This is a genomic window from Streptomyces sp. NPDC057900, from assembly GCF_042887885.1.
Lineage (GTDB): Bacteria > Actinomycetota > Actinomycetes > Streptomycetales > Streptomycetaceae > Streptomyces.
In genome coordinates this window covers 165,391-219,907 of sequence record NZ_JBHVOI010000002.1, presented here as the reverse complement: position 1 = coordinate 219,907, position 54,517 = coordinate 165,391, and the positions used below count along the sequence as shown (strand labels likewise).

Below are 54,517 nucleotides of genomic sequence, written 5' to 3'. Positions count from 1 at the left end.
CGTCCGCGACCCGGTGCACCCCCGGAAGGGCGCCCGGAGGCGATGCTTAGACTTAGCCAAGCCTTACTTTGCTTCGCTTTTCGATTGGGTCCGATGCCAGCCGCCGCACCACGCCGCTCCAGACGCGCTCTCATGACGGCGGCGGCCGTCCTGGCGCTGCTGGTCGCCGTACTGCTCAGCCTCGCCGTGGGGGCGCGCTCCATCGCCCCGTCCGCCGTACTGGACGCTCTGCTGCACGGCGGGCACTCCGACGCCGCCGAGGTCATCCGGAACATGCGGGTGCCCCGCACCCTCATCGGGCTGATGGTCGGCGCCGCCCTCGCCCTCGCCGGCACGGTGCTCCAGGGCATCACCCGTAACCCCATCGCCGACCCCGGCATCCTCGGCATCAGCCAGGGCGCCTCCGTCGGAGTGGTGCTGGCCATCGCGTACGCGGGCGTCCACACGCTCACCGGGTACGTCTGGTTCGCCTTCGCGGGGGCGGCGATCGCCTCCGTCGCGGTGTACGCCATCGCCTCCAGCGGACGCGGCGGCGCCACCCCGGTGAAACTCGCGCTCGGCGGCGCCGCGATCAACGCGCTGCTCGTCTCCGTGACCATGGCCGTGCTGACGACGAAGGCGTCCGCGCTGGACGAGTTCCGGTTCTGGCAGGTCGGCTCGATCGCCGGGCGCGAGGCCCAGGTGGCGCAGCAGATCTGGCCGTTCCTCCTGGTGGGGACCGTGCTGGTGCTCTCCGTCGCCCGAGGCCTCGACGCGCTCGCGCTCGGCGAGGACATGGCGAAGGGGCTCGGGCAGAAGATCGCGACCGTACGGATCGTCGGCGGCATCGGGGCCACCGTGCTCACCGGCGTCGGCGTCGCGGCGGCCGGGCCGATCGCGTTCATCGGCCTCGCCGTCCCGCACATCGCCCGCGCCGTCGTCGGCAGCGACCACCGCTGGGTGCTCCCGATGGCCGCCCTGATCGGACCCGTGATGCTGCTCGTCTCCGATGTGATCGGCCGGATCGTCTTCCCGCCGAGCGAGGTCCCCGCCGGGGTCATGACGGCGCTCATCGGAGTGCCGTTCCTGGTCACGCTGGTGCGCCGGAAGGCGGTGCCCGCGTGAGCGCCACCACGGCCGCCGTACGGCCCGCCGGGTACAGCGTCCTCAAGGTCGGGGCGCGCGGACGGTTCCTGCTGCACCGCAGGGCCGCCGTCGTCGCCGTCTCGCTCGTCGTCCTGCTGGCCGTCGTCTGCGTCGCGTACCTCTGCGTCGGCGAGAGCTTCGTCGCGCCCGGCGAGGTCCTGAAGGTGATCCTGGGGAAGCCCTCCGCCGACGAACTCGTCGTCGGCACGCTGCGGCTGCCCCGCATGGTCGTCGGGCTGCTCGTCGGCCTCGCCTTCGGGATCGCCGGCGCGCTGATCCAGACCGTCGCCCGCAACCCCCTCGCGAGCCCGGACATCATCGGCATCAGCCAGGGCGCGAGCGCGCTCACGGTCGGCGCGATGACGTTCGGCATCACCTCGTACACCGTCCTGCCCTACCTGTCGGTGATCGGCGGGGTCGCCGCCGCCGCGCTCGTCTACGCCTTCGCGTGGCGCGGCGGGCTGCACGCCACCCGGTTCGTGCTCATCGGCATCGGCTTCGCCATCGCGCTGCGGTCCGTCACCACCCTGTTCCTGACCAAGGGCGACTACCTCGTCGCCCAGCAGGCGCAGATCTGGATGACCGGCTCGCTCAACGGCCGCGGCTACGACGAGGCCGCCCCCATCGGCTGGACGCTGCTGATCCTGCTGCCCGCCGTCCTGTGGGCGGCCCGCGCGCAGCGCACCGTGACCATGGACGACGACACGGCGACCGCGCTCGGGGTACGCCTCGGCCGGGTACGGCTCGGGCTCGTCGCACTCGGCGTGATCCTGGCGTCGGTGGCGACGGGGACGGCCGGGCCGGTCGACTTCGTCGCCCTGCTCGCCCCGCAGATCGCCCGCCGGATGACCCGCACCGCGCAGATCCCGCTGTTCTGCTCCGCGCTGCTCGGCGCCGTCATCGTCGTCTTCGCGGATCTGCTGGCCCGCAGGCTCTTCTCCCCCACCGAACTGCCGGTGGGCGTCCTGACGGCGGCGGTCGGCGCCCCGTATCTGATCTGGCTGATCATCCGCGGTCACGGTGGCCGCAGGGGAGGCAACGCATGACCACGACCCAGCAGGACGCGGTGACCAGCCGGCTGACGGTGGCCGGCCTGACCCTCGCGTACGAGGACCGCACCGTCGTCCACGAGCTCGACCTCGCCGTGCCCGACGGCCGGGTCACCGTCATCGTCGGGCCGAACGCCTGCGGCAAGTCGACGACGCTGCGCGCGCTCGGCCGGCTCCTCAAGCCGCGCGGCGGGGCGGTGCTGTTGGACGGCACCGAGCTGTCGAAGATCCCCACGAAGAAGATCGCCCAGTCGATCGGGCTGCTCCCGCAGACCCCGGTGGCCCCGGAGGCGATCACCGTCTCCGACCTGGTGGCCCGAGGCCGCCAGCCCCACCAGCACTGGTGGCAGCAGTGGTCCCAGGAGGACGAGCGGGCGGTGACGGACGCCATGGAGCGCACCGACATCACCGCGCTCGGCCCCCGCTCGGTGGACGAGCTGTCCGGCGGGCAGCGCCAGCGGGTGTGGATCGCGATGGCGCTCGCCCAGGAGACCGATCTGCTGCTGCTCGACGAGCCGACCACGTACCTCGACATCGCCCACCAGGTGGAGGTCCTCGACCTGGTGCGCCGGCTCGCCGCCCCGGCGGCCGACGGCACCCGGGGCCGGACCGTGGTGACCGTGCTCCACGACCTCAACCAGGCCGCCCGTTACGCCGACCACCTGGTCGCCATGAAGGCGGGCCGGATCGTCGCGGAGGGCCGCCCGGAGGACGTCGTCACCGCGGAGCTCGTCCGCGAGGTCTTCGGTCTGGACGCGGTGATCGTGCCGGACCCGGTGACGGGTTCGCCGCTCGTCGTGCCGGGAGCGCCCTGGCAGCCCGCGCACGCGTCCTGAACCCGGACTCCGCCCACCACCGCACCCTCCACGAAAGGCAATCCATGGCCCCCTCCGTCCGCCGCCGTGGCCTCACCCTCGGCGCACTCGCCCTGACCGGCGCACTCGCACTCTCCGCCTGCGGCTCCTCCGACTCCGACTCCGGCGCCAAGGGCGACGGCGGTTCCTCTGCGGGCGGCGGCACGCGCACCGTCAAGACGGCGATGGGCGACGTGAAGGTCCCGGCGCACCCCCAGCGCGTGGTGGTCCTGGACACCGGTGAGCTGGACTCCGCGCTCACCCTCGGCGTGGAGCCCGTCGGCGGGACGCACTCGGCGACCGAGGACGGCTTCCCCGCCTACCTGCCGGCGGCGAAGACCAAGGGCATCAAGGAGGTCGGTGAGATCGCCAACCCCAACATGGAGGCCGTCGCCTCGCTGAAGCCGGACCTGATCCTCACCAGCAAGGTCCGCGACGGCGACCGCTACAAGCAGCTCAGCGCGATCGCCCCGACCGTGATGACGGAGTCCACCGGCTCGGACTGGAAGAACAACTTCGAGGTCCACGCCGAGGCGCTCGGCAAGCAGGCGGAGGCGAAGAAGGTCGTCGCCGCGTACGACGCCCACGTCGCGAAGGTGACAGCGGCGGTCGGCGGCAAGAAGAAGGCGGCGGCCACCGACGTCAACTTCGTACGGTTCGTCGAGGGCGCGGACATCCGCATCTACGGCAAGCAGAACTACATCGGCTCGATCCTCGCCGACATCGGCATGGGCCGCCCCGCCATCACGGACAAGGCCAAGGACGGCTTCTCGTACGACGTGTCGCCCGAGAAGATCGACCTCGCCGACGCGGACGCCGTCTTCACGTCGACGTACGGCGACCCGGACAAGGCGGGCACGACCCGGACCATGAAGAGCGGGCTGTGGAAGAACCTGAAGGCCTCCAAGGACGGGAAGGTCTTCAAGGTCGACGACCGGCTCTGGATCGCGGGCATCGGCTACACCGCGGCCGACCAGATCCTCGACGAGTTCCGGACGAAGATGACGGGCTGACGGCCTGAGGGTTCCGTCCTCAATCGCCGGACGGGCTTGTTTGTGCGGGTGCCCCGCAGGGCGCCTGCCGTGCGTCTGCGACAGCAGGTGTGCCGGTGTGCAGACGCGACTGGGCCTGGGGTGGGGACGTGCAGGGGAGTCCCCGCAGGGAATGGCGTACGACCCGGGTCCCTCTCGGTCCCGGGTGAACACGCCATTTCCGAGGAGTCTCCCCGGAGGGGCACCGCCCCCCACCCACCGGACAGGCGCACCCCGCGCCCCGGGATGCCTCAGCGGCCCCCCGGGCGGGGGCCCCGTGCCCGCCACACCAGGTAGAGCGCCGAGGCCACGGCCGCGCCCCGCACCACCCACGGCCAGGTCTCGCCGATCGCGGGGGCCATCTGCCCGTCGCCGATGGACGCGCCCCACCGGCCGTCCATCCGGCCCCACAGCCAGACGAGAGCGCCCGCCGCGACCAGTCCGGGCAGCCCCATCACCACCCACTTCGCCTCCGCGCGGGACAGCTTGCGGGATGTGTACGCGAGGGCCCAGCCGCCCGCCAGGGGCAGCAGTGCCTGCGGGGCGTCCATCACCGCGCCGGCCGCCAGCAGGGCGGCGGCGAGCAGCAGGACCGGGTGCGAGAAGCCGCGTCGGGGCACCCCGTCCCGGACGCGCCTCCTGGGCAGCAACCGCCGCCGGGGCGCGGGCCGCGCCTCCTCGCGCTCCTCCTCCGCCTCCTCCGCCTCGAACTCCCCGTCGCCGTCGTCGTACCCGGCCTCGTCGTCGTCCTCGTCGTCCGCGACCGGCGGGCGCAGCACCGCCGGGATCTCCACCCCGCCGCGGAACCCCGCCACTTCGGTGCCCGCGCCGAACTCGCCGGACTCACCGAAGGGGCCCGGTTCGACGCGCCACCAGTCCACCTCGCTGCCGGACGGACCCAGCTCGTCCGTGCCGGCCCGGTGCGGGGAGGACGGCGTACCCCCGGCCGGTGGCGCCGCGGGAGCCTCCGGCGGCTCCGACGCGCCCTTGGGCGAACTGTCTTTCCGGCCGCCTCCGCGACTGTCCTTGCGGAGCTTCGGTCTGCGCGGGCGGGGGACCCCGGGCGCCTTCGCGGGGCCCGCCGTCGCCTCCGGTGACTGCGGCAGCCGTACCGATCCGTCGGCGGACGAGGCCGCCGCGGCGACCAGTTCGTCCGGTGTGCCGAGCTTCCCGATGATGCGGCGCACCGCCGCGGGCGTGTCCGCCGCCTGCTTCACCCGCTGCCGGTCGATCTCGCCCCGCAGCGCAGACACCAGCCTCATCCGGGTGCCCGAGGACAGCTGTTGCTGCTGTGCCATGTCCCCGACCCGGCTGAGGTAGTCGTAGACCAGCTGATCGCTCTCGATCCCCACGCGATGGTTCCCCTCTGACCGCCCTGCACCGACGGTAGCGCCCTCGGGCCCGTCCGGAGCGACTACCGTGGGACGGATGGGGATGACCACACCACCGCGGACGCTGGCCGAGGCTCTGCGCGCCCGGGACGACGAGTCATTGGCCGGGCTGCTGCGCGCCCGGCCCGACCTCCTCAGCCCCGTGCCGAACGACATCACCCAGCTCGCGACCCGGGCGGGCACCCGTGCCTCCGTCGTCCGCGCCCTGGAACACCTCGACCGGTTCGCCCTGCAGACCGCGGAAGCACTCGCGGTAGCACCCGATCCGGCACCGTACGACACCCTGCTGGGGCTGCTCACCGGCGACGGCCGGGACGACGGCGAGCTCCGCGGTGACGCGGGCGCGGCCATCGTGGACGCGCTGCCGGGCGCCCTGGACACGCTGCGCGAACAGGCTCTCGTCTGGGGCGAGGACGAACGGCTGCACCTGGTGCGGACCGCCCGGGAGCTCCTCGCGCCCTCGCCGCAGCACCCCTCCCCCACCGGTCTCGGCCCGACCGTCTCCGAGGCCACCGCCGGCATGTCGCCGGGCCGGCTCCAGGAGATCCTGGCCGCGGCCGGGCTGCCCGCCACCTACGACCCGGTGTCCGCGGTGACCTCGCTGTCCGCGCTCTTCACCGACCGGGCCCGGATGGGCGAACTGCTGGACACCGCCCCCGTGGAGGCCCTGTCGGTGCTGGACCGGCTGGTCTGGGGCCCGCCGTACGGGGAGGTGACCCCGAATCCGACGCCGCCCGTGAAGTGGCTGCGCGACCGGGGGCTGCTGCTGCCGGTGTCGACCCGCACCGTGGTGCTGCCGCGCGAGGCCGCCCTGCACCTGCGGGCCGGGCGCGCCCACCGGGTGCCGGAGCCGCTGCCGCCCGTCGTGGCGACCGCCGCCGAACGCGATCCACAGGCTGTGGACAGCGCGGCGGCCGGTCAGGCGTTCCTGTCGGTGACCACCGTCGAGGAGCTCCTGAAGAGCTGGAACGGCGGCGGCCCCGCCATACTGCGGGCCGGCGGGCTCAGCGTCCGCGAGCTGAAGAAGACCGCGACGGTGCTGGACGTGTCGGAGCCCGTCGCCGCGTTCTGGATCGAACTGGCCTACGCGGCCGGGCTGCTGGCCTCCGACGGCGAGACCGACGAGCGGTACGCGCCGACCCCCGCGTACGACGACTGGACCGAGCTCCCGGCCGAGGACCGCTGGGTGCGGCTCGCCACCGCCTGGCTCGCCGCCACCCGCACCCCGGGCCTGGTGGGCGGCCAGGACGCCAAGGGCCGCGCCCTGTCCACCCTCGGCCCCGGACTGGACCGCTCCGCCGCCCCCGAGGTCCGCCACCGGGTGCTGGCCCTGCTCGACGCGCTGCCCCCGGGCACCGCCCCGGAACCGGAGACGCTGCTCGCCCGGCTCCGCTGGGAACGCCCGCTGCGCGGCGCCTCCACCTCCGCCGGGGACACCACGGACCTGCGGTCCCGGATCGCGCTGTGGACGCTGAACGAGTCCGAGCTCCTCGGCATCACCGGCCGCGGCGCCCTCGCCTCGCAGACCCGCGCCCTGCTGACGGCCGGACCCGCCGAGGCCGCCGCCGGGCTCGCCCCGCTCCTCCCGGAGCCCCTGGACCACGTCCTGCTCCAGGCCGACCTGACCGCCGTGGCCCCCGGCCCGCTGGAACGCCCGCTGGCGGACATGCTCGCCGCGCTCGCGGACATCGAGTCGAAGGGCGGCGCGACGGTCTACCGGTTCACGCCCGGGTCCGTACGGCGCGCCCTGGACGCCGGGCAGTCCGCCGCCGACCTGCACGCGTTCCTCGCCGCGCACAGCCGTACGCCGGTACCGCAGCCGCTCAGCTACCTCATCGACGACGTCGCCCGCCGCCACGGCCACCTGCGGATCGGCGCCGCGTCCTCGTACGTGCGCTGCGACGACGAGTCCGTCCTCAACGAGATCCTCGCCGACAAGCGCTCGGCCACCCTGCGGCTGCGCCGCCTCGCCCCGACGGCCCTCGCCGCCCAGATCGACCCGGTCTCGCTCCTGGACGGGCTGCGCGAGCTCGGCTACGCGCCCGCCGCGGAGTCCGCCGACGGCGACGTCCTGATCACCCGCGCGGGCGCCCGCCGCACCCCGCCCCGGTCGGCCCCCGCCCCGGTCCCCGAGGGCCCGCCGCTTCCGGAGCCCGCGCTGCTGGGCGCGGCGGTCCGGGCGATCCGGGCCGGTGACACGGCCGCCACCGTCGTCCACAAGGACACCGGCCCCGCCGCGCCCGGGGGCACACTGCCCCGTACGACGTCGGCAGAGACCCTGGTGACGGTCCAGGCGGCCGCGATGACGGGCTCCGCGATCTGGATCGGCTACGTCAACGCGGAGGGCGCCGCCAGCCAGCGCGTCATCGCCCCGGTCCGCGTCGAGGGCGGCTACGTCACGGCGTACGACCACACGGCCGACGAGGTCCGCACGTACCCGCTGCACCGCATCACGGGCGTCGCGGAACTGGCGGACGACCAGACGGCGTAGTCGCCACCGGCACGGTCAGTGCTGCACCTGCACGGCGCAGACCTTGGCCGATCCGTTGAAGACCGTCCAGGACAGCGTCCGGCGGTCGGTCCGCTGGGGGCAGCTGCCGCCGTTCACCAGCGCCGTGATCCCCATGATCGCGTTCTGCCCCTTGGGGACCTGTGTCCGGTCGCAGCCCCAGACGCTGAACAGCCGCGCGGTGCCCTTGACCGAGCCGTCGGCCTGTTTGGTCAGCACGGCGGGAAAGCACTGACCCGTGACGAACACGCGGTCCAGGCAGAGCGCGATCGACGAGCCGTCGTCGTTCACATGGCCCCAGCCGTGCTGGCCGCCGCCCTCGGGGCAGCCCGAGGCGTACGTCGTCACCATCGTCACCTTCGAGAACGCGAAGCTGGCACCGCAGTCCACCGCGGCCGGCCGGTCCCGGTTCAGCTTGCCCCAGCCCTCGTCGTACACGTTGAGGCAGGTCCCGACGTGGACGGACGCGAACGCCACGTCCACCGGGTCCGGCGGGGCGGGGGTCGAGGGAGCGGGAGTCGAGGGGGCGGGCGTGGTGGGGGTGCCGTCGGGGGCGGGGGTGGTCTGTCCGGTGTCCGGCTTCTTGTCCTCCTCCTCGTCGTCCGTCGGCGGATCCGGGTGGGGTATGGGCTTCACCGGAGCGTCCACGCTGGTCTCGGACTTTCCGCCGTCGTCCGGCTCCACCTGATGCCACGGCTTCCACACGGCGAGCAGCACGGCGAGGCCCACCAGTCCGGCGAGCACCGCCGACGAGACGCTGATGAAGTAGCTGCTGGTGATGTCGCGGCCGGCGACCGTGACCCGGCCCCGCCCGGACGCCCGCGCGTTGATCCGGGTCCCGCCGGTCCCGCCGTCGCCGTAGTCGTCTTCGTCGTCGCCGCCGTAGTAGTCATCGTCGTCGTCGAATCGGCCCGGGTTCCCTCGGGAGTAGCTCAAACCGTCACCTGCGCCTGGTGATGTTGACGTCATGCCCCGCCATGGTGATCTGGCCGTTGTCCGACGCGTGCGCCTCCATGGTGATGTGGTGGGCCCGGAAGTCCTTCGGCCGGCCGGCCGCCCGCACCTCGTTGATCAGCTGCTCCGTCGCGGGCACCAGCTCCGGGTGGTCGGCCAGCAGCCGGCGCAGGCGCAGCTGCCATTCGGAGACGAGCGCCTCCTCCGCACCGCCGTTCCTGCTCCGGCGGGCGGCGAGCACCTCGTCACGCACGTGGTTCAGATCCCCGACCACTCCGTCCGCCCCACCGGGCTGCGCCCGGCGCCACAGCTCGCCCACCGCCCGCTGAACCTGTTCCCATCCGGTCGTCGCCATTCCGTTGACCACCGTCGAAGCGGCCTGACCGGCCAGTGCCGCGAGTTCCAAGTCCATGGCCCTACTCCTGCCTTCGCTGTGCGACCGGAGAAACGTGTATATCGCCCGCGACGGTGAGGCGTCCCGCGATTTGAGGAGTTACTGAGCATGTGCGCACGGTGTCCACGCGGCCCGTTTCCTGACGGGCCGTGAGCATGCCTGGTCAGGGCCGGGGCGCCCGCACCCGCCGCATCCCGCGACCGCGTACGGCACACTGGACGTTTGGCCGGTCCACGGCCACCCCGCCGTAGAAAGGGCCGAAGCGCGTGACCGGACCCCTCATCGTCCAGAGCGACAAGACGCTGCTCCTCGAAGTCGACCACGAGCAGGCCGACGCCTGCCGCCGGGTGATCGCCCCCTTCGCCGAGCTGGAGCGCGCGCCCGAGCACATCCACACCTACCGGCTGACCCCGCTCGGGCTGTGGAACGCGCGGGCCGCGGGGCACGACGCCGAGCAGGTCGTCGACGCGCTGGTGAAGTACTCCCGCTACCCCGTACCGCACGCGCTGCTCGTCGACATCGCGGAGACGATGGGCCGGTACGGCCGCCTCACGCTCTCCAAGCACCCGGTCCACGGACTGGTGCTGACCTCCACCGACCGGCCGGTGCTGGAGGAGATCCTCCGGTCGAAGAAGGTCCAGCCGCTGGTCGGCGCCCGGATCGACCCCGACACCGTGGCCGTGCACCCCTCGGAGCGCGGGCAGGTCAAGCAGACGCTGCTGAAGCTGGGCTGGCCCGCCGAGGACCTCGCCGGTTACGTGGACGGCGAGGCGCACCCGATCGACCTGGACGAGAACGGCTGGGCGCTGCGGCCGTACCAGCAGCAGGCGGTCGAGGGGTTCTGGCACGGCGGTTCCGGTGTGGTCGTGCTGCCCTGCGGGGCCGGGAAGACGCTGGTGGGCGCGGGTGCGATGGCGCAGGCGAAGGCGACCACGCTGATCCTGGTCACCAACACCGTCTCCGCGCGGCAGTGGAAGCACGAGCTGGTGAAGCGGACGTCGCTGACCGAGGAGGAGATCGGCGAGTACAGCGGCACCCGCAAGGAGATCCGGCCCGTCACCATCGCCACGTACCAGGTGCTCACGACCCGTCGCAAGGGCGTCTACGCGCACCTGGAGCTGTTCGACTCCCGGGACTGGGGTCTGGTGATCTACGACGAGGTGCACCTGCTGCCCGCGCCGGTCTTCAAGTTCACCGCCGATCTCCAGGCGCGGCGCCGACTGGGGCTCACGGCCACGCTGGTGCGGGAGGACGGCCGCGAGTCGGACGTCTTCTCGCTGATCGGGCCCAAGCGGTTCGACGCCCCGTGGAAGGAGATCGAGGCGCAGGGCTACATCGCCCCGGCCGACTGTGTCGAGGTACGGGTCAATCTGACGGACAGCGAGCGGCTCGCGTACGCGACCGCGGAGGCCGAGGAGAAGTACCGCTACTGCGCCACGACCGCCACCAAGCGGAAGGTCACCGAGGCGCTGGTGCGCAAGCACAAGGGCGAGCAGACCCTGGTCATCGGGCAGTACATCGACCAGCTCGACGAGCTGGGTGAGCATCTGAACGCCCCGGTGATCAAGGGCGAGACGAGCAACGCCCAGCGGGAGAAGCTGTTCGGCGCGTTCCGGGAGGGCGAGATCAGTGTGCTCGTCGTGTCGAAGGTGGCGAACTTCTCCATCGACCTGCCGGAGGCCACCGTCGCGATCCAGGTGTCCGGCACGTTCGGCTCGCGCCAGGAGGAGGCCCAGCGGCTCGGCCGGGTGCTGCGGCCGAAGGCGGACGGGCACGAGGCGCGGTTCTACTCGGTGGTCGCCCGCGACACGATCGACCAGGACTTCGCGGCCCACCGCCAGCGCTTCCTGGCCGAGCAGGGCTACGCGTACCGGATCGTCGACGCGGACGAGCTGCTGACGGACGACCGGGACAGCTGAGGGGCGGGCGGTCGGCGGGGGCGGGCGGTCAGCGGCGCCGGACCCCCGCCTCCTCCGCGTACTCACCGAGGACGGCGACGCCGAACGCGGCCCGTACGAAGATCCCGGCGGCGCGCAGGGCGTTCCCGGCCCGGTGGCTGTGGTGGTGACCGGTGGCCGCGGTCGCGCCGTGCGCGGGGCCGGTCCTTCGTGGGTTCAGGGTGACGGTACTCATGTATTCCATGGTGCTCCGGTCGGCCGGTGACGTCGTCGGCCCGCAGGGTGAAGGTGCCGGGGCCGCGGCTACCCCTGTGGTCCCATGCCGTCCCCTACGGGATGGACCCCGGTCGTACTCCCCGGTCGTACCCCGTGGTCGTACTCCGTTTATTCATTCGCGGTTTATTCATTCGCGCCCGGCCCGGCCCGTCGATACAATCGCCGGTCTGCCCGCCTCCCGCACCGTGGTACCGGCAGCCCGCGAGGGCTCGCGCCGGCAGCCGGGGGAGCGCCGCCGACCGGACGGAAACCGGCCGACAGCCGTACGCGCGCCCTCGTGCGTACCAGTGATCGATCCCCGAGCGGACCGCATCGCCCCCGGTGAACGGCCGGGGACGGGAAGCGGTCCGCCGTCCTGCGTTGAATGCCGGAGGCAACACCGTGCCCGCGCACGTACACGAAAGCGACACCACCACCGATCCCCTGGCTCATGAACGCGCCCATCTGGCGGCCTCGCGCGCCGCGCTGCGTGCCATGCGCGAGGACGCCCAGGCCCTGAACATCCGCGATGTCACGGCGAACTGGGTGAACGCCGCGGTACTCCAGGCCCAGATCGCCGACCGCATCAAGTCACTGGCCGACCTCTCCCACACCCCGCTCTTCTTCGGACGGCTCGACTACCTCCACGTGGTCGGCGCGGACAAGGCCGAGGGCGCGGAGGGCGAGCAGTTCTACATCGGGCGCCGCCACGTCCACGACGCCGACGGCGACCCGATGGTGATCGACTGGCGGGCGCCGGTCTCCCAGCCGTTCTACCGGGCGTCCCGCAACGACCCGCTCGACGTCGGCCAGCGGCGCCGCTTCGGCTACACCGGGGGCGAGCTCACCGCGTACGAGGACGAGCACCTCACCGACCCGGCCGAGGCGGCGCAGACCAGCAAGCTGCTCCAGGCGGAGATCGAGCGGCCGCGCGTCGGCCCGATGCGTGACATCGTCGCGACGATCCAGCCGGAGCAGGACGAGATCGTCCGCAGCGAGCTGGGCGGCTCCGTCTGCGTGCAGGGCGGGCCCGGCACCGGGAAGACCGCGGTCGGCCTGCACCGGGTCGCGTATCTGCTGTACGCGCACCGGGACCGGCTGGCCCGCACCGGGACGCTGGTCATCGGGCCGAACCGGTCCTTCCTCCACTACATCGAGCAGGTGCTGCCCGCCCTCGGTGAGCTGGAGGTCAAGCAGGCGACGGTCGACGACCTGGTGACGGCGAACATCGAGGTCCGGGGTACGGACGAGGCGCGGGCCGCCGTCGTGAAGGGCGACGCCCGGATGGCGGAGGTGCTGCGGCGGGCGATCCGTTCGCACGTGACGCCGCCGACGGAGCCGGTGATGGTGGTGCGCGGTTCGCGGCGCTGGCGGGTGCCCGCGTACGAGATCGAGGAGATGGTCGACGAGCTGCTGGCCCGCGACATGCGGTACGGGGCCGCGCACGAGGCCCTTCCGCAGCGCATCGCACACGCCGTGCTGGTGCGGATGGAGGAGGCGGGCGAGGCGCCCGACGACCGGGTGCAGAACGCGGTGGCGCGCAACCCCGCGGTGAAGGCGGCGGTGAAGGCGGTCTGGCCCGCGGTCGACCCGGCGAAGCTGGTGCTGCGGCTGCTCTCCGACCCGGAGTTCCTGGCCGCGCAGGCGGACGGGCTGCTGACGGAGGACGAGCAGAAGACGATCCTGTGGACCAAGCCTGCCCGCAGCGTGAAGTCCGCGAAGTGGTCGGCGGCGGACGCGGTGCTGATCGACGAGGCGAACGACCTGGTGGCGCGCACGCACTCACTGGGCCATGTGGTGATCGACGAGGCGCAGGACCTCTCCCCCATGCAGTACCGGGCGGTGGGCCGGCGCTGCTCGACCGGTTCCGCCACCGTCCTCGGGGACCTGGCGCAGGGCACGACGCCGTGGTCGACGCAGAGCTGGGAGCAGGCGCTGTACCACCTCGGCAAGTCGGACGCGGTGGTGGAGGAGCTGACGGCCGGTTTCCGCGTGCCGCGCGAGGTGATCGCGTACGCGTCCCGGCTGCTGCCGGTGATCTCGCCCGGCCTGACGGCGGTGGAGTCGGTGCGTGAGTCGCCGGGTTCGCTGTCGGTCCGGAGGGCGGAGGCCGCGGATACGGATGCGCCGGACGCGGGCGCGCTGGACGCGGCGGTGGTCGCGGCCTGCGAGGAGTCGCTGGAGCAGGAGGGTTCGACGGGCCTGATCGCCGCCGACGCCCGTATCCCGTCGCTGGCGGCCGCCCTGACGGCGGCGGGCCACAGCTACCTCTCGCCCGGTGAGGAGACGACCGCCGAGTCCCGGCTGACCCTGGTCCCGGCGTCGCTGGCGAAGGGGCTTGAGTACGACTACGTGGTGCTGGACGAGCCCGCGGCCGTGGTCGACGGCGAACCCGACGAGCGGACGGGGCTGCGCCGCCTGTACGTGGCCCTGACCCGAGCGGTCTCGGGCCTGATCGTGGTCCACGCGGCGCCGCTCCCGGACCGCATTTCGAGCCCCTCCGGCGGTTGAGCAGCGGGGGCCCGGGGGCGGAGCCCCCGCCACGGACCGGGCCCCCGCCCGCGGGAACACGCAACCGGCGGCTCCGCCGCCCTACGCGTCCAGCACCGTCCGCCACTCCCGTACCGCCGCCGCGTCCACCGGCCCCGACCAGCCGTCCGGCCGCGCCGCCCCGCCGATGTGGACCGCGTCGATCCCCGCGTCCAGCAGTTCCGGCAGGTGGTCCAGGCGCAGTCCGCCGCCGACGAGGATCTGCGGTTCGTACCCCGGCTCCCCCTTGCGCGCCGCCTCGACCAGCAGCGTCGGGATGCCGTCGTCCACCCCGGCGGCCGATCCCGCGGTGAGGTACGTGTCCAGTCCGGGCAGGTCCGCGAGTGACTTGCGCAGGGCGTCCCGGTCGGAGGCGCGGTCGATCGCGCGGTGGAACGTCCAGTGGCAGCCGTCCAGTTCGGCGATGATCCGCTCGACCGCGACGAGGTCCGGGCGGCCGTCCGCGTCCAGGAAGCCGAACACGAACTCGTCCGCGCCCTCGGCCCGCAGCTCGCGCGCCTTGCGCACGAGCACCTCGATGTCACCGGCCGCGAAGCCGTCCGCCACTCTGAGCATCACCCGCAGGGGGATGTCCACCGCGGCGCGGATCGCCGCGAAGGTCGCACAGGACGGGGTGAGGCCGTCCGCCGCCATGTCGGTGACCAGCTCAAGCCGGTCCGCACCACCCGCCTGGGCAGCGACCGCGTCCTCCGCGTCGAGAGCGATCACCTCCAGGACTGCACGGTTGCTCATGGGAACCCAATCCTCCAGGAAGCAGCTATAGGTCTAGTCCAATGGCCAGCCTACGGGCCGAGCGGCCGAGGACACAGTCTCACCGCGCACGCAAGATACGCGAGGTCAGAGGCTCGCCAGGCGGCCGGACGACCGGAATGCACGGATCCACCAGGGGCAACCCTTGCGCGCGCATAGGGGTAGGGGGTATACCTGAATCAGCACCGCATACCCCCCAGGGGTATAAATGAACTTACTGAAAGCCGTGATCACTGTGATCACCGTGATCCCGTGATCACCTACCGAGGAGGCCCCGTGTCCGCGCAGACCGCAGCCACCACCGGCGCCGCAGAGGTCGAGCTCGCCATCGGCGGCATGACCTGCGCCTCGTGCGCGGCCCGTATCGAGAAGAAGCTCAACCGGATGGACGGGGTCGAGGCCACCGTCAACTACGCCACCGAGAAGGCCAAGGTCAGCTACCGGGGCGAGGACGTCTCCGTACAGGACCTGATCGCCACCGTCGAGAAGACCGGCTACAGCGCGCAGGAGCCCGCTCCCCCGGTACGCGCCGCCTCCGCGTCCGACGGAATGGCAGCGGCAGCGGAGGAGGAGGCGGAGGCCGACGAGCTCCGTCCGCTGCGGCAGCGGCTGATCACGGCGGTGCTGCTCGCGGTGCCGGTGATCGCGATGTCGATGGTCCCTGCGCTCCAGTTCGACAACTGGCAGTGGCTCTCCCTGACCCTGGCCGCACCCGTCGTCACGTACGCGGGCTGGCCCTTCCACCGCGCCGCGTGGACCAACGCGCGGCACGGCGCGGCCACCATGGACACGCTGGTCTCGGTCGGCACCTCCGCCGCGTTCCTGTGGTCGCTGTGGGCGCTCTTCTTCGGCACCGCCGGGATGACCGGCATGACGCACCCCTTCGAGCTGACCATCGGCCGCAGCGACGGCGCCGGGAACATCTATCTCGAAGCCGCCGCCGGAGTCACCGCGTTCATCCTGGCCGGGCGCTACTTCGAGGCCCGCTCCAAGCGGAAGGCGGGGGCGGCGCTGAAGGCCCTGCTCGAACTGGGCGCCAAGGAGGTCACCGTCCTGCGCGACGGCCGCGAGGTCACCGTGGACACGGCGGACCTGCGGACCGGGGACCGCTTCCTGGTCCGGCCCGGCGAGAAGATCGCCACCGACGGCACCGTCGTCGAGGGCAACTCGGCGGTCGACGCCTCCATGCTCACCGGTGAGTCGGTCCCCGTCGAGGTGGGCGTGGGCGACCCGGTGACCGGTGCCACGCTCAACGCGGGCGGCCGGCTCGTCGTCGAGGCGACCCGGATCGGCGCCGACACCCAGCTGGCCCGGATGGCGAAGCTGGTCGAGGACGCGCAGAACGGCAAGGCGGCCGCCCAGCGCCTGGCCGACCGGATCTCGGCGGTGTTCGTCCCCGTCGTGATCCTGCTCGCGCTCGGCACGCTCGGCTTCTGGCTCGCCACCGGTTCGGGCCTGACGGCCGCTTTCACCGCCGCCGTCGCCGTACTGATCATCGCCTGCCCCTGCGCCCTCGGCCTCGCCACCCCCACCGCCCTCATGGTCGGCACCGGACGCGGCGCCCAGCTCGGCATCCTCATCAAGGGCCCCGAAGTACTGGAGACCACCCGCCGCGTCGACACCATCGTCCTCGACAAGACCGGCACCGTCACCACCGGCAGGATGACCCTCCAGTCCGTCCACACCGCCACCGGCACCACGGAGACCGACGTCCTGCGCCTCGCCGGAGCACTGGAACACGCCTCCGAACACCCCATCGCCCAGGCTGTCGCCGCCGGAGCCGCCGAACGCACCACCAGTCCGCTCCCCACCCCCGAAGACTTCGTCAACGTCCCCGGTCTCGGTGTCCAGGGCGTCGTCGAGGGACACGCCGTCCTCGTCGGCCGCGAGCAGTTGCTGGCCGAGTGGGAGATCCACCTCCCCGCGGAGCTGGCACGCCGCAAGGCCGAGGCGGAGGCGGCGGGCCGCACGGCGATCGCGGTCGCCTGGGACGGCGAGGCGCGGGCGGTGCTGGAGGTGGCCGACGCGGTGAAGGACACCAGCGCGGAGGCGATCGTGCGGCTCCGGGCACTCGGCCTGACGCCGATCCTGCTGACCGGTGACAACCGGGCGGTGGCCGAGTCGGTCGCGGCCGAGGTCGGCATCGAGAAGGTGTACGCGGAGGTCATGCCGGAGGACAAGGTCGACGTCGTCAAGCGCCTCCAGGCGGAGGGCCGTTCGGTCGCGATGGTCGGTGACGGCGTGAACGACGCGGCCGCCCTCGCCCAGGCCGATCTGGGCCTCGCGATGGGCACCGGCACGGACGCGGCGATCGAGGCCGGCGACCTGACCCTGGTCCGGGGCGATCTGCGGGCCGCCGCCGACGCGATCCGGCTGTCGCGCAGGACGCTTGGCACCATCCGGACGAACCTGTTCTGGGCCTTCGCCTACAACGTGGCGGCGCTGCCGCTGGCCGCGATGGGGCTGCTGAACCCGATGATCGCGGGTGCGGCGATGGCGTTCTCCTCGGTGTTCGTGGTCGGCAACTCGCTGCGGCTGCGGGGGTTCCGCGCCAGGGCGTGACCTATAACCCTGTCCCCCTTTCCGGGCTCCCGCGCTCAACAGGGAGTCCGGAAAGTCCTGTTGTCAGTGGCCGCGTCTAATCTTCCGGCATGACCAGCTGGATGCACGATTCTTTTCCCGGCCACGAGGTGAACCTCGTCCTCGCCCGTGGCCTGTCCCTCGACGCCCTCGCCTCCGGCCTGCGCGAACTGAACCGCGAGCCGCTCGCCCAGGGCGAGGCGGGCGGCTGGGCCTGGGCGGTGCACGACATGATCGACGAGGATTCCGAGGACTACGAGCAACCCGACTACCGGGGCGTGTGTCCCGAGGGCACGGAGCTCGTGGTGTTCGTCACCGAGCCGTGCAGCGCGAAGGCACACGGGCCCCAGTTCCACTACCTGCGCAGCGGTGCCACGACTCTGTACTTCAGCTTCGAGGACATCGGGGAGCGGGTGGGGGACAACCCCGACCACATCTCGGCCGAGCTCCTCGCCGCGAACCTCATAGGCCCCGACGCTGAGTGCGAGGAGTGGCGCACGGACGAAGCCCACGACTGCTACGAGCACGAAGGCGAGAGGGAGCTCCGGATCGTGAGGGCGATCGCGGACGCCTTCGACCTGCCGTCGCCCCCGCTCGCACGTGAGGTGTTCGAGGTGACGGCGCAGTGAACACGATCGCCCCGAACACCTACGTCATCTACGCCAAGGGCCTGGACCTGCCCACCCTCACCGCCGTCTCCACCGAGGCGGCGCTCCCCGTCCGCACGGCGGGCGAGTCGGACGGCTGGGCCTGGGTGACGTACGACGCGGCCGCCGTCAGCGGCCCGGAGGTCTCGGATCTGGCGCGCGACATCACCGGATTCCGCTACGACGAGCGGTTCGGCGGGCCCGACCGGGTCGTTACGGTCTTCCTGGCCTCCACCCCCGCATGTGAATGCCCGCACGGGCAGAACTACTCGGTCCCGCACTGCGAAGAGCACCCGTTCAATTACTCCTACAGCCGGGGCGGGTTCGAGCTGGACTACTTCAACATCGGGATGCGCCGGGAGGCGCACCGCAGCGGCGACCGGCTGATACGGGAGCTGCTCGCCGCCGGGATCGTCGGCCGGGAGACCCCCGTGTACGACGCCGATCCGTCGTACAACGCCGACGGAGCCGTGACGATGCGGATCATCACCGAGCACTTCGGGCTGCCCGCCGCGAACTGAGGCCGGCCCGGCTGCCGACGGCCGATGAGCGCCCCGGCGGATCACCTCGCCGTGCGCACGAACCGCACCACCGTCCCCGGCACCACCCGCGCCGCCCCGGCCAGCGCGGCTTCCGGGACGACACCGACCACGGGATAACCGCCCGTCGTCGGATGGTCGTTCAGGAACACCACCGGGCGGCCGTCCGGCGGGATCTGGACCGCGCCCAGCACCATCCCCTCGCTGGGCAGTTCGCCCTCCCGGGCACGGTCCAGCGCGGGGCCCTCGGTGCGCAGGCCGATCCGGTTGCTCTGCGCCGAGACGCGGTACGCGGCGGTGGTGAGCGTGCGCAGGGCGTCCGCCGTGAACCAGGTGTGGCGGGGGCCGAGGAGCACCGGGAGCACGAGTTCGGCGGGCACCCCCGGCCACGGAACGGCCGCCGCCGTCGGGGGGCCGGTCTGCGGAGGCCGGGGCGGGCCCAGCGGCAGCACGTCGCCGTCGCGCAGGGGGTCGGGGCCGAGGCCGGACAGCAGATCCGCGGACCTGCTGCCGAGCACCGGCTCCGGTTCCAGGCCGCCCGCGAACGCCAGGTACGAGCGCACCCCGTGCGCGGCGGGACCGGCGTCCAGCACCGCGCCCGCCGGTACGCGCACCGCCGCGCCCCACGCCACCGGCCGCCCTTCCACCGTCACCCGGCAGGGCGCACCGCCGACGACCACCCGCACCGCGCGGTCCGGGCGGACCGCGCAGCCGGTGACGGTCGTCTCCAGGAGCGCCGCGCCGACGGGGTTGCCGGCCAGCCGGTTGGCGAGCCGGGCGGACGGCGCGTCCAGGGCGCCCGCCCGGCCCACCCCCAGGTGCGCGTGGCCGAAGCGCCCCTCGTCCTGCACGGTGGTCAGCGCCCCGGCGCGGACGACCTCGATCCCGGCGCTCACACCTCCACCCCCGATCCCGGTCCCGTATCCGTATCCGTATCGCTGTCCCTACCGGCCTCGACGAAGCGGACTCGGGCGCCGGGCACCAGCAGTGCGGGTGGTTCGCGGTCCGGGTCCCACAGGGCGGCCGGGTCCGGCGTCCGGCCGATCAGCTGCCAGCCGCCGGGGGACGGACGCGGGTACACCCCGGTGTACGGGCCCGCCAGGGCCACCGCACCGGCCGGGACCCGGGTGCGCGGAGTCGCCCTGCGCGGCAGGTGGAGGTGGTCCGGCAGGCCCGTCAGATAGCCGAAGCCCGGGGCGAACCCGCAGAAGGCGACCCGGAATTCCATCCCGGAGTGGAGCGCGGCCACCTCGGCGGCGGTGACGCCCCACGCCCGCGCCACGTCGTCCAGGTCGGGGCCGTCGTACACGACCGGGATCTCCACCGCTGGCCCGGTGGCCCGCAGCGGAGGCGGTACCGGCCAGGACGCCAGCTCTCGGGCGAGCCCGGCCGTCTCCGCCGCGATCCCGTCCAGCAGAACCGTCCGCGCGCCGGGCACGACCTCGCGTACGCCGGTCAGTTCACCGGCCGCGCGGCGGCGGAGCACCTCCGCGTGGAAGGCCTCCGTCTCCTCGCCGGAGCCCAACTCGACCAGCAGCGCGTCCGTTCCGACGGCAAGCACGACCGGCCCCGGCCCCCGGATCTCCCCTTCGGGCGTCGGCGTACTCATGTGAACGCCCGCACCACGACGCCCGCCTCTTCCAGCGCGGCCCGGACCCGTCGGGCGATCGCCGCCGCTCCCGGAGTGTCGCCGTGGACGCACAGGGACCGCGCCGCGACCGCGATCCGGCCGCCGCCGGCCGCGAGTACGCTCCGGTCCACCGCGATCCCGACGCTCCGGCGCACCACCTCGTCCGCGTCGTGCACGACCGCGTCCGGCTCGGTGCGCGGGACGAGCGTGCCGCGCTCGGTGTAGGCGCGGTCGGCGAAGGCCTCCTCGACCGCCGTCAGCCCTGCCTCCGCCGCCCGTACGAGCAGCCGGGAGCCGGGCAAGCCAAGGACGGCCGGGCCGCCGCCCGCCAGCCGGACGCCCTCGATCACCGCGCCCGCCTGCTCGTCGTCGTGGACCGCGCGGTTGTAGAGGGCGCCGTGCGGCTTGACGTACGAGACGGTGGTCCCGGCCGCCTCCGCGAACACCCGCAACGCGCCGATCTGGTAAGCCACTTCGGAGGCCAGCTCGTCGGCCGGGACGTCCATGGAGCGGCGCCCGAACCCCGCCAGGTCGCGGTACGAGACCTGGGCGCCGATCCGCACGCCACGGGCGGCCGCCGTGTCGCAGACCCGGCGCATCACGGAGGGGTCCCCGGCGTGGAAGCCGCACGCCACGTTGGCGCTGGTCACGCAGGTGAGGAGTGCCTCGTCGTCGGTGAGCGACCAGCGCCCGAACCCCTCGCCGAGGTCCGCGTTGAGGTCCATGGGAGCCGGTGCGGCCGAGGCATCCCCCCGGTCCGCCGGATTCATCAGATTCGTCACGAAGCGCACGTTAGCGCCTACGAGCCCCCGGAACACGGGCTCGGACACCGGCGCGGACACCGGCTCAGAACACGAACAGCTCGTTCTCCTTCACACCCTCCAGCTCGTACCGCGTCCCCACCAGCGGCCGGTCCGCGAACAGCCGGATCAGCGTCGCCCCGTCCCCCCGGTAGCGGCCGGGCGGCCGGCCCTCGTGCTCCGTGCCGATGGTCAGCTCCTCACCGCTGTCCTCCAGCCGCGCGACCAGCAGCGGCGTCTTCCGGTGCCGGGCGAAGGGGGCCAGCAGCGCGAGCGCATGCGTCAGCCCCGGGCCCCGGTACGCCCCTTCGAGCCCCCACGCCTCGCGCACGTCCCCGGCGTGGATCCACTCCCCCAGCGCCACCCCGTCCAGCACCCCGCCCGCCTTGGCGATAGCGGCACCCGCCTCCGCCATTCCCCGCTCCAGCTCGTCCACCACCTCCGCGTCCGTCCAGCCGGCCCGCTCCGCGATGTCGCGGTCGTTGCACTCGGGGCTGAACACGTCCGGTTCGAAACGGCTCTCCACCACCCGGTTCAGCACGGAACCGCAGTGCGCGAGGACGTGCCGCACCGTCCAGCCGGGGCACGCGGTGCGCAGGGCGAAATCGCCCGCCTCCGCGGACCGCAGCAGCGGGATGAAGGCGTCTCGCTCGGTACGCAGGAGGAGACCGGGCAGCTCGGGATCACGTTCGTCAGCCATGCCACCAGCCAACCATCCCGCTCCCCGGCGGACTTGGGTATTACGTGAACGGGAGGTCGTAACCTCGGTGGCATGGACGACGACACCGGCTGGGCGCACGAAAGCAGCACCGACGACGCACTCCGCGGCCGGTGGCGGGAAGCCCTCGTGGCCACCCGGCGCGGCGCCGAGGGGCCCGACCCGCTGCCGTACGCGGAGAACCTCCTGGCGCGCTGGGCCGAACCCCAGCGCAAGTACCACACCACCGACCACCTGGCGACGGTCCTGGACCACGTGGACACCCTCGCCGCTCACGCCTCCGACGCGGACGCCGTACGGCTCGCCGTCTGGTTCCACGACGCGGTCTACCGCCCCGACCGGACGGAGAACGAGGAGCGCAGCGCCGTCCTCGCGGAGCGCGCGCTGCCGGAGGCCGGGGTGCCCGCCGCGACCACCGCCGAGGTCGCCCGGCTGGTCCGGCTCACGGTCACGCACGACCCGGCCGCCGGGGACGGCAACGGCGAGGTGCTGTGCGACGCGGACCTGGCGATCCTGGCGTCGCCGCCGAAGGAGTACGCGCGGTACGCGGCCCAGGTGCGCGAGGAGTACGGCTTCGTACCGGAGGACGCGTTCCGGGAGGGACGGGCGGCCGTGCTGCGGCAGCTCCTGGAGCTGCCGAGGCTGTTCCGTACCCCGCACGGGGCGGCCGAGTGGGAGCCGAGGGCCCGGCACAACCTACGCACGGAGCTGGAGCTGCTCGCACACTGAGGTGACCTGCGCCACCGTGGGATCGGGCCGCCGCGCGGCCGGCCGGGGAATGCGGCAGGTAAGCGCGCTGTTAAAACGTGTCATGCCCGACTCTGCCGCTAGCCGCTCGCGTATGCCCCTGGCCGTATACATACTCGGCCTCTCCGTCTTCGCACTCGGCACCAGCGAGTTCATGCTCTCCGGACTGCTGCCGCCCATCGCGGACGACATGAACGTGTCGATCCCGCGCGCCGGACTCCTCATATCCGCGTTCGCGATCGGCATGGTGGTGGGCGCCCCGCTGCTCGCCGTCGCCACGCTGCGGCTGCCGCGCCGCACCACGCTCATCGCGCTGATCTCGGTCTTCGGGCTCGGCCAGGTCGCGGGCGCGCTCGCGCCGACGTACGAGGTCCTCTTCGCGTCCCGCGTGCTCAGCGCCTTCGCGTGCGCCGGGTTCTGGGCGGTGGGCGCCGCCGTCGCCATCGCGATGGTCCGGGTGAACCAGCGGGCGCGCGCCATGGCCGTGATGATCGGCGGGCTGTCCATCGCCAACGTGCTCGGGGTGCCGCTGGGCGCCTTCCTCGGGGAGAACCTCGGCTGGCGCTCCGCGTTCTGGGCGGTCGGGGTGGCCTCCGCGATCGCCCTCGTCGGGGTGGCGACGCTGATCCCCCGTATCCCCGTGCCGGACGAGAAGCCGCAGCTCAAGCGGGAGGTGGGCATCTACCGCGACCGGCAGGTGTGGCTGTCCATCACGATCACCGCGCTCGCGGCGGGCGGGGTGTTCTGCGCGTTCAGCTATCTCGCGCCGGTGCTCACGGACGTCGCCGGCCTCGACTCCGGCTGGGTCCCGGCCGTTCTCGCGCTGTTCGGGGTCGGTGCGCTGATCGGTACGACGATCGGCGGCCGGGTCGCGGACGCGCACCTCTTCGGGGTGCTGCTGAGCGGTATCACGGCGTCCACGGTCTTCCTGGCCGCGCTGGCGCTGTTCGCCTCCAACCAGGTCGCCGTGATCGTGCTCTCGTTCCTGCTGGGCCTGTCGGCGTTCTACACCGCCCCGGCGCTGAACGCCCGGATGTTCAACGTCGCGGGCGCCGCCCCCACGCTGGCCGGTGCGACGACCACCGCCGCGTTCAACAGCGGCAACACCGGTGGCCCCTGGCTGGGCGGCGCGGTGATCGACGCGGACTTCGGGTTCGCGGCGACCGCGTGGGCCGGTGCCGCGATGACCGTGCTGGCGCTGGTGGCGGTCGTGGTCTCGCTGCGGCTTCAGCGCGGCCGGGGCTCGTCGTCCCGGCTGGTGGCGGGCGCCCCGGCCGCCGTACCGAAGCAGTCGCAGGGCCCGGCGGAGGTATGCGCCCCCTCGACGGGCGCCTGAGCGCCGTCACGGCGAACGGCCGAGCACCGGTCGGAACGAACGCCTGAGCGCTACCGGCCCGGCAGCTCGCGCCCCTTCGGGCGGCGCAGGCCCGCCTCCGTGATCCGGCGGACCAGCTCCTTGGAGCCGATCTGCCGGGCCCCGGCCCGTACGGCGTCCTCGTACCGGGCATCCGGCACGTCGTAGTGGTCCCGCTCGAAGGCCCGCGCCGGGCAGCCGATGGACGCGGCGAACGCGTGCAGCTCGTCGAACGAGACGTCGCTGACCAGATGCGACCAGAACCGTCCGTGGCCCGGCCAGTCGGGCGGATCGATGTAGACGGTCACGGGCGCAGTATCCCGCCGAGCGCCCCGACCGGGGCGACCGCGACGGTGGCCTTCGTGCAGACCCAGTGAGGGTCCGGGCCCAGCTCCGGTTCGATGTCCAGCGCGTGCGGGTCGCCCGAGTCGCAGACCGGGCACAGCGGCCACCGGCCGTACTGCTCCAGGAGCGCGTCCTGGACGTCCTGGGCGACGAGGCCGACGACGAATTCCACGCCCTGCGGCCACTGCTCGACCCACCAGCGGCGGTGCGTCACCGCGTCCTCGACCATCGAGACGATCTGCGCCTCCGCCACGTCTCCGGCGGCGAGGTCGGCCATGACGCGTGCGCGGGCGGTGTGCAGCGCCCGCTCCAGGGGATTCAGCTCCATGCGTCCATTGTCCACCTGCCTCGCGGCGCCCCGCCGCTGCCGCCAGAGGTCGGGACCAAAGGGGGGTTGACGGACCCAAGTGTTGAAAATATCTTTCAAAGGTGACCAATGACCTGAAGGAAAGTTTCAGCGCTGATTCGCCGCCCGCCCCGGCAGCCCTCGCCGCCAAGGTGCGCACGCTCGCGCCGTCCATGACCCGTTCCATGCAGCGGGTCGCGGAGGCGGTCGCGGGCGATCCGGCGGGCTGCGCCGCCCTGACGGTCACCGGTCTCGCCGAGCTCACGGGCACCAGCGAGGCCACGGTGGTCCGCACCGCCCGCCTCCTGGGCTACCCCGGCTACCGCGATCTGCGCCTCGCGCTCGCCGGTCTCGCCGCCCACCAGCAGTCCGGCCGGGCGCCCGCCGTCACCGCGGACATAGCGGTGGACGACCCGATCGCGGACGTGGTCGCCAAGCTCGCCTACGACGAGCAGCAGACCCTCGCGGACACCGCCGCCGGGCTCGACACCGTACAGCTCGGTGCCGCCGTGGCGGCCGCCGCGACCGCCCGCCGGATCGACATCTACGGGGTCGGCGCCTCCTCGCTCGTCGGCCAGGACCTGGCCCAGAAGCTGGCCAGGATCGGCCTGATCGCCCACTCCAACATGGACCCGCACCTCGCGGTCACCAACGCCGTGCAGCTGCGCGCCGGTGACGTGGCGATCGCGATCACCCACTCCGGTTCGACCGGTGACGTCATCGAGCCGCTGCGGGTCGCCTTCGACCGGGGCGCGACGACGATCGCGATCACCGGCCGCCCCGACGGGCCGGTCACGCAGTACGCCGACCACGTGCTGACCACGTCCACCGCCCGCGAGAGCGAGCTGCGCCCGGCCGCCATGTCGAGCCGTACGAGCCAGCTCCTCGTCGTCGACTGCCTGTTCATCGGAGTCGCGCAGCGCACGTACGAGACGGCGGCCCCGGCCCTCGCCGCGTCCTACGAGGCGCTGGCCCACCGCCACAACCCCCGCACCCGCTGACCACTGACCACTCAGGCACCCGCACCCGCACCCGCACCCGCAGAACCGTACGAGTTCAAGAAAGCAGAGCCGCTCTCCATGACCTCCATCACCGACGCCGACGCCACCGCTTCCGACGGATACGGCGAGCTGCGCGCCCAGCTCGAAACCCTCACCACCGAGGCGTTCCGCCCCGAGCTGGCCGAGATCGATCAGCTGCCCACCGAGGAAATCGCCCGGATCATGAACGGCGAGGACCAGACCGTCCCCGCCGCCGTCGCCGCCCGGCTGCCCGAGATCTCCGCCGCGATCGACGCCACCGCGGCGCGCATGGCGCGCGGCGGCCGGCTGATCTACGCGGGCGCGGGCACCGCGGGCCGCCTCGGTGTGCTGGACGCCAGCGAGTGCCCGCCCACCTTCAACACCGACCCGGCGCACGTCGTGGGCCTCATCGCGGGCGGCCCGTCCGCGATGGTCACCGCCGTCGAGGGCGCGGAGGACAGCAAGGAGCTGGCCGCCGCCGACCTGGACGCGCTGGGGCTCACCGCCGATGACACCGTCGTCGGCATCTCCGCCTCCGGCCGCACGCCGTACGCGATCGGGGCCGTCGAGCACGCCCGTACCAGGGGCGCGCTGACCATCGGCCTGTCCTGCAACGCGGACTCCGCCCTCGGCGCCGCCGCCGAGCACCCCGTCGAGGTCGTCGTCGGCCCGGAGCTGCTCACCGGCTCGACCCGGCTCAAGGCGGGCACGGCCCAGAAGCTCGTCCTCAACATGCTGTCGACGATCACGATGATCCGGCTCGGCAAGACGTACGGGAACCTCATGGTCGACGTGCGCGCCTCCAACGAGAAGCTGCGCGCCCGCTCGCGCCGGATCGTCGCGCTGGCCACCGGAGCGTCGGACGCCGAGATCGAGACGGCGCTCGCCGCCACCGACGGCGAGGTGAAGAACGCCATCCTCACCATCCTCGGCCAGGTCGACGGCCCCACCGCCGCCACGCTCCTGTCCGCCTCGGACGGCCACCTCCGCGCCGCGCTCGCCGCCGCCCCCCGCACTACCTGACCCCTCCCGCTCCACCCCCCGCACAGCAAGGCACCACGCACCATGGCTACAGAAGACAAGAACCGCGCCACTGCCGCCGCGATCCTTCCGCTCGTCGGTGGCGCCGCGAACGTCAGCTCCATCGCCCACTGCATGACCCGGCTCCGGCTGGGCCTGCACGACCGTTCGCTCGTCGATGACGAGGCTCTGAAGGCCGTCCCGGCCGTCATGGGCGTGGTCGAGGACGACACGTACCAGATCGTTCTCGGTCCCGGTACGGTCGCCCGCGTCACGCCGGAGTTCGAGAAGCTCGTCGAGGAGGGGAAGGCCGCGACCCCGGCGGCCGCCCCCGCCCCCGCGCCGGACCCCTCCGCCCCGCTCACCGCGGAGGAACTGGCCGCGCAGGGCGCCGAGATGAAGGCGGCCAGGAAGGCGAAGAACGCCACGCCGTTCAAGCTGTTCCTGCGCAAGATCGCCAACATCTTCGTGCCGCTGATCCCGGCCCTGATCGGCTGCGGCATCATCGCCGGGCTCAACGGCCTGCTGGTCAACCTGGAGTGGCTGCCCTCGGTCACCCCGGCCCTGGCGGCGATGGCGTCCGGCTTCATGGCGCTGATCGCGGTCTTCGTCGGCTACAACACGGCGAAGGAGTTCGGCGGTACGCCGATCCTCGGCGGTGCGGTCGCGGCCATCATCGTCTTCCCGGGCGTCGCGAACATCGAGGCGTTCGGCCAGAAGCTCTCCCCCGGCCAGGGCGGCGTCCTCGGCGCCCTGGGCGCGGCGGTGCTCGCGGTGTACGTGGAGAAGTGGTGCCGCCGCTGGGTCCCGGAGGCACTGGACGTCCTGGTCACCCCGACCCTGACGGTCCTGATCTCCGGCCTGGTGACGATCTTCGGCCTGATGTACGTGGCCGGTGAGGTGTCCACCGCGATCGGCACGTTCGCCGACTGGCTGCTGTCCAACGGCGGCGCGGGCGCGGGCCTGGTCCTCGGCGGGTTCTTCCTCCCGCTGGTCATGCTGGGCCTGCACCAGGCGCTGATCCCGATCCACACCACGCTGATCGAGCAGCAGGGCTACACCGTTCTGCTCCCGATCCTCGCCATGGCCGGTGCGGGCCAGGTCGGCGCGGCCATCGCGGTCTACTTCCGCCTCCCCCGCAACGAGTCGATCCGCAAGACCATCAAGTCCGCCCTGCCCGCGGGCTTCCTGGGCGTCGGAGAGCCGCTGATCTACGGTGTCTCGCTGCCGCTGGGCCGCCCATTCATCACGGCCTGCGTGGGCGGTGCGTTCGGTGGCGCGTTCGTCGGCTTCTTCAACCAGCTCGGTGACGCGGTCGGCTCCACCGCGATCGGCCCGTCCGGCTGGGCCCTGTTCCCGCTGCTGGACGGCAACCACGGCCTGGGCGCGACGATCGCGATCTACGCGGGCGGCCTGGTCGTGGGCTACCTGGCCGGTTTCGTCGCCACGTACTTCTTCGGCTTCAGCAAGGACCTGCTGACGGAGTTCAACGTGTCCCAGGAACCGTCGGCGTCCCCGGGTTCGGCCCCCGGTCCGGTCGTGCCCACGAGCAGCACCACCGGCTCCGACGCCCCGGCGAAGGCCGCTGCCGGGGTCTGAATCCGGGAGCGGGGTCCGAAACCCGCGCACGGCACAGGGCGGCATCCGGCATCCGGGTGCCGCCCTCACCGTTGTGCGCCCCGGCTCGGGGAGACGGCAGCTCAGCCGGCGGGCTGGTACGCGTCGCCCGTCACGGTCACCTCGCGGCCCGCTCCCGTATCGGTCGACGTGGAACTCAGGCAGCTGCCCGAAGCGGGGTCGGTAACGGTGGGCAGGCTGCCCGTGTACGACGTACCGCCCTCCCGCCCCACGGGGTGGCCGTAGGTGACCGTGACCTGCTGCGAACAGCCTGCGGACAGATACGGTTCGAGGAATCCCTGGTCCGAGGGCTTGAAGCGGCCCGAGGCGGCGGGCAGCCGGAAGCTGCCGATGTGCGCCACATGTGCCCCGGTAGCGGTGTTGACCACTTCGCCGTTCATCAGCTGTGTGCTGCCGTCGTCACTCACCCGGTCCAGGACGATGCCGTACATCGTTCCCTTGGTGTACGGGAACTGGACGGCGCAGCTGACACCCGCCCCGCCGTCGGCTCCGTAGTTGCAGTTGGCGTCGGTGGTCGTCGCGTCCGCGTTGAACGAGCTGAATACGGCCTGGAGCATGGGCTTCCCTCCTACGGCGGGCTTGGGCTGGAAGCCCGCGTAGGGGCGGGTGCCGCTCTCCAGGGTCGTGTAGTACGCGAAGTAGATGCCGGACGCGTCGGGTGCCGCCTCGAACGACATCGGGAGGGTCAGTTCCGTGACCGGGGTGGGCGCGCCCGTCGTCCAGCGGACCGTTGGCGTGGATGCCCAGCTCTGACCGGCCGCCCCCAGGATGAGCAGTGCGGCGGCACCGGCGGCCGTGGCAAGGCGTAGGGGCTTCATCGTGTCTCCTCGGTTCGGTGGTGCGGTGGGTGGTGACCGCGCTGCGGGCAGGACGACAACGGCCGTACGGGGGCCCGGAAGACCTGCGGCGTCGAACCTCGCCAGCATGTAAGCGGTTGCCCTCAACTCGCAAGAGGAGGAGGAAAGTTACTGTCTTTTACTATGGTGGCCGACTGAAGCGTGGCAGTAACCGCTCACATAGGAACGGAGAGCCGTTCACCGCACTGACGGATGAGGGCGCCACCCCAGGCCGGGGTGGCGCCCTCATCCGTCACCGGTCAGAGCGGGAACCCGTCCGTGAGCAGCGTCGTGTCGAAGGGCGCGGGCAGCCCGAGCGGCTTGCCGAACGGCACCGCCTCCGAGCGCTTGTACGTACCGTCCTCGTTCGGCTCGGTGAACAGCGTGCTCATCGCCCCACGCGTGTCGAACCGGTCGATCAGCAGATACATCGGCACACCCGCACGCGCGTAGGCGCGGTACTTCTTGGTCCGGTCCTCCCGGGCGTTCCCCTTCGACGTGATCTCGACGATGAGGAGCGCTTCGGAGGCGTCCATGGGATCGGCGGCCTCGGGGTCGGCTCCGTCGATCAGCTCGGCCGGCATGACGACGAGATCGGGAACGTACAGCTTGTCGAGGGGCGCCACATGCACGCCGAGAGTCTGGTAGACGCCCAGCTCGTCGGGCAGATTCGCGTAGAGGCGGCGCTGCACCTTGGCGGCGATCCCGCTGTGACGCGCATACGGCGGCGGCACCAAGCAGATCCGTCCTTCGTCGATCTCGGCGCGCCACCCCTCGGGCACGTCCAGTCCCTGCCAGGTACGCAGCAGGTAGTCCCACGGCCAGCCTTCGGAATCCTGCTCCTGCTCGACCATCGCGGCGGTCATCGCGAGTCCCTTCTTCTGAGGCTCTCCGGGAAGCGTAGATCGACAGTTTCCGCAACGCAGTGCCGCTTACCTCCCGTCCCACGATCGGGTTACGGACGCACCGAGCAACCCGCTCCGATCAACGTTCGGAGGCGACCGGCTCGGGCGGCCGGACCGGCCGTACGGTCACCAGGGCGATCCCCGCACAGCACGCCGCCAGGAGCAGCACCTCGGGGAGGGACGGGGCGGGGGCGGTGTCCAGGGCCCAGTCTCCGAGCCGGACGGTGAAGGGGACGGCCAGTTGGACGGCGGCCGTGAAGACCGGGCCGCGGAGCAGGATGAGGCGGTGCTGTACGAGGTAGGCGGGGGCGTAGACGACCGCGCCGAGCACCACGATCCCGCCTGTCGCGGCGAGCGTCGGGGGGTGGGCGATCAGCGCGGGCAGGGCCATGGGCAGCAGCAGGCAGCTGGCCGCCGCGAGCAGTACGGGCAGGACGGCCAGCGGCGGCAGCCCGGAAAGGCGGTCCCGGTACAGGAACCCGTACACCGCGAACGCCACCGTCGCGGCCGCCACCAGCAGCAGCCCCACCGCGTCCAGGTCCCCGGCGTCCGCGCCCAGCGCCGCGTATCCGGCGGCCGCCGCGCAGGCGATGACCGCGCCCAGCGCCTTGCGGGGCCCGGACCGTTCGCCGAAGCACAGCGCGCCGACGGCCACGGAGGCGCACGGCATCAGCGCGACCACCAGGTTCGTCAGGGAGGTGCCGATGCGCGGGATGGCGAGCAGTGTCCCGGCCGCGTACCCGGCGAAGCCGAGCAGCCCCAGCAGCCAGACGGTCCCCGGCCGGGCTGCGGCCCGCCGCAGGTCCGCCCGGCCGCCGGCGCTCGACGCGGCGACAGCGGTGAGCACCAGACAGCACACGGCGGTACGGCCCACCGCGACGATCAGCGGATCGGTGCCGGTGACCAGCGCGCCGGACAGCAGCCAGGTACCGGAGAGCAGCAGGACGAGAACGGCAGGCATCACGCGTCCTTTTCACGGGCGGAGAAGAGCGGACGGCCCCTCCCCGGCCGAGAGGCCCTGGCTGGGGGGCCGCCGGGAACGGTACGGCAACCGCCCCCTGTGCCCCTCAGGCCGGGTCGGCCTTCTTTCCCGGCAACGCGGCGACCAGGACCGCGCCGAGCACCAGCAGGGCGGCGGTGACGGTGAGCGCGAGCGAGAAGCCCTCGGTCGCGGCGGGCAGCGGACCCCGCCGCGCGGCCAGGGCGTCCGCGCGGCGTGCGGCCACCGCGACGAGCACCGCCACCCCCACCGCGCCGCCGACCTGCTGGACGGAGCTGAGGACGGCGGACCCGAGCCCGGCGTTCTCCTCCGTGGTGCCCGTGAGCGCGGCGACGGCCAGGGCGGGCAGGGTCAGCCCGCAGCCGAGGCTCGTGAGGACCATGCCGGGCAGCACCCCGGAGGCGTAACCGGCGTCCGGTGTCACACCGGACAGCAGCAGGATTCCGGCCGCGCTGATCAGGAACGAGAGGACGAGCGCCGGGCGCGTCCCGAGCCGGGCCACGGCCCGGGAGGAGAGCCACATGCCCGCCAGGATGCCCGCGCAGTACGGCAGGTAGGCGACACCGGCCGTAAGGGGGCGATAGCCGAGCACGGTCTGAAGGTGCACCATCAGCAGGAAGGCCATCGCGTACATGGCGGCGGAGAACAGCAGCGTCGCCCCGTTCGCCACCGCGCGGAACCGGTTGGCCAGGAACGCCAACGGCACCAGCGGCTCGGCGGTCCGCGCCTCCACCACGACGAACGCGGCGGCGAGGACCACGGCCAGCACCAGCGGCCCCACCCCGCCGACGTCCCGCCATCCCGACTCCCCGGTCCTGAGCAGCCCGTAGACCAGGGACACCAGGGCGCCGGTACCGAGGACCGCGCCGGGTACGTCGAGCCGTCCCGCCCGCCCGGCCCGGCTCTCGGGAACCAGGCGCGGGAGCAGCACCAGGGTCACGAGGGCCACCGGCAGGTTGATCAGGAAGATCCAGCGCCAGGACGCGAGACCGGTCAGCGCACCGGAGATCACCAGGCCCGCCGTCCCGCCGAGACCCGCGATACCGCCCCAGACGCCGAACGCCCTGGCCCGCTCCCCGGGACCGGGGAACAGCAGGGAGATCATCGCCAGCGCCGCCGGGGCGGCCATGGCCGCCCCCGCACCCTGGACGAACCGCCCGGTGACGAGCTGCCACGGCTCCTGCGCGAGCCCGCAGAGGAGACTCGCCGCACCGAACAGCGCCACCCCGGCCAGGAACACGCGCCTGCGGCCCAGCAGATCCGCCATCCGGCCGAACAGCAGCAACAGGCCGCCGAACGCCAGGAAGTAGGCGTTGACGACCCAGGACAGACCTGCGGCGCCGAAACCCAGCTCATCGCGGATGCTGGGCAGCGCGACACTCACCACGTTGTCGTCCAGGACGAGCATGAACTGTAGGAAGCACAGCACCACCAACGCCGGTCCCCTACGCGCGGAAACGGCGTCGCTGCCGGTGCCGTTGCCGGACGTGGTCGAGGTGGATACGGATGTCATGCCGGGTGTCCCGTCGTCGTGAGCGGCTGTGCCGGGGCCGGCGGCGCCGGACGGGGGGAAGCTCCAGCTGTGACCCACTCGCTCGGCACGCGAACGACGCTATGCACGGGCACCTCTGGCCGCTACGGGCTACGGGGCCATGGCATAACGCGTTGGGGACATAGGCTCTGGGGCATGACCAATGACGTCTTCGGGGACGTCCCGGCCGGGGTGGGCGCCATCGTCGTCGGGAACTTCCCGCTGGCGGCCGGGCAGTGGTTCGTCCCGCACCACCACCCGCAGCACCAACTGGCCTGGGCGCGGCGCGGAGTGCTCGGCGTCGCGGTCGACGACGCCCACTGGGTCCTGCCGCGCACCACGGCGTTGTGGATACCCGCGGGCGTCGTGCACCGGACCGGCGCGACCCGTGACGCGGTCCTGTGCAGCCTCTACTTCCAACCGGACAGGTGCGACAAGGACTGGACGGAACCCACACCCGTCGCCGTGGACGGGCTGCTGGCCCACCTGATCGCCCACCTCGGCCGCGACAACCTCCCCGACGAGCAGCGGTTGCGGGCGGAGGCGGTCGTACTGGACCTGCTGCACCCCCTGCCGGCCACACCCATCGACGTACCCGAGCCCACCGACGCACGCGTCCGCGCCGTGGCCGACGCACTGCTCGCCCGCCCCGACGACCCCCGGGGCCTGGAGGCGCACGCACGGGCGGTGGGCACCAGCCGACGCACCCTCACCCGGCTCTTCGTCCAGGACACCGGCATGAACTTCGACCGCTGGCGCACCCATGTCCGGCTGCGCGCGGCGCTCCCCCTGCTCGCCGAGGGCCTGCCCGTCTCCCGGGTCGCGCACGCCGTGGGTTACGCGACGCCGAGCGCCTTCCTCGCGGCGTTCCGGCGGACGGTCGGCACCTCGCCGGGGCGCTACCTCAACGGCGACGCGTCGTCCGAGCCGCTCGGGCCAGACTCCTGACCCCTGATCATCTCCAGCAGCAGGCCGTGCGTCTCCCGGTCGGCCGCGACCACCAGTCCCTCGGCTCCGGTATGAAGCGGCTGGCCGTGAATGCCCGTCACCACGCAGCCCGCGGCCTCGCACAGGGCGATGCCCGCCGAGAAGTGCACGCTGTCGCGCAGCCGCCCGTCCGTCACGTACGCGGCCCGCCGCCCGGCCGCGACCCAGGCCACGGCAAGGGTGCTGGAGACGACGCGCGGCCGGAAGTGCTCCCCGAACTCCGGTGCCGCCAGCAGCCCGACCGCCCGGAAGCCGGGTGCGTTGGGGAACGGCGGGTCGAGGTTGACGTCGACCAGCCGCGACCCGGACGAGGGCGCCAACTCCTCATCCGCCCCGTCCCTGCGGAGGCGGGCGTGCTCTCCGTCCGTCCAGAACACCTCGCCGCCGAACGGATCGGCCGTCGCCGCCGCCGTGATGGACGACCCTTCGCGCAGGGCGACGTTCACCGCGACGACCATCGTGTTCACGGCGTAGTTCAGCGTGCCGCACAAGGGGTCGACCAGCCACCTGCGTTCGGCGCCGTCCGCTCCGGTGCGGCCGCTCTCCTCACCCGTCACCGCGTCATCGGGCCGGGCGGTACGCAGGACGTCCAGGATGGCCTTCTCCGCGGCGAGGTCGGCGGCCGTCGCGAAATCGCCGCCGCCCTTGTCGAACCGCTGCGGCGATGTCCCGTACATCTCCCGGACCACCGCCGCTCCCGCCCGCACCGCTCTGACGGCCAGTTGCGCGTCGCTTTCCGTGTTCATGCAGAGCATGAACACGGGGCTATCCGCGCCCATTCCCGGCGCGGCACGGCACCCCTTCGTACCCTCACCGAGGCAGCTGCCCTTCCCGGTTGACCTCCGTCACCCGCGCCCGCAGCACGAGCCCCGGCGACGCCGGCCGGACGGACTCGGGCGGGCAGTCCCACTCCGGGCCACCACCGGGCGGCCGCAGCCGCACATACGGCCCGACGCGCCCCGTAACCCGGCCCACCCGCCCGTCCCGCACATCCACGGCGAACGAACCCGGCTCCGGCGTACACGCCTCCAGCCCACCGCCCTCACCCGCCATGACCAGCCGCCTTTCCGTCCAGCACCCCGCTCAGCCGCCGCACCGTGTCCACGTTGCAGCGCCCGAGCTCGATGAGCACGCCCGGCCCGCTCCCCGCACTGGAGACCGGGTCGACCCGCAGCGAAGGCAAGGTGATCCCGACCCCCGCGAGCCCTTCCCGCAGCCGCTCGACCGCCTCTTCCGCCTCCCGCACTCTGCCTGCCGTAACCATGCGCCGATCCGTTGTCGTCATGATCCATTCCTTCCACGCTGAGTAATGTCAATGCATACCCAGCGTGGCCAATCTCTCGTTAGCCTGGAAGAGGTGCAGTTCCAACAACCGCTGGTGCGTCACAGGGAGTTGTCATGCCGGGTCCCAGAAAGCTCGATCCCTCCTCCTCACCCCGCGCCCTCCTGGGCGCCGAACTGCGCCACAGAAGAGAGGCCGCAGGCCTCTCCCAGTCGGAGCTGGGCGCCCCGCTCTTCCTCAGCGGCTCGTTCATCGGCCAGCTGGAGTCCGGGGTACGCCGCATGCAGATGGACCAGGCGGAGAAGTTCGACGAGATGCTCGGCGCGGACGGCTTCTTCGTCCGGAACTGCGAGGCGCTGAAGAAGTCCAAGTACCCGGACCATTTCGCTGAGGCAGCGGAGGCAGAAGCTCGCGCCTCGACGATCAAGGAGTACGCGCCCCAGCTCATCCCGGGTCTGCTCCAGTCGGAGCCATACGCACGTGCGGTCTTCCGCGAGTATCAGCCGACGGCTGTCACCAGCGTGATTGACGAGTTGGTCTCAGCCCGGCTGGACCGGGCACAAATCCTCTCCGATCCAACACACCCGATGTTGTGGGTGGTACTGGACGAGGCTGTACTACGTCGGAGGGTCGGCGGACCCGAGGTGATGTCAGGGGCCCTGCGCCACGTCGCAGCGCTCATGCGGCAGCGTCGGATCATCGTCCAGGTTCTACCGTTCTCAGCAGGCAGTCATGCGGCGATGGGTGGTGGACTGAAGCTCATGGCCTTCCCCGACGCTCCCCCACTCGCATACCTGGACGGGCTCGGATCGGGCCAACTCCTAGACGATCCCAGCGCAGTCGCCGGCTACGGACTGACCTACGATCTGGTGACGGCCAGCGCGATCTCACCGGCAGCGTCCCTGGCCTTGATCGAGTCGGTGGCGGAGGATTACGACCATGAAGCTCAGCAGCTCTGACTACGGCCATTCCATGGCTACCTGGCGGAAGTCCACGTACAGCGACGGCAGCGGCGGCAACTGCCTCGAAGTCCTCGACGGCGTACCCGAGGCCGTCCCCGTCCGGGACTCCAAGGTGAGCGACGGCCCGGTGCTGATGTTCCGCGTGGCTGCCTGGCAGTCCTTCGTGGACGACCTCAGGTGAGCTAGCGCGCACCGACACCGCCCGCCCCGCCCGCCCCCGTCTCGCGCGCTACGCGACGGGCAGTGCCCCCGCCCCTGACCAGCTCAACTCGGGCCGGGCCGGGGAGCACGGCCTCAGCAGCAGTCGCGGATCGCGGAGTGCCAAGTCCTGCTGGAACAGGCAGCGTCCGCCGGTCCGACTCGCGGCGGAGCGGATTCGGCCGGCCGTGTCCCGGCGCCATCGCTGGTGCGGACGGCCGTCGCACGTCGACACGGTGACCCGCTGCGAAGCGGCGGTGAGGCACTGCCGGCCGGCTCCCGACTCGATGGTTCCGGCGTGGACGCGCCAGGACTGGTCGGCCCGGCCGGTGCAGTTGAAGGTGGCCGCTTCCCGCGCCCGGTCGGCGCCCCGCCCGCCACCCGCCGAGCCGAGGCAACGCTGGTACCGGCCCGTCGCGTTCGCCAGCCCCATCGCCGACACGATCTCCCCCGGACGCACCACCCGGGGCTTCACGGAGTACTCCCGGTACGTCCACTGCAAGTATTTCCCGTTCATGTAGTGGCCGGCCGGGCACGACTTGGACATGCATCCCTCGCCCACTCGGTAGGACTGGAAGAACGCGTCCTTCTGACGGGACAGGAGGGGGCCGAGGTCCTCGGGGAGGCGGGACATGTCGTAGCCCAGGAATCCGGTCGCCGTGACACGGGTGATGCCCGGGAGGCCGAAGGCCACCCGGCGGAGGTACCTGGCGGTCACCCCGTGATCGCTGTGATCGGCCCCCGGCCAGTAGGTGTGACCGAAGTCCACGTTGTCGTAGTCCAGCGTGAGGATCCGGCTGATCCTCTCCTGCCGGGCGAGAGCGGTGAGGACCGCGACGAGGTGCGGTTCCGTATAGCCCGGCGACCCGTCCACCGGCCGGATGGACGCGATCTCGCCGCGGAAGAGTTTCAGGAGGCTCTGGTGGCCGTAGCGCGGGTATCCGATGCCCACGGGTTGTCCGTCGGGAAGCCGGAGGAAGGAGAGCCGTACGTCGAATTCACCGTTCAGCGTGAACGAGGCGATGCGGTGGCCTGCCGCCTGGACGTCATGCCGTGTCCAGCGGTCCGGGACGCCCGCCATCTCGGCGTACGCGGCTCGCACCCCCTTCTCCCTGTCCTGTACGACATCGCCCCGGTTGTACGGGTGCCCGGCGTCCCCTGCGGTCAGGTAGACGGTGCTGAACGCGCACTTCGGCCCGATCTCCCGCTGGATCACCGGATTGACGAACAGCAGGTCGTCGTCCTGGTGGGCCACGCCCACCATCGTGCGCCCACAGACCCGGGGACCGGTTTCCGCGCCGAACAACCGGGGCCCCTCAAGCAGCGAGGTGTTGACGCCCCCGGACGTTCCGGGAGACCAGCCGAGTGCCAGGAGGACGAGGACGGCGACCACCGCCAGAACGGGCACGACCCACAGCAGAAGCCTCCACCGCCCGGCGCCCGTGCCCGCCTTCCGGACCGCATTCACCACAGGCATCCCCGGCACACACCGCCTCGCTCGACGTCCTTGCGCGTTTCGGCCGATTCTCGGCGCGCTCCGCCCTTCCCCGCGCACCACCGGGCCGGTGCGACACCGGTTCGCCCCGGAAGCACGCATCGGCGTAGCCCGTTCGCGTCGCCCCTGAACGGCGTTGGCGTGTGCGGAACGCCGGCCGCCGGACAGCTGAGGTAGAAGGGAAAGGAAGAGGGAAACAGGCGACCATCAGCCGGTCCGTACCGCCGGCGGGCGGCCGGGGACCGAGGGCGGGCGGCCGGGGAACGAGGACGGGCGCCGCGTGGGCGAAGGAGAACGGTCGGCGAACAGCACGGGCACCGGGCCCCGTAGGCCTCGGTCCGTGCCATGGGCCTACCTCCTGTGCGTGTTCCCGTTGGGGCTCCTCGCGACAGCCGCGTACTTCGCCCGCTGGGTGCGTCCGAGCGGCGACGAGTGGTGCTTCCTGCCGGTCATCCGGGATCACGGGCTCGCCGGGATGGTCAGGAAGTTCTACGTCGACGACAACGGCCGGGCCATGAACGGCGTACTGGTCTGGCTCTACGGGAGCTCCGGTGTGCGCGGGCAGCAGTGGTACGCCCCGCTCAGCGTCGTGATCACGCTCGGAATTCTGTGGGCGGTGACCGAACTGGCGCTGCGCCGGGCGGCGTTCACCGTGCCGCGCGGGGTTCCGCTGTTCGTGGCGTCCATGGTGGCGGTGGTGTTCCTTCTGGGGTCGCCCAACACGTACAAGACGTTCTACTGGCCCGCCGCGTCGGTCTCCCACACGCTTCCTCCGTTGCTCGCCTGCGCGGCGGTGATTCCGTTCCTGCTCGCGCGGTCGCGCCGGGGCAGAGCCGTCGCGCTGGGCATCGCCGTGGTCATCGGCCTCTGCATCGGGACGCTGTCGGAACAGACCACGGTCGTGGCGCTGGTGGTGCTGGCCGCCGCGCTGGTGATGACCTTCTGGGCGGCGGACGAGCGGCAGCGCCGACGCCTGCGGATCTGGTGTGTGGTGGGGTTCGCGGGAACGGTCGCCGGGGCGCTGATCCTGGTGACGTCTCCCGGGTCGCGGCATCGCAGGGGCCGGTTCGGTGCGGCGAGGGACACCTCACTGATCGCCCCGGACTCGCTGGCCGGAACAGCCCGGAACTTCTGGCACATCATGATCGACACGATCAGCTCATGGCCGTACCTGGGGGCGATCGCGGCCGGCGTGCTGCTCGGCCTCGTGATGAGGGCCGTCGGCGGCGCCCGGCCGGACCCGCCGCGCCGCCCGGTGCTGCTGGTGTGCGCCGGAGCCGTCACGTTCCTCGTCGCCGGCTACCTCGCCACACTCCTCGCCTACCCCGTGTTCCGCTCCGGGGTGGTGGAATCCACCCGGCTCTGGAACGACTTCCGCTTTCTGTACATCGTCCTGCTCACCGGCCTCGGCACGCTGCTGGGGCAGGCGCTCCAGGGAGTCCGGCTGCCCGCCGGGTCCCTGCGGTGGGCGGCCGCCGCGGTGTGCGCCGCCGTGTGCGTCGGGCTCGCTCCCCCGCTCGTCCACCTCGGCGACCAGGTGAGGACGCGGGCGCACGACTGGGAACGCCAGGACACCTGGCTGCGCGCCCGGGTGGCGCGGGGTGCACGGGTACTGCCGTACACGCCGACGCCCATCGGCGACATGACGGAGCCGTTCGGCAACGGGAAGAGAAGCTGGTCGACGAACTGCGTGGCCCGCTATTACCACCTGACGCGGGTGGACTACTCCCCCCAGTTGCCCTGAGGGCGCGCTGCGGGGTCTGTGAGTGGCGCGAACGGGTGTCCGGGCCGGTCCGCCTGTCGGCCGCGCGTCCCCAACTAGAGCGGACCGGACAGCCCTTAGGGCCTGTCGTTGTGCATGATCTGGATCAGGTTGCCGCAGGTGTCGTCCAGGACGGCGGTGGTGACCGGGCCCATCTCCGCCGGTTCCTGGGTGAAGCGCACGCCGAGTCCGCGCAGCCGGTCGAACTCCGCGTGCACGTTGTCCACGGCGAAGGAGGTGGCCGGGATGCCGTCCTTGAACAGTGCCGTCGTGTAGGGCTTCACCGCCGGGTGGCCGTTGGGCTCCAGCAGCAGTTCGGTCCCGTCGGGGGCGTCCGGCGAGACCACGGTGATCCAGCGGTCGGCGCCGACCGGTACGTCGTGCTTCAGCACGAAGCCCAGCACGTCCGTGTAGAAGCGCAGGGCCTTCTCCTGGTCGTCGACGAAGACGCTGGACAGGTGGATCCTCATGGGCGCTCCCGTGGATGAGGGTGGTCGGATCGCGGCACTCGCCCCTGAATCGTGGCACCCGCCTCTGACAGTCCCCCGTTCAGCGCTGGTCGGCGCGGAAGATCTCACTCTCACGCACCACGGCGAGGGCGAACGCGAGACGCTTGTCCAGCGGGCAGCCGTGCTTGATGAAGTACCAGCGGTCGCCCTCGGTGGTGCGCGGGAAGGTCAGCACCTCCTGCCCGTGCTCCCCGTCCGCCGCCCCGAGCACCCAGACCAGCGGCGTCAGGCCGCCCCCCTCGGAGCCCGCCGTCTCGTCGGACCCGAAGGACAGCACGGAGTCGACGACGCCCTCCACGACATTGCCCACCCCGCGCCCCAGGGAGGCCTTCACACCGCCCTTCGCCCAGTTGCGGGGGGCCACTATCGCCGGGTGGCCGGGCTGTTCCAGCCACAGGCCGTGCTGGCTGAACCGCTTGGAGACCGGGGTGCGGCGGACGGCGCCGAGGTCCTGCCCCGCGGCGCCGGTCACCCGGTAGCGGTCGGAGCCGTCCGGGAGCACCGTGCACAGCAACTGCCGGGCGGCCTCGTCCTCGAACAGCCGGAACCCGCCCTTGGCGAGCGTCACGGCCGGGTCCTCGGGGACGATGTAGACGCCGGGGACCATGTACACAGTGCCCCCGCGCATCCGCATGAACCGCACCGCGTGCGCGCCCTCGCCCCGCGTCGACTTCCGCACGGTGCGCCGCATCATCCGCCCGACGGTGAACTGGGTGATCGCATCCCAGTGCTCCGGCTCGAAGGGCTCGACCTGCCGGTTCCTCCCGAACGCCATGCGCTTCCCCTCCCGTGTCACCGGATCCCGTGTCACCGGATTTCCCTCCGGTGACACGACGATACGATCTGGAATTGGACGCCCCACCGGAGGTATCCCCATGGTGTTCCACCATGTGCGGACCGTCATGGTCTTCGCTGATGACCCGTCAGCGTCAGCGGCCTGGTGGGGTGAGCTCCTCGACGCTCCCGTCAAGACCGACATCAGCCCCACGGGCGACGTGTACGCGAGCCCCTTGGACATCGAGCCGGGCCTGCGTATCGCCCAGCTGCGGGACCCGTTCGGCACGATCATCGGCATCGACGGCCGCTGATCCCGGAACGTGCGGATGCCCGGCGCCCCCTGGTCGGTGGGCATGCCGGGCATCCGCGCGTTCTCCAGCTGACGTCTCATGACTCCGAAGCCTCCGTGCGGAGTTCCCCGAGACCGTTCGTTACGGTGTGCCGTATGGGATCCGACGCCACCGACCAGCCACGACGCAGCCGCCGGGAACGGCCGGCCAAGCCCGCGCTGTCGCGGGACGGGATCGTGGCCACGGCGGTCGGGATCATGCGGTCCGAGGGCCTGGCCAAGGTGACCATGCGCCGCCTGGCGCAGGAGCTGGACACGGGTCCGGCCTCGCTCTACGTGTACGTCGCCAACACGGCCGAGCTGCACGCGGCGATCCTCGACGAGCTGCTGGAGCCGTTGCGGGCCGAGGACGGCGGCGACTGGCGCGAGCGGCTGGAGGGGCTGCTCACCTCGTACACGACCACCCTCTTCGCGCACCCCGGCCTGGCCCGCGCCGCGCTGGTGATCCAGCCCAGCGGCGCGCACTACCTGCGGCTGGTCGAGTCGCTGCTCGCGCTGCTCGACGAGGGCGGCATCCCGCCCGCCCAGGCGGCCTGGGGCGTGGATCTGCTGCTCCAGTACACGACCGCGACGGCGGCGGAGCAGGCGACGCGGGACCAGTCCGCCGACACCCAGGCCGTCTGGGACTCCCTCACGGACACCCTGCACGGAACCTCGGACCGCACCCACCCGCACATCGCGGACCTCGCCACGCGCCTGGTCTCCGGTACGGCGGAGCAGCGCATGTCGTGGGGCATCGCGACCCTGATCAACGGCATCCGCGCCACCCCGGTGCCCACGGGGGACGCCCCGGACCGTCGGGACCGGGTGTGAGCGTCGGAGACAGCGATCGGGCAGCGGCACGGATGCCTGAATCACCCTTGCCCGGGGGTTTCGTCAACGCGGTCGTCCGCGTCGGGGACACGGTGCGGCGTCCGGCCTCGGCAGAGTTCGTGGTTGATCTGCTGACGATGCTCGAAGCGGCCGGCTGGAGCGGCGCCCCGCGCCATCTCGGTAGGGACGACGAAGGCCGTGAAGTCCTCGGATACCTCGATGGCCATGTGGCGTGGGAGCCGGACCAGCCCCCCGCTGTGTCGTCGGACGAGAGCTTGGTGGCGGTCGCCCGGCTCGTGCGTGAGTTCCACGACCTGACGGCCGGCACCATGCTGGCCGGTGACCAGGAGGTCGTGTGCCACAACGACCTGTCGCCCAAGAACACCGTCTACCGGCTCTCCGGTGGCCTGCTCCGACCGGCCGCCTTCATCGACTGGGACCTGGCGGCACCGGGCGCCCGCGTCCACGACGTCGCCCATGTCTGCTGGCAGTACCTCGGCCTGGGCCCTTCGGTCACCGACGTCCAGCAGGCGGCGCGACGCATGAGGCTGATCGCCGACAGCTACGCGCTGGCGGACCGGCAACCGCTCGTGTCCACGGTGCTGTGGTGGCAGGACCGGTGCCGGCGAGGCATCGAGGCCCAGGCCGACGCGGGTGACGCCGCCATGATCCGGCTCCGTGACACGGGGGCGGTGAGGCACGTCCAGGCGGCCTTCCAGTGGGTCTCCGATCACCGGGGCACGCTGGAACGCGCACTGCGGTGAGCGCGCGGGTGCAGCCGGGAGCCGCGCGGGGAAACCCGTTTGCGGGCCGCAGCCGGTCGCGGCTAATCTCGCGGAGGCCGTGCGAGAGAACGAGGAGGTGGTACCCGTGAACACAGAACTGACATGGGTGCTCTCCTCCGGGGTCACGGTCGGGCGATAGGTCGTCCGGGAGCGCCGTTCAGCAGCACTCCCGAAAGGCACGACCATGCGATTCACTTCTGAGCAGCGCCTCGACGACGGCGTCCTCGAACGCGAATTCACCCTCGGCGAGATTCCCGGCCTCCTGTGGACCTCCGGGACCGCACCCGCCCCGTTGATCCTCATCGGCCACCCCGGCAGCCTGCACAAGCGGCTTCCCCGGCTGGTGGCGCGGGCTCGCTACTACGCGGCGGAGCACGGCTTCGCGGTGGCGGCCATCGACGCTCCGGGCCACGGTGACCGGCCCCGTTCCGCCGACGACGAGCAGGCCCGCGCCGATCTGCGCCGGGCGTTGCAGGCCGGCGAACCGGTCGACGAGATCGTCGACCGGCTCCTCCTCCCCCTGGTCGAAGGGGCGGTCCCGGAATGGCGGACCACCCTGGACGCCCTCCTCGCGCTGCCCGAGATCGACGGCCCTGTCGGGTACGAGGGGCTGACCGCCATCGGCATCCGCCTGGCGCTGGTCGAACCGCGCGTCGCGGCCGCCGTCTTCTTCGGCATGGGCTTCGTCCCCGGCGTCGTACGCGAGGAGGCCCGGCAGCTCACCCTGCCCCTGCAGTTCCTGCTCCAGTGGGACGACGCGGGGATGGAACGGCAGCCGGTCCTGGACCTGTTCGACTCCTTCGGCAGCCAGGAGAAGACCCTGCACGCCAACATGGGCGGGCACTCCGGCACACCCTGGTTCGAGACGGAGGACGCCGCCCGGTTCTTCGGCCGCCACCTGAAGTGACCGGTACAGCGGGGTAGTCCGCCGGGTCCGCCCGGCCGGGCGGGGTGCCGCTCATCGAGAAATCGCCCGGGGCTCAAGCGTCGAGCTCCGAGCGCTCTTTCAGCGGAATGGTGGGTGGGTCTGAATACCCACCCACCCACCCTGACCGGCTAGTTGACCATTTGTGACCGACTTGCGACCGATGGTAGCGACGCTCTAGCGTCAGCGAAACCAAGACGGCCCCCGTCGGTGCAGAAACACCTAACAGGGGCCTGACCACTTCGATCGTCAGGACCGATCTCATGGCTGCCAGCCAGCTTAGTGCCGCCCCCTCCCCTGTGGCCGTACCCCGGCCCACGCTTGACCACCCGATGGCCAGTCCCGGGTACGGCAAACGTTCCGCGCCCGGCCAACGCCCGCGCACAGACCACGATTTCGCGCACCTGTTGCCCCGTGACGCCGCTGTCGCCGCGTACATCGACGGCCTGTGCGACGGTGCCGACATCTCCGTGAAGACCCTCGCCAAAACGCTTCCCTACGGCCAGTGCGCCCTGCGCACCACGCTCAACCGCCTCCAGGAAGCAGGCCACCTGCGCCGGGGCAGCGAATGCATCGCGACCGAGGAAGCACTGCTCTGGGTCACCCGGACGTTCTTCTCCCGCACCTGGCACGACGACGACTGGTGGGACGCCTTCATCCGAGGCGACGTACCCCAGGACCAGGACCAGGAACGGACCCCTCAACGCCCCACCCGCTCCCGCTCGTTCATCCTGCTCGCCGCCCTCGGCCGCCACACCCCCACGCTCACCCTCTCCCAGGCCGACTGCGTGACACTGGAACCCCAGGTCACCGAATGGTTCGACCGCGGCGCCACCGAGCTGGAAGTCCTGCACGCCCTGACCGAGGGCCTGCCCGCACGCATCCACCACCCCGCCGCCCTCCTCCGCCGACGCCTGCTGGACAAGCTCCCGCCTGTACGCGAAGCCTCCCCCGCCCCACGGGTCGTCCTACGCACCCTGGAATGCCGCGAATGCCGCGCCCCCGGCAACGCGTCCGCCATGCCCGGCGGACTCTGCGCCACCTGCCGGGGCGACGCCCCCACAGCTCCCCACGGCCCCACAGACGCCGTCCCCGACCACGGCGTACCCGCCAGGATGAGCGCGGTACGAGCCGGACTCGTACCCCGCGCGGAGCGCGGACGGCGGTGAGGCCGGAGCGTCGTAGCTGACGTGTGGGGACGCGCGTCAGGGCCGGGATTTCGCGCATGCAGGACTCTTGACTGGGAAAAGTGGAAAGCCAGTTGCTCTAGACTGAGCAACCTCTCAAGAGCCCCGAGAATGGATCAACCGCATGACCCAGATCGCTCGGCAGGGCGCGAGGAACTCGCGAATTAAGAATCCCACGGCACCCAAGATCTCGGCCAATCCACGATTGGCCGAGATGCCCCAGGACAACTTCGAACACGATGCAGTCATCAGGGGGGTGCGTTACGAGGGGACCAGCTTCGCCGGCCTCTCGGTCGAAGCTCTGGAAGCCGAGGGGTGCAGCTTCGAGAGCGTGCGCTTCACCGGCACTGACCTGCGGCAAACCCAATTCAGCGATTCGGTGTTCGAGACCTGCGACTTCGCTCAACTGGTCACGCAGGACGTCTCGCTCATCCGGTGCATCGTCACCGGAAGCCGAATCACCGGGGCCTCGTGGAAGTCCGGGACATTCCGTGACGTGCGCATCGAGGGCAGTCGAAGCAGTCCGGCGATGTACCGGCACATGAAGCTCTACAGTGTCGTATTCAGCGATTGCAAAATGACCGGTGCCGACTTCCAGGCAGCCGAGATGCACAATGTGCGCTTCGAGAATTGCGACCTCACCGGAGCGCAGTTCGCAAATGCCAAAGTGGGCGTCGTCCGCTTCGAGAATTGCACCCTCATCGATGTGGGCGGCGGCGCCAGCCTCAAGGGGGCGACGGTGCAAGGCCCAGGGTCGATGGAGCTGGCCCTGAGCCTTGCCCGCGAAGCGGGAATCCTGTTCGAACCGTAGGCCGTCAGGCAGTGACCGGCAGGTAGCCCGCGTACGCCCCGCTGGAGGTCGCGTGGGCTACCGCCTCGAAATCGATGCTCTCGCCGAAGGCACACAGCTCGTCCAGCAGCATCCGCCCGTACGGGGTGAAGTACTCGCGCTGATTCTTCAGGTCCGCGCACGCGTCCCGGAGCGAGGCCGTGTAGAGGTCAACGAGGGTCGTCTTGCCCTGGTGATGCTCCATGTACATCAGAGGAACGGTCACGATGGCGGCGTGGAACGCCTTGTCGAGCGGTCGGCGCTGGCCGATCTTCACCGCTGACAGGGCGTGGTACTGGTCCGCATCGAGCTCGCGCGAGGACAGGGTGAAGGTCCCGTAGATCCGTTGGGGCGGACGCCCCCTCAACACCGCAGCCTGACCAACCGCGAACTTACACAGCCACAGCGCATCATCGGTTCGCTCGTGGCCAAGCGCCGACGACCGAAGTGATTTGAAGATGATCTCGGTCTTGCAGACCCGGAGCCCCGAACGGGGCCGGTTCAGGAGAAGGACGGCGCCGGAGGAGAATGGCTCAGGAGGCGGACGGCTCGATCTCCCCGGCGAAGACGATGACCTGGTCGATGAGGCTCCGCCGCAGATGGACGACGTCCGTTCCCGCCAGGCGGGGGCCTCCGTCAGGCGTCGTGAAGACCCACTGGTACCGGGCCCACTCGTCCGGCATGTCCACCGCCGAACAGCGCACCATCGTGCCGGTCCCCGCGGGGTGGCGCCGGATGTCCAGCACGAACCGCTCGACCGCCTCGATCCCCTCACTGCGGCCCAACGGCCCCCAGAAGACCACGTCCGAGGTCAGGGCCTGGGAGAGCAGCGCAATCACATAGCTGTCGTCCGAAGCGTTGAACGCGGAGATGAACGTGTCGATCGCGGATCGCGCGGTCTCTTCCTGCATACACCAGTAATACCACTCGCCTCGCGGACCGCGCTCGTCCCTTGAGCCGTCTCCCGACCACGGTGAACCGTCCCGGTCACAGCATGAGATGTGGGTGCCGAAAGCCCTGCCGCGCAGCCGAGTTGGCAGGAGTGGCGGGGTCTTCGACGCAGGACGCCGGACGGTCCTCAGCCCTCACGGCAGCAGCCGTTGCTCCTTCGCCACGGCTACCGCCCCGGCGCGCGTGTCGACGCCGAGTTTGTCGTAGATGCGGCCCAGGTGGGTCTTGACGGTGGCCTCGCTGATGAACAGGGCGCGGGCGATGTCGCGGTTGCCCAGGCCCCGGGAGAGCTGGCCGAGGATGTCGCGTTCGCGGTCGGTGAGGGTGGGCAGCGGTTTGCGCATGCGGGCCATGACGCGGCTGGCGACGGGCGGCGAGAGCGTGGTGCGGCCCTGGGCGGCGGAGCGGATCGCGGTGAAGAGTTCCTCCGGGCGCTCGGCCTTCAGCAGGTAGCCGGTGGCGCCCGCCTCGATGGCGCGGGTGATGTCGGCGTCCGTGTCGTACGTGGTGAGGACCAGGACGTGGGCGCCGTCGGTGCCGGTCACGATCAGGCGGGTCGCCTCGACGCCGTCGATGCCCTTGCCCAGCTGGAGGTCCATCAGGACGACGTCGGGGGCGAGGCGGGCGGCCAGGGCGACGGCCTCCTCGCCGCTGCCGGCCTCGCCCACCACCTCGATGTCGGGTTCGCTGCCCAGGAGCGCGAGGAGTCCGGCGCGTACGACGGCATGGTCGTCGCAGAGCAGGATGCGGACGGGCGGGTGCGCGGCGGTCATGCGGGGTCCCGGGGGGTGTGGGCGGCGGATGGTCCGTCGGTGAGGGGGACGGCGGCGGTCACCACGGTGCCCTCGCCGGGTGCGGATTCGATCGTGAGGCTGCCGCCGAGCTGACGCAGCCGGGCGCGCATCGCGGGCAGTCCGTGACCGCGTACCCCGCCGGGTTCCCCGTTGTGCGCGGCGGGTGCGAAGCCGTGGCCGTTGTCCGCGATGTCGAGGACGATCCGGTCGTCGAGGTGGGTGAGGGTCAGGGCGGCCTCGGTGGCGCCCGCGTGCTCGGTCACGTTGGCCAGGGCGCCCTGGGCGATCCGCAGCAGCGCGGACTGCACCCGGTCGGGCAGCGCGGCGGCGGGTGCGCCCTCCACGTGGCAGCGGACGGTCAGCCGGCCCTGCGCCTGCGCCGTCTCGCGGGCGGCGAGCGCGTGCAGCGCCGCGTCCAGGCCGCCGCCCTCCGCCAGGTCCGCCGGGGCCAGGTCGTGGACGAAGCGGCGGGCCTCCGCGAGGTTGCGTTCCGCGATGCCGGTGGCGGTACGGATGTGGCGGCGGGCGGTCGCCGGGTCGGTGTCCCAGGTGCGGTCGGCGGCCTGGAGCAGCATCTGCTGGCTGGACAGGCCCTGGGCGAGGGTGTCGTGGATCTCCATGGAGAGCCGCTGGCGCTCCGCGAGCGTGCCCTCGCGCCGTTCGGTGGCGGCCAGCTCGCGGCGGGTGCGCAAAAGGTCGTCGATCAGCTCGTTCTGCGTGGCGGCCTGGCGCTGCATGTGGACGAAGACGGCGGTCGCGACGGCGGCGACGGCGGGCGGGGCGAGGATCAGGTTCGGGTCGAAACCCTCGGCCAGCCGCAGTTGCGCGGCGACCACGAACAGGGTGAGCAGCGCGACCAGGGCGAGCGCGGCGCGCGGCGGCAGGATGCGCAGCCCGGTGTAGAACAGCGGCACCGCGCACCACGCGAAGCTCGGCGCGAGGACGACCAGCACCATCCACACCGCGACCAGCGCCCCCAGCCAGAGCAGGCTGCGCGGTGTCGGGCGGGAGCCGAGCACCGGGCCGATCACGTACAGCGCGGCCAGGGCGACGGACAGCCCGATGATCCACGGGGTACGGGCCTCGCCGGGGTGGCGCAGCAGGAACCGGGTCAGCGAGGCGCCCAGGAGCAGGAAGAACGCGGCGTGCATGAGGAGGGAGAGCCCACGGGTGCCCGGGTCCCGCCGCTCGTGGAGGGAGAGCCCGGGGGCGGTGGCAGGGTTGCCCCGCTCGTACGCGGACAGCCCACGGGTGCCTGGGGCGCCGGGCTGCCCGGCGGCGCCCGTCGGCCGGTTTCGCCGCTCCACCCCTTACCCCCTTCTCCGGGCCGTGCCCCGTTCCGCGGCACCGCTGCTGACCTGCGCGGACATTCCATCGTCACCCCGATCGGCCACCGCCGCATCAACCGATCGGCCGATGGGGCCGTCAGCCGTCCCGCGCGCGGTGTCCAGCCGGTACGCCGACCGTACGGCCACGGGACCGGCCGGAGCATTGATCTCAGAACGCAGGAACACCCAGGCCACTCCAGAGGAGCCCACCATGAAGAAGATGTCGCTGCGCACCCGTGTCCTGACCGGTGCCGTCGCCGCCGCCGCTCTCGGCGCCGGCACCCTCGGTGCCGTGTCCGCGAACGCCTCCGCCCCGGCCGCCGCGCCCGCCGCCGCCGTCAAGGCCGACACCGCGAACCGGAACCTCCAGCAGTCCACCCACCTGACCGTGGACGCCGCGTCGAAGGCCGCGCAGGCAGCCCTGGACGCGGCGGAGAAGGAGCACCAGAAGGTCGCCGTCTCCGTCGTCGACCGCAACGGCAACACCATCGTCACCCTGCGCGGCGACGGCGCGGGCCCGCAGGCGTACGAGTCCGCCGAGAAGAAGGCGTACACCGCCGTGTCCTGGAACGCGCCCACCTCCGAGCTGGCCAAGCGGCTGACCCAGACCCCGAACCTCAAGGACATCCCTGGCACCCTGTTCCTCGCGGGCGGCGCCCCGGTGCAGGTCAAGGGTGCTCCGGTCGCGGGCATCGGCGTGGCCGGGGCGCCCAGCGGCGACCTCGACGAGAAGTTCGCCCAGGCCGGCGCCGCCGCCCTCGCCAAGTAGTCACCACCACGTACGGGAGACCGACATGAACGCCCTCGATCAGCAGCTGCTCGACGCCGCACGCACCGGCGACACCGATTCCGTGCGGACCGCGATCGAGGGCGGTGCCCGGGTGGACGTCCGCGACGAGGAGCTCCGCACCCCGCTGCTCCTGGCCGTCCACGGGGATCACGTCGAAGCGGCCCGGCTGCTCGTCGCGGCGGGCGCGGACCCCGACGCGCAGGACCGGCGGGAGGAGAGCCCCTGGCTGGCCACGGGCGTCACCGGCAGCGTCCCGATGCTGCACGCCCTGCTGCCGGCCGGGCCCGATCTGAAGCTCCGCAACCGGTTCGGCGGCATCGCGCTGATCCCGGCGAGCGAGCGCGGCCATGTCGGCTACGTGCGGGAGCTGCTCCGGGTCACCGACATCGACGTCGACCACGTCAACCGGCTGGGCTGGACGGCGCTGCTGGAGGCCGTGATCCTCGGTGACGGCGGCCGGGCGCACCGGCAGATCGTCGAGCTGCTGCTGGCGGCGGGTGCGACGCCGGGGCTGCCGGACGGTGACGGGGTCACGGCGCTGGAGCACGCGGAGCGCCGCGGCTTCGCGGAGATCGCGGCGCTGTTGCGGGACACGCGGTGAGAGCCCGTCACGCCGGGAAGTCCCGTCACCCGGTGAGGGCCCGTCACGCGACCGTGGCCCTCGCGGCGGTGGCGGTCCTCGCGGGCTGCGCGGCGGACCGGACCGGCGCCGCGGACCCGGCCGCCGCGTCGCCGCCCGCCACAACCGCCGCGCAGAGTCCCACCGCGAAGCCCCCCGCCACGGAGGACGGCACGCTGCTCGTCGCCGACTTCGGCGGGGACACCGTCACGTTCGTCGATCCGAAGCGCGGCGCGTTCGACCGGGTCGAGGTCGGCACCGCCCCGTACGGGCTGGCCGTCGGCGCGGACGGGCGGGCCTGGGTGGCGACGGCCGAGGGCGTCGCGGTCGTCGACACGAAGACGCGGACCCGGACGGCCCGCATCCCGTACCGGACGGCGACCGGCCCCGTCACGACCGGCGAGTACCGGGGCGGCGGCATGGGCATCGCCCTCGCGCCCGACGGCCGGCACGTCTACGTGGGCGTCAACGTGCCCGGTGCGAACGGGGTGCTGGAGGTCATCGACACCGGGACCCGCGAGGTCACCGGCACCGCTCCGGTGGGCCGCCGCCCCTTCGACGTGGACGTGTCGCGCGACGGCGGCGAGGCGTATGCCACCGGCCACGACTCCTTCGACGTGACCGCCGTCCGTACGGACACGCTGCGCACCCGGCGGATGGAGGTCGCCCCGTACGGCACGGAGGGCGGTCTCGGCTCCTGGCTGAAGCCGCACTACGCGGCCGTACGGCCCGGGGACGGCAAGCTGCTGCTGCCGTTCGAGGGCGAGCGGCTGGCGGTCCTCGACCCGCGCACCGGGAAGGTCGCCGTCGAGCGGATGACGGCCAACACCCACCAGCACGGCACGGCCCTGACCCCCGACGGCACCCTGCTCGTCGTCGGCACCGGCCCGATCGCGTCCGACGACGAGGACGCGTCGCTGACCGTCCGCGCCCCCGACGGCACCGAACGCGTCGTCCCCCTGGACGGTCCGCACGAGGACGTGGCGGTCTCCGCCGACGGCCGCACGGCGTACGTCACCGGGGGCTTCACCCGGGACGGGTACTGGAACGGGCTGACCGTCGTCGACCTGGCCGGTGACACCGCTCCGGTCCGGCTCGCGGCGGGCAACCGGCCGCTGGGGATCGCGGTGCTCTGAAACCGTGGTCCGGGCATCCCCCTACTCCGACATTCCGCACATAGGATCATCGGCGTGGATCTGGATCTGGACCAAGCCGCCCCAGCACGCACACCCCGCAGGGCACACACTCCCCACAGGGCCGCGGTCCTGCTGCTCGCCCTCGGTCTCCTCGCCTCCGCCTGTACCGGCGGGGTGCAGGGCAAACCGGGCGCCCCCGGGGTGCGCGACCCGTACTTCCCCAAGCTCGGCAACGGCGGATACGACGTCACGCACTACGGCCTCACGCTCGATGTCGACCCGGACGAGCAGACGCTGCGCGGCACCGCCGAGATCACCGCGCGCGCCACCCAGGACCTCAGCTCGTTCAACCTCGACCTCGACGGTCTCACCGTGGACTCCGCGACCGTGGAGGGCAGGCCCGCCGCCGTCAACCGGGCGGGCAGCGAGCTGACGCTGCGTACGGACCCGAAGGCCGAGGACCGGCTCCACAAGGGCGAGACGTTCCACACCGTCATCCGCTACTCCGGCTCCCCGAAGACCATCACCGACCCGGACAAGTCGAAGGAGGGCTGGCTGCCGACCGACGACGGCTCCGTCGCCCTCGGTGAGCCGACCGGCTCGATGGCCTGGTTCCCCGGCAACAACCACCCGAGCGACAAGGCCACGTACGACGTGTCGGTCACCGTCCCCAAGGGGCTGACGGCGGTCTCCAACGGGGTGCAGGCCGGGCCGCCGACGACGGAGCGGGGCCGCACCACGTACCGCTGGCACACCGCGGAGCCGATGGCGAGCTATCTCGCGGTGCTGGCCGTCGGCAGGTTCGAGACGAAGACGTCGACGATGGCGGGCGGCATCACGGTGTTCACGGCCGTGGACCCGGAGTCGGCGGCGGCGAGCGCGAGGACCGTGGCCCGGGTGCCCGAGGTCGTGAAGTGGGAGGCGGAGCACTTCGGCCCGTACCCGTTCGCCGCCACGGGCGCGATCGTCGAGCGCGAGAACGACGCCGGGTACGCGCTGGAGACGCAGAACCGGCCGTTCTTCCCCGGGCCGCCGAGCGTCGGGCTGCTGGTCCACGAGATGTCGCACCAGTGGTTCGGCGACTCGGTCACGCCCGCGAGCTGGCGGGACATGTGGCTCAACGAGGGCCTGGCGACGTACGCGGAGTGGCTGTGGGAGGAGGAGAAGGAGGACACCCCGGCCCAGGAGTCGTTCGACGAGGCCTACGCGGACGACGACAACTGGGCCTTCCCGCCCGCCGATCCGCCGTCCGCGTCCCACATCTCGGACGCGCCGGTCTACGGGCGGGGCGCCATGGTCATCCACAAGATCCGCGAGGCGGTCGACGACGACAAGAAGTTCTTCGCGCTGCTCGCGGGATGGACGAAGGCCCACCGGCACGGCAACGCGACGACGGCGCAGTTCACCGCGTACGTGGAGAAGGCGACCGGCCGCGATCTGACGGAGCTGTGGAAGAAGTGGCTGTACGGCGGGAGCCGGCCCGCCGCGAACGGCTGACCGGCTCCCGGGAGCAACGAGGCGGTTGTTACTTCACGTTGACGCCGGTCCAGGCGGCGTCCACGGCCTTCAGCTCGGCGCTGTCCGCGCCGTAGAGGTCGGTCGCGGCCTTCTCGGTCGCGGTGCGGGCGTCCGCGTAGTCGGTGGAGGAGGTCATGTACTCGGAGAGGGCCTTGTACCAGATCTGGATGGCCTTGTCCCGGCCGATGCCGGTGACGGTGGAGCCGTCGGAGGTCGGGGAGTCGTAGTCGACGCCGTTGATGGTCTTCGCGCCGCTGCCCTCGGCCAGCAGGTAGAAGAAGTGATTGGCGACACCGGACGAGTAGTGCACGTCCTCGTTGCCGACGCTGCTGCTCCAGTAGTCGGCCGAGCCGCCGTCCTTGCTCGGCTCGTCCATGTAACGCAGCGGGGTGCCGTCGCCGTTGATGTCGATCTTCTCGCCGATGAGGTAGTCACCGACGTCGGTGGCGTTGTCGGCGTAGAACTCCACCGAGGTGCCGAAGATGTCGCTGGTCGCCTCGTTGAGGCCGCCGGACTCACCGACGTAGTCGAGGTTGGCGGTGGACGAGGTCAGCCCGTGGCTCATCTCGTGCCCGGCGACGTCGAGGCCGGTGAGGGCGCTCTTGTTGTCGGCGCCGTCGCCGTACGTCATGCAGAAGCAGCTGTCGTCCCAGAACGCGTTGACGTACGCGTCGCCGTAGTGGACCCGGGAGTACGCGGCCTTACCGTCGCCCGCGATGCCGTCGCGGCCGAGCACGTCCTTGTAGAAGTCCCAGGTCTCGGCGGCGCCGTAGTGGGCGTCGACCGCGGCGGTCTGGCGGTCGTTGCCGGTGCCGTCGCCCCAGGTGTTGTCGTCGTCGGTGACCAGGGTGCCCTTTCCGCTCTCGCCCTGGTTCAGGTCGTACGTCGAGTGGCCGCCCCGGTCGCCGTCGGTCAGGTCGAAGCCCGAACCGGACTCGGTGGTCGACAGGTCGACCTTGCCGCTGTACTGGCTGTTGCCGACGCCGGCGGTCTCGATCTCCTCGTAACTGTGCAGGACCTTGCCGGTGTTGGCGTCGGTGAGGATGCGCTTGCGGCTCGGGGTGCCGTCCTTCTGGACCCCGGTCTTGGTCGATTCGAGTGCGAGGACCGGCTTGGAACCACCCGCCCAGATCACCTTGCGGGCACCGGCCACCGTCTTGATCTTCGCCGTCGTGGACGGCACGGATATCTTGGCGTCCGTCGCCCTGGTGACGCTCTTGAGCTTGCCGTTGCTCGCGGTGTGGGTGACGAGGTCGCCGCCGATGACGGGCAGTCCGGCGTAGGTGCGCTCGTAGCGGGTGTGGACGGTGCCCTTGGCGTCCTTGATCACGTCACGGGCGATCAGCTTCTCCTTGCCGCCGAGCTTCAGCGTGGCAGCGGTCGAAGAGGCTTCGGTCTGGGCCGACTTGATGGCCGTGGTGCGCGCCGCGGCGGCGCTGAAGGCGGGCGAGGAGGCGGAGGAGCCGTTGTCGGCGGCGGCCGGCCGGGCGTTCGCGGTACCGGTCTGCACTCCGACGACGACCATCGCGGCCACGGCGGCCAGGGCTGCGGCGCGACGGGTGTTCATGTGGGGGGTCATGGGTTCTCCGTTGCTCGTTCCGTGGGGGGTTACGAGCGGAGAGCGTGCCACCGAATGACCGACATTGACGGTGTACTAACAATTACCTCACAATTCTTTGACCAGTTCTTGTCCGACTGGGATACGTCCGTGTCCGCTATCCGGCGGACTTCGGTCAGTTGTGTAACACGGCGTGTCACGCGCCCCATTGGGCTCAGTCAGTGGTATGCGGACACGGCGGAGCCCCCGGCCGCAGGACGATCGGCCGGGGGCTCCGGTGAAGCGGTGGGACGGAGCGTCAGAGGGTGACGCCGAAGTCCTGGGCGATGCCGCGCAGGCCGGAGGCGTAACCCTGGCCGACGGCACGGAACTTCCACTCGGCACCGTTGCGGTACAGCTCGCCGAAGACCATGGCGGTCTCGGTGGCGGCGTCCTCGCTCAGGTCGTAGCGGGCGATCTCGGCGCCGCCGGCCTGGTTGAGGATGCGGATGTAGGCGTTGCGCACCTGGCCGAAGTTCTGGCTGCGGGTCTCGGCGTCGTAGATC

At 72.0% G+C, this 54,517-nt stretch carries 56 protein-coding genes (1 of these 56 cut by a window edge); 29 read left to right on the top strand and 27 right to left on the bottom strand.

The genetic code is table 11. The features are described 5' to 3' along the window. Positions 1-93: 93 nt before the first annotated feature. The 4 genes from ACFVQ0_RS08130 to ACFVQ0_RS08115 are packed head-to-tail and all read left to right on the top strand — an operon-like array spanning position 94 to position 4,041. Positions 94-1,104 carry a FecCD family ABC transporter permease gene (locus ACFVQ0_RS08130; RefSeq protein ID WP_390085787.1) on the top strand — a complete coding sequence of 337 codons (1,011 nt, stop codon included), beginning with the start codon at positions 94-96 and terminating at the stop codon, positions 1,102-1,104. Next, positions 1,101-2,171: a FecCD family ABC transporter permease gene (locus ACFVQ0_RS08125; protein WP_390085785.1), complete on the top strand. Its 1,071-nt coding sequence runs from the start codon at positions 1,101-1,103 to the stop codon at positions 2,169-2,171. The genes ACFVQ0_RS08130 and ACFVQ0_RS08125 overlap by 4 nt, the downstream gene beginning before the upstream one ends. Next, positions 2,168-3,010, top strand: a complete 843-nt coding sequence (locus ACFVQ0_RS08120; RefSeq protein WP_390085783.1) for an ABC transporter ATP-binding protein — start codon at positions 2,168-2,170, stop codon at positions 3,008-3,010. Before ACFVQ0_RS08125 ends, ACFVQ0_RS08120 begins: the two co-directional genes overlap by 4 nt. A 44-nt stretch (positions 3,011-3,054) precedes the next feature. After that, positions 3,055-4,041 carry an ABC transporter substrate-binding protein gene (locus tag ACFVQ0_RS08115; RefSeq protein ID WP_390085781.1) on the top strand — a complete coding sequence of 329 codons (987 nt, stop codon included), beginning with the start codon at positions 3,055-3,057 and terminating at the stop codon, positions 4,039-4,041. A gap of 269 nt (positions 4,042-4,310) precedes the next feature. On the opposite strand, the gene ACFVQ0_RS08110 is transcribed toward ACFVQ0_RS08115, so the two are convergent. Next, positions 4,311-5,411 carry a hypothetical protein gene (locus ACFVQ0_RS08110; protein WP_390085779.1) on the bottom strand — a complete coding sequence of 367 codons (1,101 nt, stop codon included), beginning with the start codon at positions 5,409-5,411 and terminating at the stop codon, positions 4,311-4,313. Between the two features lie 76 nt (positions 5,412-5,487). On the opposite strand from ACFVQ0_RS08110, the gene ACFVQ0_RS08105 reads away from it, so the two are divergent. After that, positions 5,488-7,941 (top strand): helicase C-terminal domain-containing protein, encoded by a 2,454-nt coding sequence (locus ACFVQ0_RS08105; protein ID WP_390085777.1) that lies wholly within the window; start codon positions 5,488-5,490, stop codon positions 7,939-7,941. A 15-nt stretch (positions 7,942-7,956) separates the two neighbouring features. Here ACFVQ0_RS08105 and ACFVQ0_RS08100 read toward each other — a convergent pair whose 3' ends face one another. Next, complete coding sequence (locus tag ACFVQ0_RS08100; protein WP_390085775.1) at positions 7,957-8,895, bottom strand: hypothetical protein; 939 nt, start codon at positions 8,893-8,895, stop codon at positions 7,957-7,959. 4 nt (positions 8,896-8,899) lie between these two features. Then, entirely contained in the window at positions 8,900-9,325 is a 426-nt protein-coding gene (locus tag ACFVQ0_RS08095) for a hypothetical protein (protein WP_390085773.1), read from the bottom strand. Between the two features lie 248 nt (positions 9,326-9,573). On the opposite strand from ACFVQ0_RS08095, the gene ACFVQ0_RS08090 reads away from it, so the two are divergent. Further along, positions 9,574-11,226, top strand: coding sequence for a DNA repair helicase XPB (locus tag ACFVQ0_RS08090; protein ID WP_390085771.1), 1,653 nt, complete (start codon positions 9,574-9,576; stop codon positions 11,224-11,226). Between the two features lie 28 nt (positions 11,227-11,254). Here the strand turns inward: ACFVQ0_RS08090 and ACFVQ0_RS08085 are convergent, their stop codons facing one another. Beyond that, a complete protein-coding gene (locus tag ACFVQ0_RS08085) occupies positions 11,255-11,440 on the bottom strand; it encodes a hypothetical protein (RefSeq protein WP_390085769.1) in 186 nt (61 codons plus the stop codon). A gap of 422 nt (positions 11,441-11,862) precedes the next feature. Here ACFVQ0_RS08085 and ACFVQ0_RS08080 point away from each other — a divergent pair, with 422 nt between their 5' ends. Further along, complete coding sequence (locus tag ACFVQ0_RS08080) at positions 11,863-13,971, top strand: HelD family protein (RefSeq protein WP_390085767.1); 2,109 nt, start codon at positions 11,863-11,865, stop codon at positions 13,969-13,971. 81 nt (positions 13,972-14,052) lie between these two features. On the opposite strand, the gene ACFVQ0_RS08075 is transcribed toward ACFVQ0_RS08080, so the two are convergent. Beyond that, the gene (locus ACFVQ0_RS08075; RefSeq protein ID WP_390085765.1) at positions 14,053-14,742 is read right to left on the bottom strand and encodes a copper homeostasis protein CutC; all 690 of its coding nucleotides are present in this window, start codon (positions 14,740-14,742) and stop codon (positions 14,053-14,055) included. 354 nt (positions 14,743-15,096) lie between these two features. Between ACFVQ0_RS08075 and ACFVQ0_RS08070 the strand changes: the two genes are divergently transcribed. The 3 genes from ACFVQ0_RS08070 (at position 15,097) to ACFVQ0_RS08060 (ending at position 18,508) form a co-directional block, all read left to right on the top strand. Continuing rightward, entirely contained in the window at positions 15,097-17,322 is a 2,226-nt protein-coding gene (locus tag ACFVQ0_RS08070; RefSeq protein WP_390087708.1) for a heavy metal translocating P-type ATPase, read from the top strand. Between the two features lie 101 nt (positions 17,323-17,423). Next, positions 17,424-17,969, top strand: a complete 546-nt coding sequence (locus ACFVQ0_RS08065; RefSeq protein ID WP_390085763.1) for a hypothetical protein — start codon at positions 17,424-17,426, stop codon at positions 17,967-17,969. Then, complete coding sequence (locus ACFVQ0_RS08060; RefSeq protein WP_390085761.1) at positions 17,966-18,508, top strand: hypothetical protein; 543 nt, start codon at positions 17,966-17,968, stop codon at positions 18,506-18,508. Before ACFVQ0_RS08065 ends, ACFVQ0_RS08060 begins: the two co-directional genes overlap by 4 nt. A 41-nt stretch (positions 18,509-18,549) precedes the next feature. Here ACFVQ0_RS08060 and ACFVQ0_RS08055 read toward each other — a convergent pair whose 3' ends face one another. The 4 genes from ACFVQ0_RS08055 to ACFVQ0_RS08040 form a co-directional block, all read right to left on the bottom strand. Continuing rightward, complete coding sequence (locus tag ACFVQ0_RS08055; RefSeq protein WP_390085760.1) at positions 18,550-19,422, bottom strand: biotin-dependent carboxyltransferase family protein; 873 nt, start codon at positions 19,420-19,422, stop codon at positions 18,550-18,552. Next, positions 19,419-20,135, bottom strand: a complete 717-nt coding sequence (pxpB, locus tag ACFVQ0_RS08050; protein ID WP_390085758.1) for a 5-oxoprolinase subunit PxpB — start codon at positions 20,133-20,135, stop codon at positions 19,419-19,421. Before pxpB ends, ACFVQ0_RS08055 begins: the two co-directional genes overlap by 4 nt. Then, complete coding sequence (locus ACFVQ0_RS08045) at positions 20,132-20,881, bottom strand: LamB/YcsF family protein (RefSeq protein ID WP_390087706.1); 750 nt, start codon at positions 20,879-20,881, stop codon at positions 20,132-20,134. Before ACFVQ0_RS08045 ends, pxpB begins: the two co-directional genes overlap by 4 nt. Before the next feature lie 121 nt (positions 20,882-21,002). After that, positions 21,003-21,656, bottom strand: a complete 654-nt coding sequence (locus ACFVQ0_RS08040) for a maleylpyruvate isomerase family mycothiol-dependent enzyme (RefSeq protein WP_390085756.1) — start codon at positions 21,654-21,656, stop codon at positions 21,003-21,005. Between the two features lie 72 nt (positions 21,657-21,728). On the opposite strand from ACFVQ0_RS08040, the gene ACFVQ0_RS08035 reads away from it, so the two are divergent. After that, the gene (locus ACFVQ0_RS08035; RefSeq protein ID WP_390085754.1) at positions 21,729-22,403 is read left to right on the top strand and encodes a hypothetical protein; all 675 of its coding nucleotides are present in this window, start codon (positions 21,729-21,731) and stop codon (positions 22,401-22,403) included. A 112-nt stretch (positions 22,404-22,515) separates the two neighbouring features. Beyond that, on the top strand, positions 22,516-23,757 hold the full coding sequence (locus tag ACFVQ0_RS08030) for a Cmx/CmrA family chloramphenicol efflux MFS transporter (RefSeq protein ID WP_390085752.1): 1,242 nt from the start codon (positions 22,516-22,518) through the stop codon (positions 23,755-23,757). 50 nt (positions 23,758-23,807) lie between these two features. Here ACFVQ0_RS08030 and ACFVQ0_RS08025 read toward each other — a convergent pair whose 3' ends face one another. Continuing rightward, a complete protein-coding gene (locus tag ACFVQ0_RS08025; RefSeq protein WP_390085750.1) occupies positions 23,808-24,083 on the bottom strand; it encodes a DUF4031 domain-containing protein in 276 nt (91 codons plus the stop codon). Continuing rightward, complete coding sequence (locus tag ACFVQ0_RS08020) at positions 24,080-24,448, bottom strand: hypothetical protein (protein ID WP_390085748.1); 369 nt, start codon at positions 24,446-24,448, stop codon at positions 24,080-24,082. Before ACFVQ0_RS08020 ends, ACFVQ0_RS08025 begins: the two co-directional genes overlap by 4 nt. 101 nt (positions 24,449-24,549) lie before the next feature. On the opposite strand from ACFVQ0_RS08020, the gene ACFVQ0_RS08015 reads away from it, so the two are divergent. The 3 genes from ACFVQ0_RS08015 (at position 24,550) to ACFVQ0_RS08005 (ending at position 28,107) form a co-directional block, all read left to right on the top strand. Then, positions 24,550-25,467 carry a MurR/RpiR family transcriptional regulator gene (locus tag ACFVQ0_RS08015; protein WP_123460791.1) on the top strand — a complete coding sequence of 306 codons (918 nt, stop codon included), beginning with the start codon at positions 24,550-24,552 and terminating at the stop codon, positions 25,465-25,467. A 78-nt stretch (positions 25,468-25,545) separates the two neighbouring features. Beyond that, on the top strand, positions 25,546-26,511 hold the full coding sequence (murQ, locus tag ACFVQ0_RS08010) for an N-acetylmuramic acid 6-phosphate etherase (protein ID WP_390085746.1): 966 nt from the start codon (positions 25,546-25,548) through the stop codon (positions 26,509-26,511). Between the two features lie 42 nt (positions 26,512-26,553). Then, positions 26,554-28,107: a PTS transporter subunit EIIC gene (locus ACFVQ0_RS08005; RefSeq protein WP_390085744.1), complete on the top strand. Its 1,554-nt coding sequence runs from the start codon at positions 26,554-26,556 to the stop codon at positions 28,105-28,107. 101 nt (positions 28,108-28,208) lie between these two features. On the opposite strand, the gene ACFVQ0_RS08000 is transcribed toward ACFVQ0_RS08005, so the two are convergent. From ACFVQ0_RS08000 to ACFVQ0_RS07985, 4 genes are all read right to left on the bottom strand, one after another. Beyond that, entirely contained in the window at positions 28,209-28,964 is a 756-nt protein-coding gene (locus tag ACFVQ0_RS08000) for a hypothetical protein (RefSeq protein ID WP_390085741.1), read from the bottom strand. Positions 28,965-29,242: 278 nt separating this feature from the next. Next, complete coding sequence (locus ACFVQ0_RS07995) at positions 29,243-29,848, bottom strand: Uma2 family endonuclease (RefSeq protein WP_390085738.1); 606 nt, start codon at positions 29,846-29,848, stop codon at positions 29,243-29,245. A 118-nt stretch (positions 29,849-29,966) separates the two neighbouring features. Continuing rightward, a complete protein-coding gene (locus tag ACFVQ0_RS07990) occupies positions 29,967-30,848 on the bottom strand; it encodes an EamA family transporter (RefSeq protein ID WP_390085736.1) in 882 nt (293 codons plus the stop codon). Positions 30,849-30,954: 106 nt separating this feature from the next. Next, the gene (locus ACFVQ0_RS07985) at positions 30,955-32,400 is read right to left on the bottom strand and encodes an MFS transporter (protein WP_390085734.1); all 1,446 of its coding nucleotides are present in this window, start codon (positions 32,398-32,400) and stop codon (positions 30,955-30,957) included. Between the two features lie 174 nt (positions 32,401-32,574). Between ACFVQ0_RS07985 and ACFVQ0_RS07980 the strand changes: the two genes are divergently transcribed. After that, positions 32,575-33,366, top strand: a complete 792-nt coding sequence (locus ACFVQ0_RS07980; RefSeq protein ID WP_390085732.1) for a helix-turn-helix domain-containing protein — start codon at positions 32,575-32,577, stop codon at positions 33,364-33,366. Here ACFVQ0_RS07980 and ACFVQ0_RS07975 read toward each other — a convergent pair. The 3 genes from ACFVQ0_RS07975 to ACFVQ0_RS07965 are packed head-to-tail and all read right to left on the bottom strand — an operon-like array spanning position 33,318 to position 34,690. Beyond that, positions 33,318-34,160, bottom strand: coding sequence for an inositol monophosphatase family protein (locus tag ACFVQ0_RS07975; protein ID WP_390085730.1), 843 nt, complete (start codon positions 34,158-34,160; stop codon positions 33,318-33,320). The two genes, ACFVQ0_RS07980 and ACFVQ0_RS07975, sit on opposite strands and share 49 nt — an antisense overlap. Before the next feature lie 55 nt (positions 34,161-34,215). Then, on the bottom strand, positions 34,216-34,458 hold the full coding sequence (locus ACFVQ0_RS07970; protein ID WP_390085728.1) for a hypothetical protein: 243 nt from the start codon (positions 34,456-34,458) through the stop codon (positions 34,216-34,218). Next, positions 34,448-34,690, bottom strand: a complete 243-nt coding sequence (locus ACFVQ0_RS07965) for a hypothetical protein (protein ID WP_390085726.1) — start codon at positions 34,688-34,690, stop codon at positions 34,448-34,450. Before ACFVQ0_RS07965 ends, ACFVQ0_RS07970 begins: the two co-directional genes overlap by 11 nt. Before the next feature lie 113 nt (positions 34,691-34,803). Here ACFVQ0_RS07965 and ACFVQ0_RS07960 point away from each other — a divergent pair, with 113 nt between their 5' ends. Both ACFVQ0_RS07960 and ACFVQ0_RS07955 read left to right on the top strand, forming a co-directional pair. Then, a complete protein-coding gene (locus ACFVQ0_RS07960; RefSeq protein WP_390085724.1) occupies positions 34,804-35,646 on the top strand; it encodes a Scr1 family TA system antitoxin-like transcriptional regulator in 843 nt (280 codons plus the stop codon). Continuing rightward, positions 35,627-35,830: a DUF397 domain-containing protein gene (locus tag ACFVQ0_RS07955; RefSeq protein ID WP_390085722.1), complete on the top strand. Its 204-nt coding sequence runs from the start codon at positions 35,627-35,629 to the stop codon at positions 35,828-35,830. Before ACFVQ0_RS07960 ends, ACFVQ0_RS07955 begins: the two co-directional genes overlap by 20 nt. Positions 35,831-35,878: 48 nt before the next feature. Here the strand turns inward: ACFVQ0_RS07955 and ACFVQ0_RS07950 are convergent, their stop codons facing one another. Then, positions 35,879-37,255 (bottom strand): ricin-type beta-trefoil lectin domain protein, encoded by a 1,377-nt coding sequence (locus tag ACFVQ0_RS07950; RefSeq protein WP_390085720.1) that lies wholly within the window; start codon positions 37,253-37,255, stop codon positions 35,879-35,881. 427 nt (positions 37,256-37,682) lie between these two features. Here ACFVQ0_RS07950 and ACFVQ0_RS07945 point away from each other — a divergent pair, with 427 nt between their 5' ends. After that, positions 37,683-39,086, top strand: a complete 1,404-nt coding sequence (locus ACFVQ0_RS07945; RefSeq protein ID WP_390085718.1) for a DUF6056 family protein — start codon at positions 37,683-37,685, stop codon at positions 39,084-39,086. Between the two features lie 95 nt (positions 39,087-39,181). On the opposite strand, the gene ACFVQ0_RS07940 is transcribed toward ACFVQ0_RS07945, so the two are convergent. Both ACFVQ0_RS07940 and ACFVQ0_RS07935 read right to left on the bottom strand, forming a co-directional pair. Continuing rightward, positions 39,182-39,574 (bottom strand): VOC family protein, encoded by a 393-nt coding sequence (locus ACFVQ0_RS07940; protein ID WP_390085717.1) that lies wholly within the window; start codon positions 39,572-39,574, stop codon positions 39,182-39,184. A 79-nt stretch (positions 39,575-39,653) separates the two neighbouring features. Then, positions 39,654-40,388, bottom strand: a complete 735-nt coding sequence (locus tag ACFVQ0_RS07935) for a hypothetical protein (protein WP_390085715.1) — start codon at positions 40,386-40,388, stop codon at positions 39,654-39,656. A gap of 100 nt (positions 40,389-40,488) precedes the next feature. Between ACFVQ0_RS07935 and ACFVQ0_RS07930 the strand changes: the two genes are divergently transcribed. From ACFVQ0_RS07930 to ACFVQ0_RS07905, 6 genes are all read left to right on the top strand, one after another. Further along, complete coding sequence (locus ACFVQ0_RS07930; RefSeq protein ID WP_390085714.1) at positions 40,489-40,701, top strand: hypothetical protein; 213 nt, start codon at positions 40,489-40,491, stop codon at positions 40,699-40,701. Between the two features lie 134 nt (positions 40,702-40,835). Beyond that, positions 40,836-41,552: a TetR/AcrR family transcriptional regulator gene (locus ACFVQ0_RS07925; RefSeq protein WP_390085711.1), complete on the top strand. Its 717-nt coding sequence runs from the start codon at positions 40,836-40,838 to the stop codon at positions 41,550-41,552. A 32-nt stretch (positions 41,553-41,584) separates the two neighbouring features. Further along, positions 41,585-42,316, top strand: a complete 732-nt coding sequence (locus ACFVQ0_RS07920) for a phosphotransferase (RefSeq protein WP_390085709.1) — start codon at positions 41,585-41,587, stop codon at positions 42,314-42,316. Between the two features lie 205 nt (positions 42,317-42,521). Then, on the top strand, positions 42,522-43,244 hold the full coding sequence (locus ACFVQ0_RS07915) for an alpha/beta hydrolase (protein WP_390085707.1): 723 nt from the start codon (positions 42,522-42,524) through the stop codon (positions 43,242-43,244). 350 nt (positions 43,245-43,594) lie between these two features. Further along, positions 43,595-44,431 (top strand): hypothetical protein, encoded by an 837-nt coding sequence (locus ACFVQ0_RS07910; protein ID WP_390085705.1) that lies wholly within the window; start codon positions 43,595-43,597, stop codon positions 44,429-44,431. 142 nt (positions 44,432-44,573) lie between these two features. Beyond that, a complete protein-coding gene (locus tag ACFVQ0_RS07905; RefSeq protein ID WP_390085703.1) occupies positions 44,574-45,260 on the top strand; it encodes a pentapeptide repeat-containing protein in 687 nt (228 codons plus the stop codon). A gap of 4 nt (positions 45,261-45,264) precedes the next feature. Here ACFVQ0_RS07905 and ACFVQ0_RS07900 read toward each other — a convergent pair whose 3' ends face one another. The 4 genes from ACFVQ0_RS07900 to ACFVQ0_RS07885 all read right to left on the bottom strand — a co-directional run bounded on the left by ACFVQ0_RS07900 (position 45,265) and on the right by ACFVQ0_RS07885 (position 48,267). Next, on the bottom strand, positions 45,265-45,645 hold the full coding sequence (locus ACFVQ0_RS07900; protein WP_390085701.1) for a hypothetical protein: 381 nt from the start codon (positions 45,643-45,645) through the stop codon (positions 45,265-45,267). Between the two features lie 166 nt (positions 45,646-45,811). Beyond that, positions 45,812-46,189 carry a nuclear transport factor 2 family protein gene (locus ACFVQ0_RS07895; RefSeq protein WP_376423921.1) on the bottom strand — a complete coding sequence of 126 codons (378 nt, stop codon included), beginning with the start codon at positions 46,187-46,189 and terminating at the stop codon, positions 45,812-45,814. Between the two features lie 174 nt (positions 46,190-46,363). After that, complete coding sequence (locus ACFVQ0_RS07890; RefSeq protein WP_390085699.1) at positions 46,364-47,002, bottom strand: response regulator; 639 nt, start codon at positions 47,000-47,002, stop codon at positions 46,364-46,366. Continuing rightward, a complete protein-coding gene (locus ACFVQ0_RS07885; protein ID WP_390087704.1) occupies positions 46,999-48,267 on the bottom strand; it encodes a sensor histidine kinase in 1,269 nt (422 codons plus the stop codon). The genes ACFVQ0_RS07890 and ACFVQ0_RS07885 overlap by 4 nt, the downstream gene beginning before the upstream one ends. 295 nt (positions 48,268-48,562) lie before the next feature. Between ACFVQ0_RS07885 and ACFVQ0_RS07880 the strand changes: the two genes are divergently transcribed. The 4 genes from ACFVQ0_RS07880 (at position 48,563) to ACFVQ0_RS07865 (ending at position 52,393) form a co-directional block, all read left to right on the top strand. Continuing rightward, on the top strand, positions 48,563-49,120 hold the full coding sequence (locus ACFVQ0_RS07880) for a heme-binding protein (RefSeq protein WP_390085697.1): 558 nt from the start codon (positions 48,563-48,565) through the stop codon (positions 49,118-49,120). A 25-nt stretch (positions 49,121-49,145) separates the two neighbouring features. Continuing rightward, entirely contained in the window at positions 49,146-49,742 is a 597-nt protein-coding gene (locus ACFVQ0_RS07875; protein ID WP_390085695.1) for an ankyrin repeat domain-containing protein, read from the top strand. After that, positions 49,739-50,896 carry a YncE family protein gene (locus ACFVQ0_RS07870; RefSeq protein ID WP_390085693.1) on the top strand — a complete coding sequence of 386 codons (1,158 nt, stop codon included), beginning with the start codon at positions 49,739-49,741 and terminating at the stop codon, positions 50,894-50,896. The genes ACFVQ0_RS07875 and ACFVQ0_RS07870 overlap by 4 nt, the downstream gene beginning before the upstream one ends. Before the next feature lie 66 nt (positions 50,897-50,962). Further along, positions 50,963-52,393, top strand: coding sequence for a M1 family metallopeptidase (locus ACFVQ0_RS07865; RefSeq protein WP_390087702.1), 1,431 nt, complete (start codon positions 50,963-50,965; stop codon positions 52,391-52,393). A 28-nt stretch (positions 52,394-52,421) separates the two neighbouring features. On the opposite strand, the gene ACFVQ0_RS07860 is transcribed toward ACFVQ0_RS07865, so the two are convergent. Both ACFVQ0_RS07860 and ACFVQ0_RS07855 read right to left on the bottom strand, forming a co-directional pair. Beyond that, on the bottom strand, positions 52,422-53,993 hold the full coding sequence (locus ACFVQ0_RS07860; protein ID WP_390085691.1) for a M4 family metallopeptidase: 1,572 nt from the start codon (positions 53,991-53,993) through the stop codon (positions 52,422-52,424). A gap of 277 nt (positions 53,994-54,270) precedes the next feature. Further along, a protein-coding gene (locus ACFVQ0_RS07855) for a TerD family protein (RefSeq protein ID WP_123460746.1) crosses the window boundary here: on the bottom strand, positions 54,271-54,517 show its end. Its footprint extends 329 nt past the window's final position; the window shows 247 of its 576 coding nt (coding positions 330-576); its start codon lies beyond the right edge, outside the window; it ends in the stop codon at positions 54,271-54,273.

Coding starts and splice junctions, on each gene's coding strand:
- ACFVQ0_RS08130 (WP_390085787.1), top strand. CDS start 94: ATGCCAGCCGCCGCACCACGCCGCTCCAGACGCGCTCTCATGACGGCG.
- ACFVQ0_RS08120 (WP_390085783.1), top strand. CDS start 2,168: ATGACCACGACCCAGCAGGACGCGGTGACCAGCCGGCTGACGGTGGCC.
- ACFVQ0_RS08115 (WP_390085781.1), top strand. CDS start 3,055: ATGGCCCCCTCCGTCCGCCGCCGTGGCCTCACCCTCGGCGCACTCGCC.
- ACFVQ0_RS08105 (WP_390085777.1), top strand. CDS start 5,488: ATGGGGATGACCACACCACCGCGGACGCTGGCCGAGGCTCTGCGCGCC.
- ACFVQ0_RS08095 (WP_390085773.1), bottom strand. CDS start 9,325: ATGGACTTGGAACTCGCGGCACTGGCCGGTCAGGCCGCTTCGACGGTG.
- ACFVQ0_RS08085 (WP_390085769.1), bottom strand. CDS start 11,440: ATGAGTACCGTCACCCTGAACCCACGAAGGACCGGCCCCGCGCACGGC.
- ACFVQ0_RS08075 (WP_390085765.1), bottom strand. CDS start 14,742: ATGAGCAACCGTGCAGTCCTGGAGGTGATCGCTCTCGACGCGGAGGAC.
- ACFVQ0_RS08070 (WP_390087708.1), top strand. CDS start 15,097: ATGACCTGCGCCTCGTGCGCGGCCCGTATCGAGAAGAAGCTCAACCGG.
- ACFVQ0_RS08065 (WP_390085763.1), top strand. CDS start 17,424: ATGCACGATTCTTTTCCCGGCCACGAGGTGAACCTCGTCCTCGCCCGT.
- pxpB (WP_390085758.1), bottom strand. CDS start 20,135: ATGAGTACGCCGACGCCCGAAGGGGAGATCCGGGGGCCGGGGCCGGTC.
- ACFVQ0_RS08045 (WP_390087706.1), bottom strand. CDS start 20,881: ATGGACCTCAACGCGGACCTCGGCGAGGGGTTCGGGCGCTGGTCGCTC.
- ACFVQ0_RS08040 (WP_390085756.1), bottom strand. CDS start 21,656: ATGGCTGACGAACGTGATCCCGAGCTGCCCGGTCTCCTCCTGCGTACC.
- ACFVQ0_RS08035 (WP_390085754.1), top strand. CDS start 21,729: ATGGACGACGACACCGGCTGGGCGCACGAAAGCAGCACCGACGACGCA.
- ACFVQ0_RS08030 (WP_390085752.1), top strand. CDS start 22,516: ATGCCCCTGGCCGTATACATACTCGGCCTCTCCGTCTTCGCACTCGGC.
- ACFVQ0_RS08020 (WP_390085748.1), bottom strand. CDS start 24,448: ATGGAGCTGAATCCCCTGGAGCGGGCGCTGCACACCGCCCGCGCACGC.
- murQ (WP_390085746.1), top strand. CDS start 25,546: ATGACCTCCATCACCGACGCCGACGCCACCGCTTCCGACGGATACGGC.
- ACFVQ0_RS08005 (WP_390085744.1), top strand. CDS start 26,554: ATGGCTACAGAAGACAAGAACCGCGCCACTGCCGCCGCGATCCTTCCG.
- ACFVQ0_RS08000 (WP_390085741.1), bottom strand. CDS start 28,964: ATGAAGCCCCTACGCCTTGCCACGGCCGCCGGTGCCGCCGCACTGCTC.
- ACFVQ0_RS07995 (WP_390085738.1), bottom strand. CDS start 29,848: ATGACCGCCGCGATGGTCGAGCAGGAGCAGGATTCCGAAGGCTGGCCG.
- ACFVQ0_RS07990 (WP_390085736.1), bottom strand. CDS start 30,848: ATGCCTGCCGTTCTCGTCCTGCTGCTCTCCGGTACCTGGCTGCTGTCC.
- ACFVQ0_RS07985 (WP_390085734.1), bottom strand. CDS start 32,400: ATGACATCCGTATCCACCTCGACCACGTCCGGCAACGGCACCGGCAGC.
- ACFVQ0_RS07980 (WP_390085732.1), top strand. CDS start 32,575: ATGACCAATGACGTCTTCGGGGACGTCCCGGCCGGGGTGGGCGCCATC.
- ACFVQ0_RS07975 (WP_390085730.1), bottom strand. CDS start 34,160: ATGCTCTGCATGAACACGGAAAGCGACGCGCAACTGGCCGTCAGAGCG.
- ACFVQ0_RS07970 (WP_390085728.1), bottom strand. CDS start 34,458: ATGGCGGGTGAGGGCGGTGGGCTGGAGGCGTGTACGCCGGAGCCGGGT.
- ACFVQ0_RS07965 (WP_390085726.1), bottom strand. CDS start 34,690: ATGACGACAACGGATCGGCGCATGGTTACGGCAGGCAGAGTGCGGGAG.
- ACFVQ0_RS07960 (WP_390085724.1), top strand. CDS start 34,804: ATGCCGGGTCCCAGAAAGCTCGATCCCTCCTCCTCACCCCGCGCCCTC.
- ACFVQ0_RS07955 (WP_390085722.1), top strand. CDS start 35,627: ATGAAGCTCAGCAGCTCTGACTACGGCCATTCCATGGCTACCTGGCGG.
- ACFVQ0_RS07940 (WP_390085717.1), bottom strand. CDS start 39,574: ATGAGGATCCACCTGTCCAGCGTCTTCGTCGACGACCAGGAGAAGGCC.
- ACFVQ0_RS07935 (WP_390085715.1), bottom strand. CDS start 40,388: ATGGCGTTCGGGAGGAACCGGCAGGTCGAGCCCTTCGAGCCGGAGCAC.
- ACFVQ0_RS07930 (WP_390085714.1), top strand. CDS start 40,489: ATGGTGTTCCACCATGTGCGGACCGTCATGGTCTTCGCTGATGACCCG.
- ACFVQ0_RS07925 (WP_390085711.1), top strand. CDS start 40,836: ATGGGATCCGACGCCACCGACCAGCCACGACGCAGCCGCCGGGAACGG.
- ACFVQ0_RS07920 (WP_390085709.1), top strand. CDS start 41,585: ATGCCTGAATCACCCTTGCCCGGGGGTTTCGTCAACGCGGTCGTCCGC.
- ACFVQ0_RS07915 (WP_390085707.1), top strand. CDS start 42,522: ATGCGATTCACTTCTGAGCAGCGCCTCGACGACGGCGTCCTCGAACGC.
- ACFVQ0_RS07910 (WP_390085705.1), top strand. CDS start 43,595: ATGGCCAGTCCCGGGTACGGCAAACGTTCCGCGCCCGGCCAACGCCCG.
- ACFVQ0_RS07905 (WP_390085703.1), top strand. CDS start 44,574: ATGACCCAGATCGCTCGGCAGGGCGCGAGGAACTCGCGAATTAAGAAT.
- ACFVQ0_RS07895 (WP_376423921.1), bottom strand. CDS start 46,189: ATGCAGGAAGAGACCGCGCGATCCGCGATCGACACGTTCATCTCCGCG.
- ACFVQ0_RS07890 (WP_390085699.1), bottom strand. CDS start 47,002: ATGACCGCCGCGCACCCGCCCGTCCGCATCCTGCTCTGCGACGACCAT.
- ACFVQ0_RS07880 (WP_390085697.1), top strand. CDS start 48,563: ATGAAGAAGATGTCGCTGCGCACCCGTGTCCTGACCGGTGCCGTCGCC.
- ACFVQ0_RS07875 (WP_390085695.1), top strand. CDS start 49,146: ATGAACGCCCTCGATCAGCAGCTGCTCGACGCCGCACGCACCGGCGAC.
- ACFVQ0_RS07860 (WP_390085691.1), bottom strand. CDS start 53,993: ATGACCCCCCACATGAACACCCGTCGCGCCGCAGCCCTGGCCGCCGTG.